The organism is Pseudomonas sp. LPH60 (assembly GCF_030718165.1).
GTDB classification, from domain to species: Bacteria; Pseudomonadota; Gammaproteobacteria; order Pseudomonadales; family Pseudomonadaceae; genus Aquipseudomonas; species Aquipseudomonas danubii.
This window is the reverse complement of the sequence record NZ_JAVAJH010000006.1, coordinates 57,150-114,820: the sequence shown is the minus strand read 5'-3', so window position 1 is coordinate 114,820 and position 57,671 is coordinate 57,150. Positions and strand designations below refer to the sequence as shown.

Here is a 57,671-nt window from a genome sequence, read left to right as displayed (position 1 = left end):
CCCCTGGGGGTGCTGGGGGCGGTGCTGGCGGTGAGCTTGCGCGGGATGCCCAACGACGTGTTCTTCAAGGTCGGCCTGATCACCATCATTGGCCTGTCGGCGAAGAACGCGATCCTGATCATCGAGTTCGCCAAGAGCCTGTACGACGAAGGCCACGACCTGATCGACGCCACAGTGCAGGCAGCACGCCTGCGTCTGCGGCCGATCGTCATGACCTCCCTGGCCTTCATCCTCGGCGTGGTGCCCCTGGCCATTGCCACCGGCGCCAGTTCCGCCAGCCAGCAGGCCATCGGCACCGGGGTGATCGGCGGCATGATCACCGCGACCCTGGCGGTGATCTTCGTCCCGGTGTTCTTCGTGGTGGTCATGAAACTGGTAAAACGCGGTTCGTCCAAGGACTGAACCCAGACAAACGGGTCCCGATTCCGGGACCCGTTCCTTGCCTGATTGCCACGCTCAATCCAACCTCGAACGTCAGTCCTGCAACAGGCTGGTCAAACGCTCGCGAGAGGTCTCTGGCTCGCCTTCCACAGGCTGGGCAGAAGACAGGATGGGGGTGGAATAGAGCAACAGCAGAACCACAGCCAGACGCGTCAGCATGCTTTCGATCCTTGCTCGGGAAAGAGTCAATAATTCAGCGTCAAATTTAAACACATGGCTATGTGCCACTGCCAAGCATAATTTGTGCTGAGCCGCGTTTACATTCGAGGCTTTCACCTAAGTCGCGGATCATCTCCAGCAATGCCTTCACCCGCAGCGGCAAATTTCCGGCCGGGTACACCGCGTGCATCTGTGGGCTCTCACCGCTGCTGGAGGTGAGTTTGTACTCAGGACAAACCCGGATCAGGCGCCCCGCTGCCACTTCGGGCTCCGCCATCCAATCCGCCAAGCGGGCAATCCCGACGCCCGCCAGGGCTGCCTGGAATACCGCCAGACCGGAGCTGAAACGAAATTTGGGATGAACCCGAAAGCTGATGGCCTGCTCCTCACTGCGAAAATTCCACTCCTTGAGAATCCGTGGCGCCGTATGCAGGATCAGCGAATGCGCCTCCAGTGCCTCGATGGACTCGGGCATGCCGTTGCGCTCCAGGTAGCCGGGGCTGGCGTACAGATAACGTGAGTAACTCCAGAGCGCAAAGCCGATCAGGTCGCTGGATTGTGGAAACGCGCCGCGAATCGAGAAGTCCAGCTTGCTCTTGGCCGGATCGATGATCTCATCGGTGAAAATCACATCGATATTAACGTCTGGATAACGCTCGCAGTATTGCGCGATCAGCCGGGGCAATACCCCTTGTCCGAGAAACTCGGGGGCGGAAAAACGGATCCAGCCGGAGGCCAGGCCGCTGAGACCGGACAGGTCTTCATCCACCTCACGTTGCAGGTCGAGCATTTTGTACGCGTGGGGCAACAGGCATTCACCCGCTTCGGTCAAGCTCACGGCATTGGACGAGCGATTGAACAACTTGAGCCCCACACTTTCCTCCAGGGCTTGAACGGCACGGGTCAGCGCGCTGGGGGAGCGCCCCAGCGTCCGTGCCGCGGCGACGAAGCTGCGCTTGCGAGCCACGGTCGCGAAGGCTTCAAGTTCCCCCAACATATTCAATGCCACTGTCCACCTCATTGCATTTTTCACAACGCGGCATTGCAACACAAAAAAAGGCCCTTCCGTTAACCTTCCCGCTCAACCCACAAGGATGGGGCAAACAGGAGCGCAAGGACGTGTCAAAGCTGGATGAAGTAATCGGTAAAGCCGCAGCTTGTGTTGATGAAGTCACTCATGAATGGCTGGCAGGAAAATCAGTGACTTCGATCCGACGGGAGATACCGCAAATTCATCTGTCGCTCGAAGAACAACGCACACTTCAGGCCGGTCTGGCAGCGCTGGACGTGACCGATAGCGCCTCGGGTATCCGCCACATGCCGGCCCTGGGGCGGCTGCTGGAAAGTGCCCTGTGCCCGGAGAAAATCCAGCAGCTACGCAATTTTCCACAGGCCCGTGACGTGGCGATGATCGTCAGGGGGCTGCCGCTGGACCCGCAACTGCCGGCCACGCCCTATGACCTGGAGCCGGGTATCGAGAACGTATCGACGCTGGCCGGGGCTATCTTGTCCGTGCTGCAAACCCTGCAAACCCGCCCAGTGGCCTACGAGGGTGAAAGCGACGACACCGTGTTCCGTCACGTTTCGCCCAAGCACAAGCGAGAGACCGAAAAGAGTTCCTATGGCTCGCGCGCTGACCTGGGCATGCACGTTGACAACCCTCACCTGCCTTTGACCTGCGAACCCGTCTCGCAGTTGTCGGCCTGTCCGGAGTACCTGTCCCTGACCGGCCTGCGCTGCGAGCTCGATGTGCCGACGCGTATCGTCGCCATTGACGAGGTGCTGGCCATTCTGCCGGCCTGTGTCGAAGAGGAATTGTTACGACCGAACTTCACTGTTCGCCGACCGGCCTCCTTCGGCAAACAGGGGAATGTGCTGGAAAACGTCCCCTTGCTGTACAGAAGCGCAACCGATGGCCTGTATTGCCGCTACAACAAAGCGAGTGTCGAAGCGACCTGCGCCAATGCGCAGTTTGCCCTCCAACTGTTCGCCGCCGCCGCCAATCATCCCGATGTCGTGCACCACATACTGCTGCAACCAGGGGACATGCTGATCTTCAAGAACCAGCAAACCCTGCATGCCCGAGATGGTTTTACCCCCCGTTACGACGGCCGTGATCGCTGGATGTTGCGGGTCTTCGGGGTCAATGATCCGGCACGCGTAGTGCCGCTGGCCCCTCATCAACCCTACATAGGCAGAGCCTGATTTCATGGTCGATATTGTCATCCTTTGCGTGTTCGCCTTCGCCGCCGGCCTGATCGATGCGGCGGTGGGCGGTGGCGGACTGATCCAGATTCCCGCGCTATTCAACGTGCTTCCCACCGCTCAACCGGCGGCGCTGCTGGGTACCAACAAGGTCGCGGCCGCCTGCGGCACTGCATTCGCGGCCCGATCCTTCGTGCGCAAGGTGGTGATCAACTGGGGGCTTGTGATCCCCGCCGCCTGCGCGGCCTTTGTCATGGCCTTCTTCGGAGCCGCCACGGTGTCGTTCGTACCTCAGTCGATGATCCGGCCGGCGGTGCTGGTGTTGATTGTACTGATGGCGATCTACACCTTCTGGAAGAAAGATTTCGGCGCCCTGCACAAACCCATGCGCATCGGTACCAAGGAAAAACTGCTGGCGATCGTCATCGGCGGCGCCATCGGTTTCTATGATGGCCTGTTCGGTCCCGGCACTGGCAGCTTCCTGATCTTCCTGTTTATCCGCTGCTTCGCCTTCGACTTTCTGCATGCCTCGGCATCGGCCAAGCTGGTGAACATCGCGACCAACGTAGCGGCACTCATGTTCTTCATCCCAACGGGTAACGTGCTCTACCTGATCGCCATCCCCATGGCGGCATTCAACATCCTGGGCGCGCTCACTGGCACCTGGCTGGCCGTTCATAAGGGCGTGCCCTTTGTCCGGGCGCTATTCCTGGTGTTGCTGGTGATTCTGATCAGCAAACTGTCCTACGACATGCTCCTGTAAACCAGAGGAAAACTACATGCATCCGATGTTCGATCGCCTCGTGGCACTACTCGATGCCCGCTCAGCCTCCTACCGGGTGTTGATGCACGATGCCGAGGGCCAGTCGGCGCGCGTCGCCGAAATCCGTGGCACCGAGCCCGGCCAAGGCGCGAAGGCCATGCTTTGCTCCCTCAAGGGGCAGCCCGGGCCCTATGCCCTGGTGATACTGCCGGGCGACCAGAAGCTGGACATGAAAAAAGTCGGAGCGGCCCTGGGCGGGAAAAAAGCCGAGCTGGTGAAGGCCGAAACCGCCATGGAACTGACCGGGTGCCGGATCGGCGCCATCCCTCCTTTTGTTTTCGATGAGCGGATTCAATTGATCGTCGATCCGGCCTTGACCACAGGCTATGCAGAAATAGCCTTCAACGCGGGGCGGCTGGATGCGTCGATGGTGCTTGATACGCAGGATTATCTGGCGATTGCCATGCCTCGATTGCTGGACATCAGCCAGGCCTGAGCAAACCTTCCCCTTGCGCCCTCCCCTATGACATGCAGCAGACCTTGTCGATCGCAAGGTCGGCAAGCCATGCCGGCTTGGGCGCAAATCGTGTGGGGAACTCAGTGGCTACGGGGCAACCTAGATATCGCGCTGGACATGCCAGGTGGCTAGCCAGCGCAGGCGTAACGCTAGCCGATCAGCCGTGGCTCTTGTGATCCAGGGCGGCGTAGAAGTTGGCGCTTTGTTGCAGGTACTTCTGGGTGTAGGTGTTGGTGGAGGATGTCTTGCGGCTGATTTCCACGTTGGCGCTGGCTGGCAGGGCCACGCTGGCGGAAATGGCGGAGGCGGCGATCACGGAGAAGAGATTGAAATTCATCGGTATAACCCTCGGATTCAGTTGGCTTGCTTGCCCGTGTGGGCTGTAGAGCAAACTTACTCCCGAGGGTTGGCGGGAAAAAATGCTTTGCGGCAGTAGCTATTATCAGCGTGATTGATAGAAGCAGTCAGGCCCCGTAACACGGGGCCTGCGGCTTATTGACGCACCAGGAACTTGATGTCGCTGGGGGCTTCGAAGGGCAGTTTCTGCACCGTCTTGCCGAGGAAACCGGTCTTGGCGTCACGTTCGATCACCACGATTTCATTGCTTTTCTGGTTGCCGATCAGCACGTAGCGATTGCTCGGATCGAGGCTGAACTCCCGCGGGTGATCGCCTTCCACGGAACGTCGCTGGATCTCCTTGAGCTGGCCATTGCTCGGGTCGATGGCGAACACCAGCAACTGGTTGGCCGTGCCACGGTTACTGACATACAGGTACTGGCCGTCCTTGGAGGCATGCAGGGCCGCCGCGGCCTTTTTCTCCTTGGAGCCATTGGCCGCCAGATCCAGCAACTGACGCTGGGTCAGCTTGCCGTCCTGATAGTCAAAGACCGCCACCTGGGCGCTCATCTCCAGGGTCAGGTAGGCACGCTTGCCATCGGCACTGAACAGCAAGTGGCGCGGGCCGCTGCCTGGGGGCAACTGGACAAAGGCCGGTTCGGCGGGCGTCAGCGGGTGCTCCGGATTGGCCTTGGGGTCGTAGCGGTAGACAAAGATCTTGTCTGCCCCCAGGTCGTTGGCGAACACGAACCGGCCGTCCGGGGACGACACCGACGAATGCACGTGGGCCGACTGCTGGCGCTCGGGATCGACCCGGCTGCCCGGATGGCTGGTGAGCTGCACCACCGGCGACAGATGGCCGTCGGCGCTGACCGGCACCACCGCCAGGCTGCCGCCCGGGTCCACGTCCACCGAATAGTTGCTGACGAACAGGTAGTTGCCGTCGGCGCTCAGGCTGGAGTGAGTGGGCTCGTTGCCCTGGCTCTGCACCTGGTTGATCAGGTTCAGTTGATGGGTCTTGGGCGCCAGGCTGTAGCTGCTGACACGACCGATGGGGTCAACCTGCCCCGGGCTGTTTTCATTCACCACAAAGACGAATTTCTGGTCCTTGGACAGGGTCAGCCAGGACGGGTTGGAGCTCTTCACCACCTGCAACGGCTTGGCATCGATCCGCCCGGTCCCCTCGTTGAAACGCAGGCGATACAGGCCCTGGCTCTGCCCTTGGGTGTAGGAACCCACCAGCAGTTCCTGGGTCTGTGCCGGCGCGGCCTGGACCGCCATGGCACCAACGCTGCCGGCCATCAACAGCGGCCAGAAATTACGCATCTTCATGCTCACTCTCCTCTTCGTCGCGGGCACTGAACGCGCTCATGCACACCAGGCGGTGCTCGCCGGAATCAGCGACCAGGGTCCAGCTCTGCAGCGCCTGATCAAAAGTCGCGGCCTGCACCTGGGCCAGGGTAAAGCTCCAGCGCTTGGCGGCACGGCCATCCATGCACTCGATCAGCAGGCGCTGCTCGTCGAGGGTGAAGTCGAAGGCGTGCAGGCCGTCGATTTCCAGCATGTCGCAGGCTTCAAGGGCGGTGAGCAAGGTGTCGGTAGCAGCGGTCATAGCAATCAATCATCAATTGGAAAGGCGCAATCATAGCTGATCGGCGCCCAAGGATCGGGCCCGTATTGCGCCCCGTCATCACTCGCCGCCGGTGTGGCCTGCGGCCACTGTCGAAGGGGTCTGGCCATGCCCTGCGGCGCCAGCCTGTTCATGCCCTGGGAGCAGGCATGAAAAAGCCGCACCCGAGGGCGCGGCTTGGTGTTCAAAACGCCTGGATCAGTGAGCGAACAGCGAGTTGCCCTTCTGCCCCGCCAGCTTCTCCGGCTTGATCAGGAACCGCGCCAGGGCCGGCAGCAGCCACAGGGCACCGAACATGTTCCACAGCAGCATGAAGGTCAGCATCAGGCCCATGTCGGCCTGGAACTTGATCGCCGAGAAGATCCAGGTGCACACGCCGATGGCCAGGCACAGGCCGGTGAACAGCACCGCCTTGCCGGTGGAACGCAGGGTCTGGTAGTAGGCCTCCTGCAACGGCAGTCCGGCACGCAGGAAGCTTTCCAGACGGCTGTAGATATAGATGCCGTAGTCGACCCCGATGCCCACACCCAGCGCCACCACCGGCAAGGTCGCGACCTTGACGCCGATGCCCATGAAGGCCATCAACGCGTTGCCCAGCACCGAGGTCAGCACCAGCGGCAGGACGATGCACAGGGTCGCCGCCCAGGAGCGGAAGGTGATCATGCACATGCCGGCCACACAGATGTACACCAGGATCAGGATGGTCAGCTCGGATTCCTTGATCACCTCGTTGGTGGCCGCCTCGATCCCGGCGTTGCCAGCGGCGAGGATGAACTCCAGGCCATCCTTGTTGTGCTGCGCGGCGAATTCCTGCACCGCATGCACCGCGCGGTCCAGGGTCGCGGCCTTGTGGTCATTGAGGAACACCAGCACCGGCGCCAGGGAGCAGTTGTTGTTGTACAGGCCGTCGGCCCGGGCAATGGAGTTGTTGAGCACATCGGGGTTGCGCGACAGGGTTTCCCATTTCAGGTTGCCCTCGTTCATGCCCTTGATCATCTGCTTGGACACGGTCACCAGGGAGATCGCCGACTGCACGCCCTCGGTGTTCTGCATCTTCCACATCAACTCATCGATGGGGGCCATGGCTTCATAGCGCGAACAGCCTTCGGCCGCGGTCTTGACCATCACCACCAGCACGTCGGAGCTGGTGGAGTAGTTGCTGATGATGAAGTTGTTGTCCTTGTTGTAGCGCGAGTCGGGACGCAGCTCCGGCGCGCCCTGGTCGAGGTCGCCGATCTTCAGGTTCTGGCTGTACCAGAGGCCGCCGCCAAAGGCCACCAGGGCCAGGGCGATGGAGATCGGCGCCACTTTGGGGCTGGCAAAATTCGACAGCAGGCGCCAGAACGGATGCTCGCGGGAGGCATCCTTCTTGCTGCGTTCGATGGCGCGCTTGCTGATGCCGACGTAGGAAATCGCCACTGGCAGCAGGATCAGGTTGGTGAACACGATCACCGCCACACCGATGGAGGCACCGATGGCCAGCTCGCGGATCACCCCGATATCGATGATCAGCAACGTGATGAAGCCCACGGCGTCGGCGAGAATGGCGATCATCCCTGGCAGGAACAGTTGGCGGAAGGTCCGCCGCGCCGCGGTCAGGGCGTTGTCGGCGTCACTGGACTGCAGGGCGATACCGTTGATCTTCTGCACCCCGTGGGAGATGCCGATGGCGAAAATCAGGAACGGCACCAGCATCGAGTACGGGTCCAGGCCAAAGCCGAAGGCATGCATCAGCCCCAACTGCCAGACCACCGCCACCAGAGTAGTGATCAGCACCGCGATGGTGCTGCGGATGCACCAGGTGAACCAGTACAGCAGCACCAGGGTGATGATGAAGGCCACGCCGAAGAACATCACCACCATGATCAGGCCATCGATCAGGTCGCCGACCTTCTTGGCGAAGCCGACAATGTGGATCTTCACATTGGGGTTCTGCGCTTCGAACTTGTCGCGGATCTTTTCTTCCAGCTGATGGGAGAACTTCTGGTAGTCCAGGGCCAGCAGCTTGCCCTGGTCCTGAGGGTCCGGGTAGGACTCCAGCAACGGGATGTCGACGATGCTGGATTTGAAATCGTTGGCCACCAGGCGCCCGACCTGGCCGGACTTGAGGACGTTGTTGCGCAACTGGTCGAGGCTTTCGGGCGAGCCGTTATAGCTCTGGGGAATCACCTCGCCACCGGCGAAACCCTCTTCGGTCACCTCGGTCCAGCGCACGCTGGGGCTCCACAGCGACTTGAGCCCGGAGCGGTCGACGCCAGAGATGTAGAACACCTCGTCGTTGATCTGCCGCAGGGTCTCCATGTACTCCTGGGTGAAGATGTCGCCGTCGCGGGCTGCCACCGAGATACGCACGGTGTTGCCCAGGTTGGCCAGGTCGTTGCGGTGCTCCATCATCCGCTCGATGAACGGGTGCTTGAGCGGGATCATCTTTTCGAAACTGGTGGAAGGCCGAATCAGGGTCGCCTGCCAGAACAGAAAAGCGCTGACCAAGAGGCAAATGAAGATCACTGCCGGGCGGTTGTTGAAAATCAGGCGTTCGAGAAAGTTCGCCTTGTCCTGGTGATGACTGCTCATGGAATTCCCCACCTTCTTATTATGTGCCCGGCTTATTTGCCGACGTCAGCGCCGGTTGCCGCAGAGATCCGCACCCCGCCCTGCCCGGCCAGGATCAGCTTGCCATTGCCGGCAGCGGTCACCGCCGACAGCGAGAGGCGGTCCGCACGGTTGAATACGCTGAAGGTCTGGCCGTGGTCGGTACTGCGGATCACGCTGCCGCCGTTGCCGACGATCACCAGCGAGCCGTCGTCCAGCAAGGTAGCACCCGACAGGCCGAACTCCAGGGCGCCACGGGCAGCGTTCAACTCCACCTGCTCCCAGGTGTTGCCGAAATCCGTGGAACGATAGAGATTGCCCCGCAGGCCGAACACCAGCAGGGTCGCCGGCTGGCCGGTAGCGATCACGCCGAACAGCGAGCCTTCATAGGGACCTTCGAGGCGTTCCCAGGTCTGCCCGTCATCGGCGGAGCGGAACAAGCTGCCCTGCTCGCCGACGATAAACAGTCCGGAATCCTTGACCTGGGCAATGGCGTTGAGGTGGAACTGGTCTTCGTTGTCCAGGCGATCGCTGACGTCTTCCCAGTGCTGGCCACCGTCGGTGGTTTCCAGCAAGGCGCCATAGGCACCGACGGCGTAGCCGTTGCGGGTGTCCTTGAACCAGACATCGAGCAAGGGCGCTTCACGCTTGAGGTCCTGGAACTGCCGACTCCAGGTGACACCGCCATCGGTGCTGGCCAGGACCTGGGCATCGTGGCCCACCGCCCAGCCGTGCTGGTCATCGACAAAATACACCGCGGTCAGCAGTTGCCGGGTGGGCACCTTGGCCTGCACCCAGGACGCTCCCTGATCGTCGGAATAGAGAATGTGCCCGCGATCGCCCACGGCCACCAGGCGCTTGCCGGCGTGGACCACATCGAGCATCAGGCTTTTCGCCGCCTTGGGCGATTCGATGGAATAGACAGTATCCGCTGCGGTGGCAGCGGCCAGGACCGGTGTCGACAGCGTCACGACACCCAACAGCGAGAGCGCTGTAGCCAGCAATGCGAACGTGCGCAGCGCCGGCGGGCGGCCAACAACTACACCCATGACAGGCTCACTCATAGACCATTCCCCCATTATTATTGTCAGGTCATTTGACCTCTCAGGGCGCCTTCAGGGGTTTTCGATGCCTGGACCGACCGTGAAGATCGTCCTGAAACCTGCACTCTAGAGCCCCTTCAGCTGCGGGCTATCCTATCGGGCTTTGGAAAGGTCTGACAATCAACGCCACGTTATCTTTTGTTAATCACCGCGTCTGGCCAGGCCCCTGAATGCTCGGGCATTCGCTGGGCTGATCGATGCTCCTCTGCAGCAGGCGAGGAAGCGTTGATGCCGGTACGAAAAGCTTGTCAATTTAGCTGAGGTTTGCGCGACCTGTCGGCGTGTAGCGCCGGTACACGACCAAAGGCTGATCCAGGGCATAAGCCGCTGCTACCCAGTGTTGACTATGATGAGCTGCGTGGGTGGCGAGCCCGATGACCTTCAGGAGTGACGCATGATTGCCATACGCGAGGCGTGGAAGGCTGGCTTGCTCGGTCCCCGGCACTGGGCCCGCAACCTGGTGGCCGGGGTGATTGTCGGCGTGGTGGCGCTGCCCCTGGCCATGGCGTTTGCCATCGCCTCCGGGGTCAAGCCGGAACAGGGCATCTACACCGCCATCGTCGGCGGCCTGCTGGTGTCGCTGTTCGGCGGTAGCCGCTTGCAGATCGCCGGCCCCACCGGGGCCTTTATCGTGATTCTCGCCGGGGTCACCGCCAAATACGGGGTCGACGGCCTGCAACTGGCGACCATGATGGCCGGGATCATCCTGTTCCTGCTGGGCATCAGCCGCCTGGGCGCCCTGATCAAATTCATCCCCGACCCGGTGATTCTCGGCTTCACCGCCGGGATCGGGGTGATCATCTGGGTCAGCCAGTGGAAAGACTTTTTCGGCCTGCCCGCCGTCCAGGGCGAACACTTCCACCAGAAGCTCTGGCACCTGCTGCAAGCCCTGCCCGAACTGCATCTGGCCACCACCCTGCTGGCCTTGCTCAGCCTGACGCTGCTGTTGTGGGTACCCAGGATCCCCGCGCTCAAGCGCCTGCCGGCGCCGCTGGTGGCCATGGTCCTGGCCACCGCCTTGCAGTCACTGTTCCAGTTCCAGGGCGTGGCCACCATCGGCAGTGCCTTTGGCGGCATTCCCCAGGGCTTGCCGACCCTGCAACTGCCCGAGATCAGCCTGCCACGGATACTCGACCTGATAGGACCGGCCTTCGCCATCGCCATGCTCGGAGCCATCGAATCGCTGTTGTCGGCGGTGGTGGCCGACGGCATGGCTGGCACCCGCCACGACTCCAACCAGGAGCTGATCGGCCAGGGCATCGCCAACCTGGCCACACCGCTGTTTGGCGGGTTCGCCGCCACGGGTGCCATTGCTCGCACCGCCACCAACATCCGCAACGGCGGCAGCAGCCCGCTGGCCGGCATCACCCACGCCGTGGTGCTGGTGCTGATCATCCTGTTTCTCGCGCCGCTGGCGGCCAATATCCCGTTGTGCGCCCTGGCGGCGATCCTGTTCGTGGTGGCCTACAACATGAGTGAGCTGCACCACTTCAAGCGCATGGTGCAGCGCGCGCCCCGGGCGGATGTGGCAATCCTGCTGTGCACCTTTGTGCTGACGGTGTTCAGTGATCTGGTGATTGCGGTGAACATCGGGGTGATCCTGGCGATGCTGCATTTTCTGCGGCGCATGGCCTCCTCGGTGGAGGTGCAGCAGGTGGTGGGGGAGGATCTGGAGAACGAATTGCGCGGCAAAGGACGCGGGCACCTGCCTGCTGGGGTGCTGATCTATACCATCGAAGGCCCCCTGTTCTTTGGCGCTGCCGAAACCTTTGAACGGGCCCTGGCCCAGACCCATAGCGATCCCAGGCTGCTGATCATCCGCCTCAAGCATGTGCCGTTCATGGATATCACTGGGCTGCAGACCCTGGAGGAAGTGATAGGTCAGCTGCACAAGCGCGGGATCGTGGTGAAACTGTGCGAAGCCAACCTGAAGGTGCATGCCAAGCTTGAGCGCGTGGGCATCCTGCACGCCATTGGCGCGCAGAACTATCACCGCGACTTGAGCAGCGCACTGCCCCCCCTGTAGCCGCTGCCGCAGGCTGCGAACGGTCTGGGCGGCACTGCGTCCGATCTCAAGACCGGCAGAGGTGTGACAGCGATCGCCAAGCAAGGTCCTGCGGACCTTGGCGCAGCTTCGCAGGCTCAGCAGCGGCTACAGGTGTAGCCGCTGCCGCCGTCAGGCGAGGCTTTTGCTCACCACTTCGAACACGTCGCTGGAGAGATCGCCGGAGGCACGGATGCGCTCCAGTTCGCCCTTCATCAGCGCCTGGCGGGCGCTGTCGTATTTGCGCCAGCGAGTCAGTGGTGCCAGTTGCCGCGAGGCAATCTGCGGGTTGAAGCCGTTGAGCTGGATCACCAGATCCGCCAGGAAGCGATAGCCGGAACCATCGGCCGCGTGGAAGTTGATCAGGTTCTGCCCGGCAAACGCCCCCACCAACGCCCGCACCTTGTTCGGGTTCTTGAGGTTGAACGCCGGGTGCTGCATCAGCGCCTTGACCCGCTCCAGGCCACCCGGCAACGGGCTGCCGGCCTGGACGCTGAACCACTGGTCCATGACCAGGGCGTTGTCCTTGAAGTTCTCGGCGAACACTGCCAGAGCCTGGGCCTTCTCGGCCTCGAACGGCGAGTTGACCAGCACCGCCAGGGCGGTGAGGCGCTCGGTCATGTTGTCGGCGCTGTCGAACTGCTCGATGGCCGCCGCCAGCACTTCGGGCTTGTGGGTGAGCATCAGGTATGACAGGGCAATGTTCTGCAGTGCGCGACGGGCGAAATGCTCGGACTCGGCCACGTAGGCCGTGGCCTTGGACACTGACCGGTTGGTCTGGTAACGCTTCCACAACGCATCGAACAGGCTGTCAGCCAGTTGCTGGCGAGCAAACTCGCGCGCTGCATGGATCGCCTCGACATCCGCCACTTCGCTGATTTCGGTGAGGTAGGCCTCGCCCGGCAGGGACAGCATTTCCGCGACCATGGCCTGGTCCAGGCTGTCATCCGCCAGCACGGTGCCCAGGGCGGTCACCAGACGCTCGTCCATCACCAGCGCCTGCCCCTGCTGATGCTGGGCAATCAGTTCTTGCAGCACTTGCACAGCCAACTGCTGGCCGGCGTCCCAACGGTTGAAACCGTCGCTGTCATGCTGCATGAGGAACATCAACTGGTCGCGGCTGTAGGGGAAGCTCAGCTTCACCGGCGCCGAGAAGCCCCGCAGCAGCGAAGGCAGCGGCTGTTCGGTGATGTCGACGAAGGTGAAGGTCTGCTCGGCCTCGGTCACCGAGATCACCCGGGAAGTTCCCTGGGCGGCGTTTTCGCCGGACAGGCGCAGGGCCATGCCCGCCCCTTTCGAGTCCAGCAGGCCCAGCTCCACCGGGATCACGAACGGCAGTTTCTCCACCTTGTCCGGGGTCTGCGGGCAGCTCTGGCGGAAGGTCAGGCTGTAGGTCTTGGCGGCGGCGTCGTAGGACTCGCTGACCGCCAGCCGTGGCGTACCAGCCTGGCTGTACCAGCGTTTGAACTGGGTCAGATCGACGCCATTGGCATCTTCCATGGCCTTGACGAAGTCGTCACAGGTCACGGCCTGACCGTCATGGCGTTCGAAGTACAGGTCACTGCCCTTACGGAAACCTTCAGCCCCGAGCAAGGTGTGGATCATGCCTACCACTTCCGAACCCTTTTCGTACACGGTCAGGGTGTAGAAGTTGGAAATCTCGATAAAGCTTTCCGGGCGCACGGCATGGGCCATGGGGCCGGCGTCTTCGGCGAACTGGTGGGTGCGCAGGTAGGCCACGTCCTGAATGCGCTTGACGGTGCGCGAGTTCATGTCCGCGGAGAAACCGGCATCGCGGAACACCGTGAAGCCTTCCTTGAGCGAGAGCTGGAACCAGTCGCGGCAGGTCACGCGGTTGCCCGACCAGTTGTGGAAGTATTCGTGGGCAACGATCGCCTCGACCCGCTGGTGGGCGGCGTCGGTGGCGGTTTCGGCACGGGCCAGCACGGCGCTGGAGTTGAAGATGTTCAGGCCCTTGTTTTCCATGGCGCCCATGTTGAAGTCGTTGACCGCAACGATCATGAAGATGTCCAGGTCGTATTCACGGCCGTAGGTCTCTTCGTCCCAGCGCATGGACTTTTTCAGGCTGTTCATGGCGTGCTGGCACTTGTCGATGTTTTCCGGCTCGACATAGATGCGCAGCGCCACATCGCGGCCGCTCTGGGTGCGGAAGCTGTCTTCCACGCACCACAGGTCACCAGCCACCAGGGCGAACAGGTAGGCGGGTTTCATGAACGGGTCTTCCCAGGTCGCCCAGTGCCGGCCGTCTTCACCGGGGCCGCTGGCAATCGGGTTACCGTTGGACAGCAGCACCGGGTAGCTGTGCTGCTCGGCCACCACGGTGGTGGTGAACTTGCTCATCACATCCGGGCGGTCGAGGTAATAGGTGATCTTGCGAAAGCCCTCGGCTTCGCACTGGGTGCAGAACATGCCACTGGACTTGTACAGGCCTTCCAGGGCGGTGTTGCTTTCCGGGTGGATCTTCACGCTGGTGTCCAGGGTGAAGCTGGCGCTGGTGGGGTGCAGGGTCAGGTGGCTGTCGTCCAGCTGGTAGTCGTCAGCACTCAGCGGCTGATCGGCGAGGCTCACCGATAGCAGCTCCAGCTGCTGGCCATCCAGCACCAGCGGCGGCAGCCCGGCGCCACGGGCCGGATTGCGACGCATCACCAGCTGCGCATGGACCAGGCTGTGGTCCTCGAACAACTCGAAGGTCAGGTGGGTCTCGTCGATCAGGTACTCGGGGGCCTGATAGTCCTTCAGGTAGATCATCTTCGGTTGATCGGTGCGCATGGCGAATTCCTTCTACTGATGCACGGCGAGCTGGTAGGCCGTGTACTTACGAATGTTGATCACGCCGGTGTCGAAGATCAGGTACTGGCCCTTGATCCCCAGCAGCGTGCCTTCGGCAATCGGGTTCTTGTCCAGGTTGAAGCTGACGATCTTGGCCGGGTACTGCTCGACCGGATAACGGATCTCCAGGGGCTCGATATCGGTCACCGGCTGAATCGCCTGCAGGCCGAAACGCTCCTGCAGGGCCAACAGGCCCTCGGCGCAGGATTCAAACAGTTGCTCGCGCACCGCCACCAGGTCCACCGCCTGGGCATCGCCCTTGAGCAAGGCACGCCAGTTGGTCTTGTCCGCCACCTGGGAGCGCAACAGATCCTCGACGAAGCCCGATTGCTGGCGGGTCGCCACACGCATGATCGGCAGCGCCTGGCTGGCACCCTGGTCGAGCCAGCGGGTCGGCAACTGGGTGGCGCGGGTGATACCGACCTTGATCCCCGAGGAGTTGGCCAAATAGACCACGTGATCGGTCATGCAGAACTGCTCGCCCCAGGACGGCTCGCGGCAGGTGCCGGCGTCGTAGTGGCAACGTTCCGGACTCATGATGCAGATATCGCACTGGGCCAACTTGGTCATGCACGGATAGCAGTAACCCTGGCTGAAACTGGTCTTGGTCTTGCGCCCGCAGTGGGTGCAGTGGATCGCCCCCAGGTATTCCAGGCGCACCCGGGTACCGATCAGGGGGTTGACTGGTACCTCGCTGTCACCCAGGCGAAAAGCGTACTGAACATTCGGCCCGTCCAGGCGTGCCGACATTTTGCTGATGGAACCGCGGCCAATCTCGATCAATGGATGGCATCCGACTTGAACAGGATGTTCGGCACCGGCGCCGACTTCGAGGCGCATTCCTGCGGGCCCATGTAGCCGGTGCGCTGGTCCTCGGGCAGGTTCTGCATTTCCCAGGCGATCATCGCCTGCAGCGACAGCTCGCGCTGCTCGGCGGTGAGCTTGCGGCCATCGGACCATTTACCGATCTCTACCGCCAGCTTCAGGCTCTGGTAGATCTCGGGGGTGATGTTTTCGATCATTTCGACAAAGGACGACATACAAGACTCCAGCGTTCAAAGGGCCAGTTTACGGCGACTGTACAAGCCGCCCAACAAACCAGTAAGGCAACCGACGAGCAGCCCGCCGACGTGGGCGGCGTTGGCGATTTCGCCGAAACCGATCATCGACACCAGCCCGGACAGGCACAGCAGCAACCACACCAGCATCATCACCAGCACGCCCCGGGGCAGGCGGTAGATGGGGTTGGGGGACAGTAATTGGTAGATCCAGCAATGCCCGAGCAGACCGTAGAGCACCCCGGACAGGCCGCCGAACAGGGTCGGGCCACTGAAATAGTATTGGGCGTAGTTGGACACCAGGCTGAACAGCAGGGTCAAGCCCAGCAGGTTGATGCTGCCCTGGCGCAACTCGATACGCCGCCCCAGCTCCCAGTACCACATGCCGTTCATGGCGATATGCAGGATGCCGAAGTGGATCAGCATCGGCGTCACCAGGCGCCACCACTGCCCCGCCGCCAGGCTGTCGGCCAGGGAACTGAACTGGATGTAGTCGCCGACCACGCGGAACTCGAGGAAGGTAAACCAGCCGAGGGTTTGCAGGTTGTCCCCCAGCAGGGTGATGCCGCACACCGCCAGGCTCAGCAGCAGGATCAGCGCGGTCATCGGGCTGCGGCGCAACTGCTCCCCCAGGCCGACGCGGGCCGGGGTGGCCGCCTGCGGAATATCCAGTTGCTGCTCGGGATCGCCCTGGGGAAAGCGCTGGTACAGGCCCCGCACATCCTCACTGATGGATTCCGGCACCCAGAGCACCTGCTCGCCGGCCTCCTCACTGACCCGGTGCGGCACCTGCATGCGCTGCAGCAGCTTGACGAAGCCACTCAGATCCGTGGCCAGGGGCAGACGCAAAACCGCTACCGCGCTCATCGCAACACCTCGGGCCGCTCGACGTCGACCCAGACAAATTTATTCGGGTCCAGGCGGGTTTCCTGGTCCAGGCGATACGCGGCGAGCTTGCCGTAGAGCACCGCGCTGTAATCCAGGCACGCCAGGTTGGGCCGGATCGGCGCCGGCTTGCCGCTGCGCCAGTAGTGGCCGACGAACAGCATCGGTTCGTCGGCGCCGTAGCGCAGCAGGCTGTTTTTCTCGGCCGGGGACAACGGCGTGCGCGCCACCGGATCGGGCAAGGCATCGGGCTGGAAGACGATGTCGCCGTAGGTCTGCGGGTCGTCTTCCCAGAACTTGGTGCGGAAGAACGCCCGGGTCAGGCCGTCGCCACTGGTCATGGTCAGGCCGTGGGGCAGGCGCATGTCGGTGCCGCGCAGCAGGCGATCGAAGGCGGTGCTGGCAAAACTGTCGGGCAGCGCCGAGGCCTGGAGGAACTCGCGGTCGATGCAGCCGTTGGGGTACTGCTGGCGCAGCGGCGCGATCAGGCCAGCATCCCAGCAGGCATGCACCACGCGAAAGCGCCCGGCGTCGACGAACAGCGGCAGCTCATAGAACCACTCCAGGAAGTCGTGCCAGTCGCCAGGGTGGTGTTCGAACTGGGTCAGGGTTTCGTGGATCAGTCGGGCATGGCGCGGGGTGTGTTCGCGCACGAACTGCTTGCCGCTGCCGGCCGCCGCCGGGGTGCTCCAGCCCAGGGCGTTGAATTCATGGTTGCCCATGATGCACAGCGCCTGACCGGCCACCACCATGTCGTGGACGATATGCAGCGATTCACGGATTCGCGGGCCGCGGTCGATGATGTCACCGAGGAACACCGCCATGCGCGACGGGTGCCGCCAGACGCCGCCCTGCTTGTGGTACCCGAGCCGATCCAGCAAGTGCTCCAGGGTCAGGGCGCAACCGTGCACGTCACCGATCAGGTCGTAGCTACGCGCGGGATCGAGCATCAGTCGCCTCCACCGCCCAGTCGGCTGCCCCAGCCGAGTTTGGTCCGACAGACCTCGTAGTAGTTGTGGTCCAGCGGATGGATCAGGCGCAGCTTCTGCGCCTTCTTGCTGACCGTGATGGTGTCGCCCGGGGCACAGGTGAAGTGGTTCTGCCCGTCACAGGAGACTTGCGGATAGATCTGCATATCTTTGGACACGACGATTTTCAGCTCACTGTTGCCATCGACCACGATCGGCCTTCCAGACAAGGTATGGGGGTACATCGGCACAATCACAATGGCATCCAGCTTGGGGTGCATGATCGGACCGCCGGCGGACAGCGCGTAGGCCGTGGAACCGGTAGGAGTGGCGACGATCAGGCCGTCGGCCTTCTGGCTGCAGACGAACTGGCCGTCGATGTAGATCTCGAACTCGATCATCCGCGTCGACTTGCCCGGGTGCAGCACCACGTCGTTGAGCGCATCGCCCTGACCAATGGCCTCGGCATGGCGACGGACTTCGGCCTGCAGCAGGAAGCGGTTTTCCACCAGGTAGTGGCCGTCGAGCACCTCGGCGACCTTGACTTCCAGCTCATCGGGGCGGATGTCGGTGAGAAAGCCCAGGCTGCCGCGGTTGATCCCCAGCACCGGAATATTGTGCCGGGCCAGGGCCCGGGCGGCGCCCAGCAGGCTGCCGTCGCCGCCGACCACGATGACCATGTCGCAGACCTCGCCCAACAGCTTGCGCGAGGAGGTCTGCAGACCGTGGCCCGGCAGCACTTCGGCGATGGTGTCTTCAAGGATCACGTGCAGGTGGCGCGCCAGCAGAAACTTCTTCAGTCGGCGAACTGTGTCCAGCACCTGGGAACTGCCCAGGCGACCGATAATGCCGATATTGCGAAACTGCTCCATGGGGCTCCTGCGGAATTCGGGTACGGGCGAAACGGAGGATTATGGGCGAAACCCGGCGTTAGACAAAATCCTTTCAGCCACTGGCGCTTAGGAGCGGGCGATGCAACTGCGAGTGGCACGCATTTATCGCGAACGCCACAGGTTTGCGTCTATGCTCGCAAGATGCTCCTGTTCCCGGATTTGCTCAGCCTCCCCCGCCAGTTGCGTCAACCTGAAGTCCGCGACCTCGCCTGGGTCATCCTCGCGCCGCCGATGCTCAGCCATACGCCCTGGCCACAGCGCCACCCCCTGGCCGGCAGCGACTGGGTGCTGGCGCCACAACTGCTGGCCCACTGGCTGCGATGCCAGGATCTGGACAGCCGCGCCTTGCGCCATTGGCTGAATCAGGGGCGGACCCGGCGCCTGGGCCTGTACTACGAACGCCTCTGGCAATTTGCCGTGCAGCATGCGCCGGGGGTGGAACTGCTGGCGGCCAACCTGCCGATCCGCCGTGAGGGGCACACCCTCGGTGAACTGGACATGCTCCTGCGCGACCGCGAAGGCGTGCATCACCTGGAGCTGGCGATCAAGCTGTACCTGGGCCCGCAGCACGGCAACGGCCGCGACAGCGCGCAATGGCTTGGCCCGGGCTGCCACGACCGCCTGGACCGCAAGCTGGCGCACCTGGACGAGCACCAACTGCCGATTTCCGCCCGCGCCGAAAGCCGCGAAGCCTTGGCGGCGCTGGACATCCAGCAGTTCAGCGCCCACCTGTGGCTGGGGGGCTACCTGCTCTATCCCTGGCCGGGCCACGCCGAACCGCCTCAAGGCGCTCACCCGCAGCACCTGCGAGGGCGCTGGCTGCACCAGCGGGACTGGCCCGCCTTCATCGCCCAGAGTGCACCCGGGCGTTGGCAGCCCCTGCCCCGCCACGCCTGGCTGGCTCCGGCTCACTATCCGGCCGAACAGGCCTGGACGGCCGGGCAACTGCAGCAATGGCTCGCAGAACTGGACGCCCAGGCCCCGGCGCAACTGCTGGTACGGCTGGTGGAAACAGCCGAAGGGGGCTGGGAAGAAGCCGAACGCCTGTTCCTGGTGGCCGACCTCTGGCCCAACGTCCCCGCAACCCAGCCCCTTGCGCCCAGAGCCCAACCTGCGTAGGCGCTGGCGTGCCAGCGAAAGTCCTCCCCCGCCGGGCACACATCTCCCGCCCCCTTCGCCGGCAAGCCGGCTCGGTGGGGTTTCGCTATGCCAGGGAAAGCCGCAACGCCAGGGCCGCCAGGGTCACCAGCAGCACCGGCAGTGTCAGCACGATGCCGACCCGGAAGTAATAACCCCAGCCAATATGGATGCCCTTGCGTTCAAGCACATGCAGCCAAAGCAATGTGGCCAGGCTGCCGATGGGGGTGATTTTCGGCCCCAGGTCGCTGCCAATGACATTGGCGTAGATCATCGCTTCCTTGACCACTCCGGTGGCCTGACTGGCATCGATGGACAAGGCAGCGATCAGCACCGTGGGCAAATTGTTCATCACCGATGACAGCCCCGCCGTCAGCAATCCGGTGCCCAGCGCCGCCCCCCAGACGCCACCAGCGGCAAAGCCGTCGAGCCAGCCCGCCAGGTACCCGGTCAGCCCGGCATTGCGCAAGCCATAAACCACCAGATACATGCCCAAGGAGAAAATCACGATCTGCCATGGCGCTTCCTTGAGCACTTTGCGGGTGGAGATCTTGTGCCCACGCGCCGCGATCACCAGCAGCAAGGTGGCGCAGACCGCGGAAATGGCGCTGATGGGAATCCCCAGCGGCTCCAGGGCAAAACAGCCCAGCAGCAGGATCAGCAGCACCCACCAGCCGGCGATGAAGGTCGCCCGGTCATGGATGGCGCTGCTGGGTTCGGCCAACTGGCGCGGATCGTATTCTTCGGGGATGTCCCGGCGGAAAAACCACAGCAGCACCGCCAGGGTCGCCGCGACGCTCACCAGATTGACCGGCAGCATCACCGCCGCATAACGGTTGAAACCTATCTCGAAGAAGTCCGCCGAGACGATGTTCACCAGGTTCGACACCACCAGCGGCAAGCTTGCGGTGTCGGCGATGAAGCCGGCCCCCATGACGAAAGCCAGGGTCGTGGCGGCAGAAAAGCGCAAGGCCAGCAGCATGGAAATGACGATGGGCGTGAGGATCAGCGCCGCGCCGTCGTTGGCGAACAGTGCCGACACCAGGGCTCCCAACAGCACCATGAAGGCGAACAGCCGTCGCCCCCTGCCCCGCCCCCAGCGCGCCACATGCAGGGCCGCCCAGGCGAAGAACCCGGCCTCGTCCAGCAGCAGGCTGATGATGATCAGCGCAACGAAGGTGCCGGTGGCGTTCCAGATGATCTGCCACACCACCGGGATGTCGGCCAGTTGCACCACGCCGCACAACAGGGCCAGGAGCGCGCCGAACACCGCGCTCCAACCGACGCCCAGGCCTTTGGGCTGCCAGATCACCAGGGTAATGGTCAGCAAGAAAATCGATACTGCAATCAACATGACTAAGACATCTTGAATAAAGAGGGGGCTAGCGCAGGAGCTGGCTTGCCAGCGACCGTGCACCTGAGGCTGATACAAGCCCCAGGAGCCCGTTCGCCGGCAAGCCGGCGCCTACCACAGCAGGAGAATGTGGGTGACAGACAGCACTCAAGCCTTCTTGTGCTGCTCGACCCATTGGCCGTAGGCGGTGATGAAGTTCTGCAGGAACGGCCGGGTCGCTTCCGACAGCTTGCCCGCTTCGTCGAACGCCGAGCCGGCGCCGCCCAGGTAGGCTTCAGGCTGCTGCATGCACGGCACATTGAGGAATACCAGGGATTGGCGCAGGTGGTGGTTGGCACCGAAGCCGCCGATGGCCCCGGGGGAAACGCTGATCACCGCTCCGGGCTTGCCGCTCCAGGCACTTTTGCCATAGGGACGCGAACCGACGTCGATGGCGTTCTTCAGGGCTGCCGGTACCGAGCGGTTGTACTCCGGAGTGACGAACAGTACCGCATCGGCAGCGCCGATCTGTTCGCGAAAGCGGGTGTAGGCCGCGGGAGGCGTCACGTCGATGTCTTCGTTGTACAGCGCCAGATCGCCAATCTCGACGATGCTCAACTGCAGGTTCGCCGGCGCCAGCTCGGCCAGCGCCAGGGCTACCTTGCGATTCAGGGATTGTTTTCTCAGACTGCCGACCAGCACTGCGACTTTGTAGACATTGCTCATTGCATTCCAACCCTTGGCTTGAAGAAGGTGTTAGTTATAGATGAGCCTGGGGGTCGCCTGCTACCCCACACAAACCATTTCCCTGCATAAGTTCCAAGACCTGGGAGGCCGTGCGCTGCGACGGCGGATTATTTTTTCCGGCCGGCAAAACTTACCTTGCACACGTCGGGTCTACAGCACCGAATTTGCGTGTTTTATCTCCAGAGGCTCTAAAGATGGCAGCAGTACTTGTCGGACAATTCCATGCAAGAGATGCCGAGGGACGGGTGTATTCAGTGCACGAGTTCCAGGAATCCATGCCCGCAGAGGGCGACCAGGCCAGCTCGGAGCCCGTTACCACCTACCGCCTGGCGATTGGCGACCGGGTCAAGAAGCTCGATGACAATCAATTCCTGCTGGTGCAATCGGACGTCACCATCGTGCGGGAGCCGGAAACCTATGTCAGTGAGTGATCATGCCCGCCGGCCCGGACTTGGGGTAGGATTCAACGCCTGACTCCCTAACCGGCTGGACATGGACTTCAAGCATGCGTTTACGTCATATCGAAGTGATTCAGGCGCTTCTGCAAACCGCCCACCTGGGCACCGCCGCCGAGCTGCTGCAACTCTCGGTGGCTGAAGTCGAAGCCCTGCTACGCGATGCCGAAAGCCAATTGGGGTTCATGCTGTTCGCCAGCGTGCGCGGGCGCTTGCAGGCCACTCGCGAAGCCCGGGAATTGCAACCGGCAATCAACCGGGTGTACGACGCTTTCGAACCGGTACAACGCCTGGCTGACAGCCTGAGGTTTCATCAGGCACCGCCTTTGCGCATCGTCGGCACGCCCCCTCTGGTCCAGCAACTGCTGCCTCAGTGCATCGCGGCCCTGCGCCGGCGCTTCGCCGATACGCCCTGCAGCCTCCTCAGCCAGAGCACCCGCGACATGGTCCACAGCCTGCTGCTGCACGACTGTGACCTGGGCCTGAGCCTGCATGACCCCGAACACCCGGACATCCACAGCCAGGCCCTGGCTCAGGGCAAGCTGTTTTTGCTGGCACCCCATGGCTGGCTGCAACCCAAACAGAAATACGTGGCCCTGCAGGAGCTGGCGGGCCAGGCCATGGTGGGCCTGGAGGGCCAGGACCCGCTGAGCGTGATACTCACCAGCAAGCTGCAGAATCTGCGGCCAAGCCCGGTAATCCAGACCCGGGTACAGACCTACCAGATGATGCGCAGCCTGGTGGAGGCCGGTGAGGGCCTGGCCATCGTCGACCCGTTCACCGCCGTGGGTGCCCGTGGCGCCGGGCTCGATGCCTGCCCCTTGTCACCCCCCATCAGTGTCACGCTGTACGCCTTGCGCCGCAGTTCCGGCGAGGACTCGCCCCTGCTCGGCGCCCTGCTGGAACTGCTGACCGAGCAGGCCGAAACGCTGCTGGCCGGCTAGGACCGTTACGCCTGAGGCTCATCGGCAAACAGCCGGTACCAGAAAATCGCCACCTCGCTGGTATTCGGATCGATGCCGCGATAACGCAGGTGATCCACCCCGCCCACCACGTAGCCGCAACGCTCATACAGGCGACAGGCGCCGAGGTTGTTGTTCTGGGTTTCCAGCATCACCCCCGGCAACTGCTTCTTGCGACTCCAGAACTGCGCCACCTCCAGCAGCCCCTTGGCGACGCCGTGCCGCCGGGCCGGCGCATGCACCGCCAACTCGTCGATATGCCCGTAACCGTTCCAATTGGTGCTGACCACCACGTGCCCCACGGGCTGATCGTCCAGGTAGGCCATGAAGATCTCGCTGTCCGCGGCGTTGCGGTAACTGCTGAATTCCTCGGGATCGATGCCATAGCACTTGCGGTAAGGCACGATCCTGCGCAGCAGCCAGTCCGCCACCGGCATGCCCCGCTCGGCCTCGGCGTAGGCACTGACTTCGAAGCTGAAGTCGCTGCCCCAGACGTAGGCGGCGAAGCCCTCGTCGGCCACACGGATCGCCAGTCCCGGATACTTGGGATTCACCACAGGTTGCATAGCAGGAAAACTCCTCATGCTTTGACGCAATCGACGGTGTACTGCCGGCCATGGCCCTGGTCGTCATGCTGCAGGCCATGCACATCGGCGACGAACCCCGGGAAACTGCTGTCGAAAGCTCGGGCAAAGGCCAGGTAGTCGATGATCGAGCGGGTCGCTTCGGTAAATCGCTCACCGGGCATGATCAGCGGAATACCCGGCGGGTATGGCACCAGCATCACCGCGGCGATACGCCCCTGCAGTTGATCGATGGACACCGCCTCGACTTCGCCGCGCACCAGTTGGTCGTAGGCATCGGCAGGCTTCATCGCCACCTCCGGCAGCACGGTGTACATGCGCTTGAGGTGCTTGGCCGTGGCGTTGCTGCGGTAGCAGGCATGCAACTGGTCGCACAGATCCTGCAAGCCCATGCCCTGATAGCGCTGCGGGTCCTGCCCGGCCACGCTGGGCAGGCAACTGGCCAGGCTGACATTGGCGTCGTAGTTGCGCTTGAACTCCAGCAGCTCGGTGAGCAGCGTGCTCCACTTGCCCTTGGTGATGCCCATGGAGAACAGCACCAGGAACGAATAGAGCCCGGTCTTTTCCACCACCAGCCCGCGCTCCCAAAGGAACTTGCTGACCACCGCCGCGGGAATTCCGTGCTCGCTCAAGGCCCCGCCAGCGGTAAGCCCAGGCATCACCAGGGTCACCTTGATCGGATCGAGCAGCACATAGTCGTCGGTGACGCCGGCAAAACCGTGCCACTCGCCTTCGGGCTCCAGCAACCAGTCGCCGGTGCGCACCTGATCGATGCCTTCGACCCGTTCCGGCTGCCAGATCGAGAACCACCAGTCATCGGCGGCGATATTCTGCCGCAGATTGGCCAGGGCCCGGCGGAAGCTCAGGGCTTCATCGAACATTTCCTGCAGCAGCGAGCGCCCCGCCGGCCCTTCCATCATCGCCGAGGCCACATCCAGCGAGGCAATGATGCTGTACTGCGGCGACGTCGAGATGTGCATCATGAAGGCTTCGTTGAAGCGGTCCCGATCCAGTTGTCGGGCGCCGCCATCCTGCACATGGATCATCGACGCCTGACTGAAAGCCGCCAGCAGCTTGTGGGTGGAATGGGTGGTGAACACCAGGGGACTGTCAGCGGAGCGCGAGGTGCCCATGCCATAACGCCCGGCGAAGAATTCGTGGAAGGCCGCGTAGGCATACCAGGCCTCGTCGAAATGCAGCACCTCGACACTGTTGCCCAGGCTTTGCTTGATCAGCTCGGCGTTGTAGCACAGGCCGTCATAGGTGGAGTTGGTGACCACCGCCAGCTTGACCTTGGGCGGTCGGCCACGGGTCAGCGGACTGGCGTCGATCTTGGCCTGGATCGACTCGGGGCTGAACTCGCTCAAGGGAATCGGCCCGATGATCCCCAACTCATTACGTTCAGGACACAGGTACAGGGGGATGGCCCCGGTCATGATGATCGAGTGCAACACCGATTTATGGCAGTTGCGATCCACAAGCACCAAATCATCGCGCCCCACCATGGAATGCCAGACGATCTTGTTGGCGGTGGAGGTGCCATTGATCACGAAGAAGGTGTGGTCGGCACCGAAATTGCGCGCTGCCCGCGCCTCGGCTTCCGCCAGGGGCCCGGTGTGGTCCAGCAGCGAGCCCAGCTCCGGCACTGACACCGACAGGTCCGAACGCAGGGTGTTCTCCCCGAAGAACTGGTGAAACGCCTGGCCCACCGGGCTCTTGCGATAGGCCACGCCACCGCCGTGCCCCGGGGTGTGCCAGGAATAGTTGGAATCGGCGGTGTGCTGCACCAGGGCCTTGAAGAACGGCGGCAGCAGGCCGTCGAGATAATTGCGCGCGGCCCGGGCCACTTGCCGGGCCAGGAACGGCACCGTGTCCTCGAACAGATAGAGAATACCCCGCAGTTGGTTGAGCTCGCTCATGGCATCGGCGGGGGCGTTTTCCAGGGTCATCTGCTCCCCGAGGGCGAAGATCGGCAACAAGGGTGCGCGTACCCGGGCCAGGCGGATCAGCTCCACCATGTTTTGCAGAAGATGGGTGTTTTCCCCGGCGCCCTCGGCAGCGATCAACATGCAGGCCAGGCCGTGATGGGTAGAAGCCACCAGTCGCCCTTCGGCGTAGTCGACCGCGGAAAAGATGCTGAACCCGTCCTTCTCCAGCTCCCGGGCGATGCCCCGCACCCGGTCTCCTGCCACCGTGTCGGACTTGATATCGCGGTGCACGATCAGGATCGGAAACTGCAGGTCTTTATACATGGGGCAGGCTGTCCTGAGGCGGCGGGTAGGTCCCGCCAATGGACTCAGGGTAGAAGCTCCTGGCGTCGCCTGTCACCCCGAGCACAGACTGGATGTAACAAAAGGTCGCACAGGCACAATTGCCGGCCCACGCCCCACACACCTGTAGCCGCTGCTGAGCCCTGGCGAAGCTGCGTGAAGGCCCACAGGGCCTTGCTTGGCGATCTCCCAACAAACCTCTGTCGCCTTCGGAGCCGTTCGCAGCCTGCGGCAGCGGCTACAACACTCTCGGCTCGGCATTACCCTGTAGCCGCTGCCGAGCCACGGCGAGGCTGCGAAAAGGTCCGCAGGACCTTGCTTGACGATCTCCCGCCAAATCTCCAGCGCCCTCAAGAGCGCCGCATCTCCTACGCAGCCGTTCGCAGCCTGCGGCAGCGGCTACAGGGCCACGGACGACAAAGGCTTAGTGTTGGTTTTCGAGCAACTGGGTCCACAGGGCCGGGGCGCCGGCAGACTTGGCGATGATCTCCAGGCGCGTCTGGTGCTCGGCCAACTCGGCTTCGCTGGCGCGGATGATCCGCCCCCGCGGCCGCTCGGCCGGCAACCGGCGGATCTCCGAGGCCCGGCCCGCACCTTCGCCAGAGCCGTTGCCATCCGAGGCATTGCCCGCCAGGGACAGGCTGGTCTGGCCACCGGTCATGGTCAGGTAGACGTCGGCCAGGATCTCCGAGTCGAGCAAGGCGCCGTGCAATTCACGGCCGGAGTTGTCGACACCGTAGCGCTTGCACAGGGCGTCGAGGCTGTTGCGCTGCCCCGGGTGCCGCTCACGGGCCATCATCAGGGTGTCGAGGATGGTGCAGTGCTGGGTGATGTCCGCCCGCTCGTGCTGCCCCATCAAGGCGAATTCGTTGTTGATGAAACCAACGTCGAACGCCGCGTTGTGGATGATCAGCTGCGCGCCCTTGATAAAGTCGAAGAACTCATCGGCGACTTCGGCGAAACGCGGCTTGCCCACCAGGAACTCGTTGGTGATGCCGTGAACGCCGATGGCGCCCTCATCACTCTCGCGATCCGGTTGCAGGTAAACGTGGAAATGCCGCCCGGTCAGGCGCCGACCGATCAACTCGACGCAACCGATTTCAATGATCCGGTGACCGTCGGTCACCGGCATACCGGTGGTTTCGGTATCGAGTACAACAGATCTGTTGGCCATCAGTGGTCCGTTCTCAATCTGGCAAAGGGCGGGATTTTAGCATGCCCAGCCCATGGACTGTGCGCGCCCCGGTCACGCCGCTGCCGCGCACTTTTTAACAGTTATTAGCAAAGCTGCTGAGGTGGGCCGAAGGCTCGCCTGCTAGGGTGCCGCCGATCTTACCCACGGACTTCCCCAGCCATGACGACACTCCGGCGCTACCTGCCAATCCTGCTGCTGGCCGGTCTGTTCAACAACCCCGGCCAGGCCACCAGCCTGGTGATCAGCACCGACTTGAGCATGAGCGGGCTGCTGACCAGCAGCGAAGGCACCGCCGGGATCAGCAGCTCGTTCAAGGACGACAAGATCGTCCTGCAAGCCCGCAGCGATGCCGCGGCCTTTATCGCCAGCAACGGGACGATTCGCGGCGTACAGCTGGAGTCGGCGCTGCAGAGGATTCGCCAGGTGCTGCACAACCCGCCCTACAGCGATACCCAACTGGCTGCGGCGATCCTCACCCTGTAACGCCATCAGCCCTTGTAGCCGCGAACCTCGTCTACACCCCGGTTGGCCAACTGGTCGGCACGCTCGTTACCGTGATGGCCAGTGTGGCCACGCACCCATTTCCAGGTGACGTTGTGGCGGTTGACCTGCTCATCCAGTTGCTGCCACAGGTCGGCGTTCTTCACCGGCTCCTTGGCTGCGGTCTTCCAGCCGCGCTTCTTCCAGTTGGCCATCCACTCGTTGATGCCCTTCATCACGTACTGCGAGTCGGTGACCAGCAACACGTCGCACTGGCGCTTGAGCTCTTCCAGGCCGCGAATCGCCGCCATCAGTTCCATGCGGTTATTGGTGGTGTTGGCTTCGCCGCCCCAGAGTTCCTTCTCGACCCCCTTGCACACCAACAAAGCGCCCCAGCCACCAGGGCCGGGATTGCCCTTGCAGGCACCGTCGGTAAAGATTTCTACGCTATCGCTCATCCACGCCTTCCATCAGAAAATTGCCAGTGGCCTGCCGATTGCGGTCGACAGCGCCCAGGGCCGAGGTCACTCGGCCGGTCTATATAAAAAGAAGGTTGCTGCAGGTCGTCAGGGCTCGCTGTTACGGCGATTGACCTTGGCCATGGGCAGTGGCAACAGCTTGCCCATGGGTTCGCGTCGCACCTGGCGCACCGGGCGCAGGCCGACGGCGATCTTGCGCGCCACCAGCAGGTAAAAGCCGCCGCCGGCCAGTTGCCACTGCCCGGCCTTGCGCTCCCAGCCCGCCAATCGTGCCTGCCATGCCTGCGAGGCAAGCGGCGGACGATAGCACCCGAAGCGGCGTTTCTCCAGCGCGAACCCCAGCAGGTTGAGCCAGTCGCCCACCCGCGACGACGAGATACAGCGAGCCTGGCGCAAGGCGTCATGGGCGAAGACGTGACGCAGGCCCCAGGTGCTCCAGGGGTTGATACCGATAATCAGCAAGTGGCCACCGGGCCTTACGCTGCTCGCCGCCTCGCGCAGCAGGCCGTGGGGCGACAGGCAGAAATCCAGACCGTGTTGCAGCACCACCACATCGGCGGCATGTTCGCTCAAGGGCCAGGCCTGCTCCTCACAGACGATCTCGACCCCGGGCAACGGCGCGCCAAGGCGTACGTTGCGTTGCACCTGGGGCGCCGCCGGCGGGGTCTGCGCCGAGGGCCCGTAATGCACCAGGTAACCGCCGAAGAAACGCCCCAGCTCTTCTTCAAGCATGCGTCGCTCTTCATCCAGCAGAAACTGCCCCAGAGGACCGGACAACCAGTCCCGGGCCGCACTGATCAGGGCCAGCCAGTCGGGATCTGCCTGAGCGAAGGCTTTATCGGTCATTGCATTCTCCAACACGCCAAGAAGTTCTAAGATGCGCCATTGTTTTCCGCTTGGCGAATCCAAAGATGATACAGATCAGTGCCCTGCCCGCCTTCACCGACAACTACATCTGGTTGTTACAAGATCATCGCAGCCAGCGCTGCGCCGTCGTCGATCCCGGGGATGCGGCGCCGGTACTGGCCTGGCTGGAACAGCACCCGGGCTGGAGCCTGAGCGACATCCTGGTGACCCACCATCACCACGATCATGTCGGCGGTGTCGAGCACCTGAAACAGCACAGTGGCGCCACGGTCTACGGCCCGGCACAGGAAAAGATCCCCGGACGCGACGTGGCCCTGAACGACAACGACCACGCCAACATCCTCGGCTGGGACTTCGAGGTGTTTGCCGTACCGGGCCATACCCTGGGGCATATTGCCTACTACCATCACGGCCTGCTGTTCTGTGGCGACACCCTGTTCGCCGCCGGTTGCGGGCGCCTGTTCGAAGGCACCCCAGAGCAGATGCACCATTCCCTCAGCCGCCTCGCCGCGCTGCCGGACGACACCCTGATCTACTGCACCCACGAATACACCCTGAGCAACCTGCGCTTCGCCCAGGCAGTGGAACCCACCAACCCGGACATTGCCCAGCGCCTGGAAAAGGTCACGCAGATGCGCGAGCAAGGGCGCATGACCCTGCCATCAACCCTGGCCCTGGAGAAACTGACCAACCCGTTTTTACGTACCGGTGAAACATCCGTTAAACAAAAAGCGGACGAACGGAATGGCCAGGATAACCCGTCCCAGAGTGCGGTCTTTGCGGCCCTGAGGGCCTGGAAAGATAAGTTCTAAGCCGGCCAACTGTTGGCACAAAAATTCTGAATGGTTGACCGCACCCCGGGTGCTTTCTAGAATCGCCCGACATTTTTGCCCGGAACTTACTTCCAGCCAATGTCGTCATCTATTCGTTATTCCATCAGTTCAGACGCATTGACGCGCTTGGCCCAGGCCATCGCGGTAGCTGTGTCAGCGACTCTTGCGGGCTGCCAAAGCACCGGTCATGCCCCGCAGAGCGACGCGACACACACTCAGAATTTCAACGCCCGCATCAAGCAGAAACCCATCTGGCTGAGCAACCAGCCAAGCCCGCAAGTCCCCCAGGATGTCTGGGAACGCATGCGCCAGGGGTTCCAACTGCAAGAAGGCCAGGGCGTCAACCCGCGTATTGAACAACAGCGCCTGTGGTTCGCCAGTAACCCTTCCTTCCTGGAAAACGCCGGCGAGCGCGGCAGCCTCTATATCCACTACATCGTCGAACGTCTCGAAGAGCGCAACATGCCGCTGGAACTGGCGCTGCTGCCAGTCATCGAAAGCGCCTACAACCCGCTGGCCTATTCCCGGGCCGATGCGGTGGGACTCTGGCAGTTCGTCCCGGCCACCGGTCGCTACTTCAACCTGCGCCAGACCCGCTTCTACGATGGCCGACGCGACATCACCGCGTCGACCACCGCGGCTCTGGACTACCTGACCCGCCTGCACGACATGTTCAACGGCGACTGGCTGCTGGCACTGGCCGCCTACAACGCCGGCGAAGGCACGGTCAGCCGGGCCATTGAGCGTAACGAGAAGCTCGGCCTGCCCACCGACTACTGGAACCTGCCGCTGCCGACGGAAACCCAGGCCTATGTACCCAAGCTGCTGGCCCTGTCCCAGGTGGTGCTGGCCCCGCAAGCCTACGGCGTCAATCTCAACCCGATCGCCAACGAACCCTACTTCCAGGTGGTGGAAATCAACCAGCGCATGGACCTGTCCAAGGTCGCGGCGGTGGCCAACATTGACGAGGACGAGCTGTTCCAGCTCAACCCGGCGTTCAAGCAGCGCACCACCGTCGACGGTCCCCAGCACCTGCTGGTGCCAACGTCCAAGGCACAGCTGCTGACCACCAGCCTGTCCACCATGAAACCCGAAGAGCTGATCAGCAAACGCTCCCTCAAGCCGGTCTTCGACCGCGACGAAGGCCGCGACTCGCTGCGGCCCAAGCGCATCTATCGGGTCAAGAACGGCGACAACCTGACCCTGATCGCCAAGGCCAACAAGGTGGATGTGCAGGACCTGCAACGCTGGAACAAGCTCAGTGGCAAGAACCTCAAGGTCGGCCAGACCCTGGTGATGCAGGACACCCGCAAGAGCGCCGGCAAGAAAACCAGCGTGGCCAGCAGCAAGCAGAAATCGACCCGTTACAAGGTCAAGCAAGGCGACTCGCTGTACATCGTGGCCAAGCGTTTCAATGTTGAAATGCAGCACCTCAAGCGCTGGAACCCGCGCGCAGCCCAGGCTCTCAAGCCGGGCCAGATGCTCACGGTCTACCTGCCGCACTGACGGGGCAACCCGGCTCGTTGTGCCGAGGGAGTGGGCTTGCGCTCCAGTGCGCAGCACCGGCAAGCCCTGAAAGCTGGGGGTATCTGAAGTCACGCGGCGCCTGGATCAAGGGGCGCTGCGCGCCCCAACGGGAGCCAGCCCCCTGGCTACACCAGCCGCAGAAAAAGCGCGCTTTTTCCTGCTGATACAAGCTGTTACTGTACGGAGCACAAAGCCCAAGCCGCCTGGATCGGATCTCTGACTCGATGCGTCCCCTCCTTCTGTTCTTCATCAGTCTGGCCTTGAGCTTTCCCGCAAGCGCAACGATCACTGAAAGTCATGGTTATGCGCAGTTTGGCACGCTCAAGTACCCGGCCAAATTCACCCACTTCGACTGGGTCAATCCCGTGGCGCCCAAAGGCGGCACCTTGCGGGTCATGGCCTTTGGCACCTTCGACACCCTCAATCCCTATACCTTCAAGGGCATCAGCCCGGTCGCCACGCCGAACTTCCTGCAATACGGCGTCAACGAGCTCAATGAGCCGTTGATGGTGGGAACCGGCCTCTATGCGCCCTCCGGCGATGAACCCACTTCCAGCTACGGCCTGATCGCCCGCTCCGTGGAATACAGCGAGGATCGCAGTTGGGTGGTGTTCAACCTGCGCCCCGAGGCACGCTTTCACGACGGCCAGCCGATCACCGCCTACGACGTGGCGTTTTCCTACCGCCTGCTGCTCAAGGAAGGCCACCCGCAGTACCGCACCAACCTGCAGGAGGTGCAGCGGGTGGATATCCTCGGCCCGCAACGCATCCGCTTCGTCTTCAAGCGCGCCGGCAACCCGCTGCTGATCCTGCGCCTGGGGGAGTTGCCGGTCCTGCCCCAGCACTACTGGAAAGACCGCGACTTCAAGGCCACCACCTTCACCCCGCCCCTGGGCAGTGGCCCCTATCGCATCACCCAGGTCCAGCCCGGACGCCAACTGGTGTTCGAACGGGTCCAGGACTACTGGGGCAAGGACTTGCCGGTCAACCGCGGCTTCAACAACTTCGACCGGGTCGAGGTGGAGTTCTACCGCGACAGCGATGTGGCCTTCGAAGCCTTCAAGGCCGGCGAGTTCGACATCTACATCGAGCACCAGGCCAAGAACTGGGCCAACGGCTACAACTTCCCCGCGGTCAATCGCGGCGAGGTGATCAAGGCCCAGGTGGCGCACCAGATCCCCACCCAGACCCAGGGCCTGTTCATGAACACCCGGCGCAGCCTCTTCGCCGACGTGAGAGTGCGTGAAGCCCTGGGCCTGATGTTCGACTTCGAATGGACCAACCGCACCCTGTTCAGCGGCGCCTACCAGCGCGCCCTGAGCTACTACCCCAACAGTGAATTCTCCGCCACGGGCCTGCCGGTGGGGCACGAATGGCTGCTGCTCTCGCCCTACCGCGAGCAACTGCCCCCCAACCTCTTCACCCAGGCCTTCAGCCTGCCCCGCACCGAGGGCCGCGGCATCCCCCGGGATACCCTGCGCCGCGCCCTGGGGCTACTGGCCGACGCCGGCTGGAAGCTCAACGGCCAGCGCCTGCAGAACAGCGCCGGGCAGCCGCTGCGTTTCGAGCTGATGCTGGTCAATCCCAACCTGGAGCGCATTCTCCAGCCTTATGTGGAGAACCTGGCCAGCATCGGCATCGACGCGCGCCTGCGTACCGTGGACCGGGCGCAATACAAGCAGCGCCTGGACCAGTTCGACTACGACATGATCCTCATGACCCTCAACCAGACCCTGAGCCCGGGCCTGGAGCAATGGCAGTACTTCCACTCCAGCCAGGTCTCGGTCAAGGGCAGCAAGAACTATGCAGGCATCAACAACCCCATAGTCGATCACCTGCTGGAGCAACTGCTGGCCGCCCAGAGCCGCGACGAGCAACTGGCCGCCGGCCGCACCCTGGACCGGGTGCTGCTGTGGCAGCACTACATGATTCCCAACTGGTACCTCAACTATCACCGACTGGCCTACCGAAACCGGTTCGCCTTGGTCACCACGCCGCCCTACAACCTGGGCTTGAACGCCTGGTGGCTGAAGTCCCTGGAGAGTCCCCAATGATGCCTCTGCGTGCCCTGCTCCTGCGCACCAGCGGCCTGTTGTTCGGCGTCATCGCCTGCTGTGCCCAGGCTGCGCCGCAACATGCCCTGACCCTGTACAACGAAGCGCCGAAATACCCGGCGAACTTCCAGCACTTCGACTTCGTCAACCCCGATGCGCCCAAGGGTGGCACCTTCCGCATGGCCGGTTTCGGCAGCTTCGACAGCCTCAACCCCTTCATCAGCAAGGGCGTGCCCGAACAGAACATCGGCCTGATCTACGACACCCTGATGGCCCAGAGCCTGGACGAGCCCTTCACCGAGTACGGGCTGGTGGCGGGCAAGATCGAGAAAGCCCCGGACAACAGCTGGGTGCGTTTCTACCTGCGCCCGGAAGCGCGTTTCAATGACGGCCAGCCGATTCGTGCCGAGGACGTGGTGTTCAGCTTCCAGACCCTGATGAGCGCCGGCTCGCCGCTGTACCGCGGCTACTACGCCGACGTCGACCAGGTGATCGCCGAAGACCCGCTGCGGGTGCTGTTCAAGTTCAAGCACAGCAACAACCGTGAACTGCCGCTGATCCTCGGCCAGCTGACGGTCCTGCCCAAGCACTGGTGGGAAAGCCGCGACTTTGCCAAGAGCAACCTGGAAGTGCCCCTGGGCAGCGGCCCCTACCGGGTGACCGCGGTCAAGGCCGGACGCTCGATTCGCTACGAGCGGGTCAAGGACTACTGGGGCCGCGACCTGCCGGTCAACCGCGGTTTCTACAACTTCGACGTGATCACCAGCGATTACTACCGCGACAACACCGTATCCCTGGAAGCCCTCAAGGCCGGCCAGTTCGACTACTGGCTGGAGATGAGCGCGAAGAACTGGGCCAACGCCTACAACACCCCGGCCGTGGCCCAGGGCCGCTTGATCAAGGAACAGATCGCCAACGGCAACCCCACCGGCATGCAGGGCTTTGTCTTCAACACCCGCCGGCCGATGTTCCAGGACGTGCGGGTACGCCACGCCCTGAGCCTGCTGCTGGATTTTGAATGGAGCAACAAGCAGCTGTTCAACGGGGCCTACACCCGCACCCGCAGCTACTTCGAGAACTCGGAGATGGCCGCCACCGGCCTGCCGGGCCCGGAGGAGCTGGCGATCCTCGAACCGCTGCGGGGCAAAATCCCGCCACAGGTGTTCGACCAGGCCTTCTCGCCTTCGGTGTGCGACGGCAGCGGCATGATCCGCGCCCAGCAGCGCCAGGCCTACCAACTGCTGCAGGAAGCCGGCTGGCGCATCGTCGACGACAAGATGGTGGACGCCCAGGGCAAACCGGTGGTGATCGAGTTCCTCCTGGCCCAGACCGAGTTCGAGCGGGTCCTGCTGCCATTCAAGCGCAACCTGGCCGACCTGGGCATCGACCTGGTGATCCGCCGGGTCGACGTGTCTCAGTACATCACCCGGGTGCGCTCGCGGGACTTCGACATGATCGTCGGCAGCTTTCCCCAGTCCAACTCCCCAGGCAACGAGCAACGCGAGTTCTGGATGTCCTCCAGCGCCGACAAGCCCGGCAGCCGCAACTACATCGGCCTCAAGGACCCGGCCATCGACAGCCTGGTGGAAAGCCTGATCAACGCCGATTCGCGCGCCAGCCTGGTGGCCCACGCCCGGGCCCTGGACCGGGTCCTGCAATGGGGCTACTACGTGATCCCCAACTGGCACATCAAGACCTGGCGCGTGGCCTACTGGGACCACATCGGCCACCCGCAAGTCGCGCCCAAGTACGACATCGGCATCAACACCTGGTGGATCAAGCCCGATGCCAAGCCCGCCGTAGAACCGGCCCCGGACCAGGCGGCCGCGGCCGACAGGGAGCAATGACATGCTGGCCTATATCGTTCGCCGACTGCTGCTGATCATCCCCACCCTGCTGGGCATCCTGCTGATCAACTTCGTGATCATCCAGGCCGCCCCCGGCGGCCCGGTGGAGCAGATGATCGCCAAGCTCGAAGGCTTCGACGGCGCCACCAGCCGCATCGCCGGCGGCGGCGCCGAAGTCTCGGTGGCCGGCTCCAGCTACCGCGGTGCCCAGGGCCTTGACCCGGCGCTGATCAAGGAAATCGAGCACATGTACGGCTTCGACAAGTCGGCGCCGGAACGCCTGTGGATCATGATCAAGAACTACGCCACCCTGGACTTCGGCAACAGCTTCTTCCGTGACGCCAAGGTGGTGGACCTGATCAAGGAAAAGATGCCGGTGTCCATCTCCCTCGGGTTGTGGAGCACCCTGATCATGTACCTGGTGTCGATCCCCCTGGGGATCGCCAAGGCCACCCGCCACGGCAGCCACTTCGATGTCTGGACCAGCTCGGCGATCATCGTCGGCTACGCGATCCCGGCCTTCCTGTTCGCCATCCTGCTGATCGTGGTGTTCGCCGGCGGCAGCTATTTCAACTGGTTCCCGTTGCGCGGCCTGACCTCCAACGACTTCGACCAGCTGAGCTGGGGGCGCAAGATCCTCGATTACTTCTGGCACCTGGCGCTGCCGGTCACCGCCCTGGTGATCGGCCACTTCGCCACCATGACCCTGCTGACCAAGAACAGCTTCCTCGACGAGATCAACAAGCAGTACGTGGTCACCGCCAAGGCCAAGGGCCTGACCCAGCGCCGGGTGCTCTACGGCCACGTGTTCCGCAACGCCATGCTGCTGGTGATCGCCGGCTTCCCCTCGGCCTTCATCGGCATCTTCTTCACCGGCTCCCTGCTGGTGGAGGTGATTTTCTCCCTCGACGGCCTGGGCCTGATGAGCTTCGAGGCGGCGATCAACCGCGACTACCCGGTGGTGTTCGGCACCCTGTTCATCTTCACCCTGCTGGGGCTGGTGGTGAAACTGATCGGCGACCTGACCTACACCCTGGTGGACCCACGCATCGACTTCGACAGCCGGGAGCATTGAGATGAACCTGTCCCCCCTCAATCGCCGGCGCTTCGAACGCTTCAAGGCCAACAAGCGCGGCTGGTGGTCGCTGTGGCTGTTTTTGGTGCTGTTCATCCTCAGCCTGGGCGCCGAGCTGATCGCCAACGACAAGCCGCTGGTGGTGCACTACGAAGGCGGCTGGTACTTCCCGGCCCTCAAGCGCTACCCGGAAACCACCTTCGGCGGCGAATTCCCCCTGGAAGCCAACTACAAGAGCCCGTACATCCGCGAGCTTTTGGCACAGAAGGACGCCTGGGTGCTCTGGGCACCGATCCCCTACAGCTACCAGAGCATCAACTACGACCTGCGGGTGCCGGCCCCGGCGCCGCCTTCGGCGGACAACCTGCTGGGCACCGACGACCAGGGCCGCGATGTGCTGGCCCGGGTCATCTACGGCTTTCGCATCTCGGTGCTGTTCGCCCTGACCCTGACCATCCTGAGTTCCATCATCGGGGTCATCGCCGGCGCCCTGCAGGGCTTCTACGGCGGCTGGGTGGACCTGGCCGGGCAGCGCTTCCTGGAAATCTGGTCCGGGCTGCCGGTGCTCTACCTGCTGATCATCCTCGCCAGTTTCGTGCAACCGAACTTCTGGTGGCTGCTGGGGATCATGCTGCTGTTTTCCTGGATGAGCCTGGTGGACGTGGTGCGCGCCGAGTTCCTGCGCGGGCGCAACCTGGAATACGTGCGCGCGGCCCGGGCCCTGGGCATGCAGAACGGCGCCATCATGTTCCGCCACATCCTGCCCAACGCCATGGTCTCCACCATGACCTTCATGCCCTTCATCCTCACCGGGGCCATCGGCACCCTCACCGCCCTGGACTTCCTCGGCTTCGGCCTGCCGCCGGGGGCGCCGTCGCTGGGCGAGCTGGTGGCCCAGGGCAAGTCCAACCTGCAGGCGCCGTGGCTGGGCATCAGTGCCTTTGCCGTGCTGGCGATCATGCTCAGCCTGCTGGTGTTTATCGGCGAATCCGCCCGCGATGCCTTCGACCCGAGGAAATGACATGACCCAGGACACTCTGATCGAAGTCCGCGACCTGGCGGTGGAATTCGTCGCCGGCGCCCAGTGCCAGCGCGTGGTGGAAGGCATCAGCTTCGACATCAAGCGCGGCGAAACCCTGGCCCTGGTAGGGGAAAGCGGCTCCGGCAAATCGGTGACCGCCCACTCGATCCTGCGCCTGTTGCCCTACCCCCTGGCCCAGCACCCGTCCGGCAGCATCCAGTACGCCGGACACGACCTGCTGACCCTGAAGGAAAAGACCATTCGCCACATTCGCGGCAACCGCATCGCCATGATCTTCCAGGAGCCCATGACGTCGCTGAACCCGCTGCACAGCATCGAGAAGCAGATCAACGAGGTGCTGGGCATCCACAAAGGCCTGACCGGCAAGGTCGCCAGCAGGCGCACCCTGGAACTGCTGGAACTGGTGGGCATTCCCGAGCCGCACAAGCGCCTCAAGGCCCTGCCCCACGAACTGTCCGGCGGCCAGCGGCAACGGGTGATGATCGCCATGGCCCTGGCCAACGAGCCGGAGTTGCTGATCGCCGACGAGCCGACCACCGCCCTGGACGTCACCGTGCAGTTGAAGATCCTCGAACTGCTCAAGGAACTGCAGGCGCGCCTGGGCATGGCCTTGCTGCTGATCAGCCACGATCTGAACCTGGTGCGGCGCATTGCCCACCGGGTCTGTGTCATGCAGAAAGGCCGCATCGTCGAGCAGGCGTCCTGCGAGGAGCTGTTCCGCGCGCCGCAGCACCCCTACACCCGGGAACTGCTGGCCGCGGAGCCCAGCGGCCTGCCGGCAAGCAATGAAGTCGGCCCGCCGTTGCTGCAAGTGGACAACCTCAAGGTCTGGTTCCCGATCAAGAAGGGCCTGCTGCGCCGCACCGTGGATCACGTCAAGGCGGTGGACGGCATCCACTTCAGCCTGCCCCAGGGCCAGACCCTGGGCATCGTCGGCGAGAGCGGCTCGGGCAAGTCGACCCTGGGGCTGGCGATCCTGCGCCTGATCGCCAGCCAGGGCGGCATTCGTTTCGAAGGCCAGCAGCTCGACGCCCTGAGCCAGCAACAGGTACGGCCGCTGCGGCGGGAAATGCAGGTGGTGTTCCAGGACCCCTTCGGCAGCCTCAGCCCGCGCATGAGCGTGAGCCAGATCGTTGGCGAAGGCTTGCGCATCCACAAGATCGGCAGCGAACAGGAGCAGGAACAGGCGATCATCGAAGCGCTCAAGGAAGTGGGCCTGGACCCGGACACCCGGCACCGCTACCCCCACGAATTCTCCGGTGGCCAGCGTCAGCGCATCGCCATCGCCCGGGCCCTGGTGCTCAAGCCGCGGCTGATCCTGCTGGACGAGCCGACCTCGGCCCTGGACCGCACCGTGCAGCGCCAGGTGGTGGAACTGCTGCGCAACCTGCAACGCAAGTACAACCTGACCTACCTGTTCATCAGCCACGACCTGGCAGTGGTCAAGGCCCTGAGCCACCAGTTGATGGTAATCAAGCACGGCCAGGTGGTGGAACAAGGGGACGCCCAGGCAATCTTCGGCGCCCCGCAACACCCTTACACACAGCAACTGCTGGAAGCCGCCTTCCTGGCTCCGGTACACACCCAATAACCTGCAACAGGAGTAGCCACTTATGGGTTTTCTCGCTGGGAAGCGTGTCCTGATCGTCGGTGTCGCCAGCAAGCTGTCGATCGCCTCCGGCATTGCCGCCGCCATGCACCGTGAAGGCGCCGAGCTGGCCTTCACCTATCAGAACGAAAAACTCAAGGGCCGGGGCGAGGAGTTCGCCGCCGGCTGGGGCTCCAGCGCCGAGCTGTGCTTTCCCTGCGATGTGGCCAGCGACGAGCAGATCGCCCAGGTCTTCAGCGAGCTGGGCAAGCACTGGGACGGCCTGGACTGCATCGTCCACTCCGTGGGCTTCGCCCCCGGCGATCAGCTCGAAGGCGACTTCACCGACGCCACCACCCGCGAAGGCTTTCGCATCGCCCACGACATCAGCGCCTACAGCTTCGTGGCCCTGGCCAAGGCCGGCCGCGACATGATGAAGGGCCGCAACGGCAGCCTGTTGACCCTGTCCTACCTGGGCGCCGAGCGCACCATGCCCAACTACAACGTGATGGGCATGGCCAAGGCCTCGCTGGAAGCCGGCGTGCGCTACCTGGCCGGTTCCCTGGGCCCGGAAGGCACCCGGGTCAACGCGGTCTCCGCCGGCCCGATCCGCACCCTGGCCGCCTCGGGCATCAAGAACTTCCGCAAGATGCTGGCGGCCAACGAAGCCCAGACCCCGCTGCGGCGCAACGTCACCATCGAGGAAGTCGGCAACGCCGGGGCCTTCCTCTGCTCGGACCTGGCCTCGGGCATCAGCGGCGAGATCATGTACGTCGACGGCGGCTTCAACACCACCGCCATGGGCAACCTCGACGAATGACTCCCGGCTGTGGCGAGGGCCCTCAGGCCCTCGTCGCAGCGCCGCGACACCGGCTGATCGCCGATCCAGGCTCACCGGCCGCAGTGCAGATAGCTGCCCCTCACGGATGCCCGATGCAAAGAACCCCATGGAAAACCCGGCCGTCTGCTCGCCCGCTGAAACCGCCCGGCATCAAGCTGCCGTGCCTGCTGCTGGTGATCTTTCTCGCCGGCTGCGACAAGCCTCAAGACACCCAGCCCAATCGCCTGACCGACACAGTCGCCAGCCTGCACATCCCGTTGGCCGCAACGGTTGACGAGGTCATTGCAAACAGCCCGGTACGCTTTGGCGCCGACTGCCTGGAGGCGGTCGACATGTGCTGGTATGAAGCCGATCGCCAAGGCGCGCTCCTTGACCTGAGCCTTTCCCAGCCCGAGGGCACGCTGGAGCTGGATCAGGTGTCCGGGCTGAGCATGACCGTGGATGGCCAGGTCTCGAACCACATCCAGGCATTGAACATCGACCTGCGCGGCCTGCCGGACAACAGCACGCACGAGCAGAACAAGGACCTGATCTATCGCCTCATCGGGAACTTGAAGAGCGCCGGCTGGCAAACCTACTACTTCCCTTCAGACCCGCGGATACCCGGCGCCCAATGGCACAAGCTCGACGGGCAGGAGAGCCTCCTGGGCATGACCCCGCTCAGCCATCCCCTGTTCGATGCCAAGCGTGAAATGAGCCTGGAAGAATGGCTCGCCGTCGGCACCTTCTATGACTGGTATCTCTATCAGGGCAACTTCATCGCCCATGTCCGGGCCCTGCGCTACGACTCGAAAAGCGCGCCCCTGGAAACCGCTGTCTACCTGATCAGCGTCAACCTGATGTCCCTGGACAGGTTCTGGGCGAGTCATTTTGCCGAGCACCAGCGAGCACACTGGAAAACCCTGCTCCCGGCTCAATTGCAAGCCCTGCAGCAGCGGCGCTCGCAAGCGGAAACCCGCGCCAGGGCCTCCGGGGTGACCCTCGAGGAAGGCTATGCGCCACCGGCCATCGAGCGCGGGCCGTAGCGGCCGGCCAGCGCCTTGGGTTGCAGCCCCGCTCCACGCCGCGGGCCTTGCCGGCAGCAGATTCAGTGGCTGCGCTTGCCGGCCTGCTTGTGCAGGTACATGGCCTGGTCGGCATCGGCCAGCAGCGCTTCGATACCGGCGTGGCGCTCGGGGTCGTATTCGATCTGGCCGACGCTGAAGCGGATGTCGTAGCCGCGTTTCAGGGAAGCGTTGCGCTCATCGAGGATCTCCCGCAGGCGCGCCATGATCGCCGACGTTTCGACACTGCCGGCCCCCGTCAGCAGGGCCACGAACTCATCGCCGCCCAGGCGGCCGATCACATCACTCTCGCGAAAGGCAATGCGCAACACATCGGCAAAGGTCTTCAAGGCCCCGTCCCCTTCGGCATGACCGTAGCTGTCGTTGATCCGCTTGAACTCGTTGAGATCGAAAAACAGCAGGGTCGCCGACTTGTCCAGACGCGTGCACGCCGCCAGGGCATGCCGGGCCAGGGCTTCGAAGCCGCGCCGATTGGACAGCAGGGTCATCTCGTCCATGCTGGCCATCTGCACGGCCGCCAGCTCCTGCTCGGCCATGCGGGCCAGGTCTCGCAGCAGGGCACGCTCTTCGTCGTCCAGGTCCCGGGGCCGGGTATCGATCAGGCACAGGGTGCCCAGCTTGCTGCCATTGGGCACGCTCAGGGGACAACCGGCGTAGAAACGGATCCGCGGTTCGCCGGTGACCAGTGGGTTGTCCTGGAAACGTTCGTCGCACTCGGCGTCGCGGACCATGAAGATCTGGTCATCCAGGATCGCGTGGCCGCAAAACGAAATGTCCCGGGAGGTCTGGCTGGCCTCCAGCCCCGCAGCTGACTTGAACCACTGGCGATCGCTGTCCACCAGGCTGATCAGGGCAATGGGCACATTGAACAGGCGCTTGGCCAGTCGGGTCACCCGGTCGAAACGCTCCTCCGGCAAGGTGTCGAGCACATTCAGTTCGCGCAGGGTCTGGACTCGCCGGGCCTCATCACTGGGTTTGCTGGGATACAACATCGCGGACTCCATTCGCGGCTAAGACCGCAAGCGTAGTCCAGTTTCACCGCCAGCCCCTGGCGAGGCGGCTGGCGGTCCTCGATCGCGGCCTGTCACAGCCGCGCGGTCAACAGGATCCGCGCGTAGCCGCCGACGAACAGGGCAAAGGCCAAGGCGCCCAATAGCGCCGAAATCCCCAGGCCCAGGGCGCTGAATGGCACCAGCAGCACCCGGCACAGGGCCGCCAGGAACAGCAAGGCAAAGGCCCCGACCATGGCCCGGGTCACCTGCAGCGGCCGGCCGCTATGGCCCAGGCTGACCCGGGCGATCATGCCCAGCACCAGCCCGCCGAGGCCGCCTAGCGCCAGGGCGTGGGTCACCAGACTCTGCGACGACAGACCGCCCAGGTGCCACAGCGCCATGCCCAGGGTGGCCAGCGCCAGCCACAGGTAGCCCAGGTACAGCGACCATAGCAGCGGCAGCCGCCACAGCCCCGGCTGGTGCCAGTGCCACAGGCGCCACAGATGCAGGACTGCCAGCACTGCGAACAACGCTGCCAGCCAGGGCCGTGGCGCGTCACCACCGCCCAGGGCCATGGAGATTGCCGCCAGCAGGCTGCCCAGCAGCAACACCCGGGTGGGCCAGGGCGAAGCCGGTGGCGCCGGCGGCCGATTGAGCCCGCGCTGGATGAAGAACGGAATGACCCGACCGCCAATCACCGTCATCAGGGCCGCCACCAGCCACAGCGCCCCCAGCTCGCCGTGGCGCTGCCAGAGTTCCTGCGCCGCCAGCAGGCCCAGCAGGGTCTGCCCCTGAAACAGCGTCAACAGGCCCAGGATCAGCACCATGGGGTAGTTGTCGCGCTTGCCCGCACGCCACAGCTCATGCCCCACCACCGCGGCCAGCGCCGGCATGAAGGCCAGTTGCAGCACCAGGAACAACGGCAGCGGCAGCGCCAGCCACCAGGCCAGCCGCGCCAGCAGCCAGAGCAGCCACAACAGGATCAACGGCGTGCGACTCAGTGCCGGGCGCCCGGTCCAGTTGGCCACCGCCGTCAGCAGAAACCCGGCGATGATCGCCACGGCAAAGCCGAACAGCATCTCGTGCCGATGCCACGCCAGCATGCCGCCCAGCGGCTGGCGGCCGCTCCAGCCGCCGTGCAGCCACAGGCCCCAGCCCAGCAGGGCGAGGCAGGCAAACGCCGCTCCGGCGAGGAAAAACGGCCGGAAGCCCAGGCTCCACAGCGGCTGCGCGGCCCATTGCCGCCAACGTTCAGGCAGCGACACAGGCATCCCTCCCCAGGCTCGGGACAGGCAACGGCGAATTGCAGCGACGAATCATGCGCGGAACTCCTTGGCCAATCAGCAATACATCAGCCCCATCAGGTTTCATGCCAAGACCGCCGCCCGGCAAAACCGCGGCCGCCAGCCGAACCGAGTCTTTATGACCCGAAAAAATCAGGTCATAACGACCACGCAACAGGTCAATCCGACTCGGTTTTGCGAGCTGCGTTTTTCCGCCCAAGGGCGTAGATTGGCAGCCCTTGCCATCCCCCTACGCCACAAGGATGTCCCCCGGTGCCCTCCCGTCCCAGCGCCCCGTCCGAAAAAAGCCTGTCGCGCCTGTTGCTGGAACTGCTCTGGCAGTTGAGCGCCCTGCTGATCCCGATCTTCCTGGTCACCGTGCTGCCGCCGCCCCTGGCCCTGGCCGTGGTGCTGGGCTGCGCCGCCGGCATGGTCCTGGCGGCTCGCCTGGGCTGGCCCCGCACCGGCCGCGCCATGGCCCGGCTGATGATCAGCGCGGTGTTCGGCCTGGGCTTCAGCCTGGGGCGGGCATTGCCGGCGTACTGGGACATCGCCGCGGCCTTCGCCAGCATCCTGGTTGGCATGGGCACCATCAGCCACCTGGAGCGCCGCCTGGGCCTGGTCCAGGCCCCCGCGGCCAGCACCAGCGCCTGGGGCGGCAGCGAACCGCAGAGCACCCCGGAAGGCCTGCCGATCCGGGTGTTCAACCAGGGCGAGATCGCCATGGGCGGCCCCACCTATTGCGATTACCTGTTTCCGGACGGCGTGTTGCTGCAAGGACTGGGGTCGTCGGCGCGCTTCTCCAGCGATGGACGCTACTTCGCGGCGCCCTTGCCATCGCGGCAACGCTGGGGCCTGGCGATCCTCGATCGCTCGCTGCGCCGGCTGTACCGCTGCGACCACAGCGAATTCTGGGAGCTGGACGCCTTCAGCGAAGAGCGCCTGAGCGGGCGGCACAGTCCCCTGGTGGACAACGGCTCGCGCCACGCCAGCCTGGCCACGCTGCTGGAGGGCGCCGAAGCGATCGACCTGCTGGCGGTGGCCGATCTGTGGCTGGAGCCCGGTGCCTGGGTCGACAGCCTGGCCCGGCAGAGCTTCGAGGAACAGTCCCCGGACGGACGTCACCGGCTCCAGGCGCGGATGCTCCTGCCCCGTTGCTTGCGAGACTTGCCCCAACCCCTGGAACCCCTGCGGGCACCGCCTTACCAACTGAGCCTGGACGGCCAGCCCACTGGCCTGCTGATCGGCGCCGACAGCCCCCGCTGCTGGAGCCGCGACAGCCGCTCCCTGGCCTGCAGCGCCCGCGAGGAACAACAACCCGATCTGGCCGCGACCTGGCTGTGGCAGGCAGACCACGGCTGGCGCCCGCTGCCGGCGCCCTGGGTCGCCAGCCCGGCGGAACCCTCCTTTTACCCCGGCCCCCTGCTGGAGCTGGACAGCCACTACCTGCGCCACGCGGCCTACCTGGACTGCGCCGAAGCCGACCGGGGCCGCTACGGCTATCGCCTGCACAGCATCCACAGCGACACCGAGACCGGCGTCGGCCACGACCCCGAAGGTTGCCTGCAGGTCGCGCCGCTGCCCCTGGTGCGGACCCGAGTGCGCCAGCCCCTGGACCGCGGCGGCCAGCGCGGTGACAGCCAGATCGAGTCGGAGCCGCTGCTGGACGGCCAGCGGGCGCTGTTCAGCTGGCTGGCCGACGATGAACACGGCCTGGGCGCCTACGCCTGCCGGCTCGGCGACTGGCAACTGCCCGGGCGCTGGCGGCTGGACCATCGGGTTTCCGACTGCCGGCGCTACCTGGCCCTGCTGCCTGTTGCCCGGCTTCCCCTGGTCAGCGACCGGGCGGTGGTGGCCGACCTGCAACAGCGACGCCTGCTGCACAGCCCGCCGCTGCTGGCGGCGCGCCTGCTGGACCTGCGCCATGGCCAGTTGAGCCTGGCGGTGATCGTCGGCCGCCTCGACCAGGACCTGCCAAGCAGCCCCCTGCAACGCTTCAATCAGCCCGCGCCGGCACCCGACGACGCTGCCGCGTTCTGCGCCGAGCAAGACGGCTCCCAGCTGTGCTACCAACGCCAGCGCTTGCAGATCACCGAGCAGCAGCTGCTGCCGCTGGCCGACTGGCGCCTGGTGGACCGGCCCCAGGCCGCGGTGGCTGAAGGCGACTTCATCCAGCCGGCCCCCGACGGCCGGGATGCCGCGTGGCTGTTCGGTAGCGAAACCGAATACGCCGACAGCTGGCTGCGGGAAGGCAGCCCGCGCCTGGGCGGCCACTTGCTCACCGCCAGCGGCTGCGCCCTGACGGGCCTGGCACCGTCGCTGATCTGGTCCGCCGATGGCCGTTACCTGGCCCTGACCCGGCTGCGCCTCGAGGTCGAGGACGGCCACCGCGCCTGGCAGCTGTTGCTGCTGGACGTGCACCAGCGCAGCCTGCGCATCGCACCGCAATGGCTGCGCCACCGGCCGCTGTTGCGGCACTTCGACCACCAGGACCTGGAGTTGCGCCTGTTCGAACGGGATTGGCAGGCCGCGGACGACGCCGATCCGGGCCGCAGCCTGCGCCTGCCCCTGGCCGAGCTGCTCGCCCTGCCCGCCCAGGCCCTGGAGCCCCATCAGGGCCTGTGGCTGCTCGCCGCCGACGCGCACCTGGCCGGCGCCTGGCAGGCCCTGGCGCGCCCGGAACATCCGGCGTTTGGTCCCGCAGCCTGAAGCGGCGCCTCAATCCTCGCGGGCGGCCAGGGCGCTGCGCGCCCGCTGGCTGACAAAACCGGGGATCTGCTCCCCGGGCAGGGACTTGCTGTAGTACCAGCCCTGGATGATCAGCTCCGAGCTCGATTGCAGGAAGTCCAGTTGCTCCCGGGTTTCCACCCCTTCCACCACCACCTTGAGCTTGAGCGTCTCGCAAAAGCGCAGCAGACCGTTGAGCACTTGGGCACCCTTGGGCTCGCGCTGGGCCAGGACGAAGCTGCGGTCGATCTTGATCCCGTCCACCGGAAACTGATGCAGGTAGCTCAAGGCCGAGAAGCCGGTGCCGAAGTCGTCGATATAGACCCGCGCGCCCAGGGCATGTAATTTGCCGATCCATTGCTGGGTCAGCAGCGCATCCCCCACCAGAGCGTCCTCGGTGATTTCCACCGACACCTGGCCATGGGCCCGGGCCAGAATCTCCAGCAGGCGCCGGCCATGTTCCGCCGAGGCCAGGGTGGCGCTGGAGATATTGATGGTGATGGGCAACTCGAACCCGATCTTGCTCCAGGCCAGGTGCTGGCGCACCGCCTGGGACGCCACCCAGAAATCCACCTCGGGCATCAGCCCGGCCTGCCCCAGCCATTGCAGCAGCTCCCAGGGCGACTTGACCTGCCCCTGGGCATCCCGGGCACGGATCAGCGCCTCGCACCCCGTACACAGACCACTGCCCTTGGCCACCTGGGGCTGATACTCCAGGTGGAAGTCGTAGCCGCTCAACTGCTGGATCCGCGCCAGTTGCAAGGACTGCTGGGCCGCCTGTTTGTAGGCCGCCACCATCGGGTCCAGCTCCAACAGCCGGCCCCGCTCCTCAAGGCTATGGAAGGTGGCGTCGAAGGCCTTCAGGTACACCTGCTCGCTGCCTTCGCCCTGGCGCTGGATGCTGCGCACATAAGGCGTGTAGATCAGCGTACCGACGCCCAGCAGCACCAGTTGCAGGAGCACCGCGCCCCAATCGCCCTGGGTACTCAGGTAGGCATTGAGCAGCACCGGTGAGGTAAAGGGCACACTGACCAGCGCCGGGCTCACCCAGCCCTGCTGCACCACCAGCAGGGCCAGGCAGGCATTGACCATGGGCACCAGCATGAAGGGCACCAGCAGGCGCGGGTTGAGAATGATCGGCAGGCCGAACAGCAGCAGTTCGTTGACGTTGAACAGCGACAGCGCCAGGCTCGCCAGCGCCAGCAGGCGCATGGAACGGCTCTTGGAAAAACCGAGGATCGCCAGCACCAGGGCCAGGGAGCCGCCGGAACCGCCGATGAAGGCGAAACAGCCCAGCAAGCCACTGTTGAGGGCATAGCGCAGGGGCTGCCCGGCAGCGTGATCGGCGGCATTGAGGGCCACCGCCTGATCCATCACCTCCATCAACGGCTGCATGGCGTAGGTGCCGTGAATGCCGAAGAACCACAGCAGGGAGTTGGTCGTGGTCAAAAGGATCGCGTTGAAGTAGGGATAGTCCAGGCTGTCGATGTCGATCAGGCCTTGCACGTAGGCAAAGTCGTGGACCTGCAACAGCGACTGCAGCACCGCCACCAGCACCAGGGACGTCAGCACCCCCGGCAGCACCATATTGATGGTGCCCTTGAGGTTGTGCCCCACCAGCCCCTCGTCCACCAGCCGTGTCCAGCGTCGGCGATGCAGCCAGGCCATGACCGGGACATTGACCAGAGGCGAGGCAATGGCAATGAACAGCACGAAGGTCGCCGACGCCAGCGGATAGTCCCGCAGCAGATAGATGGCGATCACCACATGGGACAGACAGAGAAAGGCCACCGGCAGTTGGGGCAAGCGGTACTGGATCGCCAGCATGTAGCCGATGGACGCCGCCACCAGCAAGGGGATGATCGAACTGATGCGCTTGTGCAGCCCGGCCAGCAAGTCCACCAGGGTACTGGGAGCCCCCAGGGCCTGGGCGCATTGGGCCAGTATCAGGAATACCGCCGAAACCAGCAGACAGGGCAACAGCCAGAGCAGCCCCTCACGTATCGAACGCAAGGACTCGGCGCCCGCCAGGAGCGCCAGGCGGTGGGTGAAAAACAGCTTGAACCTCGGTTGCCGCATCAACCTCTCCCCTCTGCCACTGCATGCCCGCCCCCCGCAGACGGCCCCCGCCACGGCCGCCCGGCGTCTGGCGGCGCCGTGGGACAAACAGGGGGTGCAGGCGAAGATACCACTGTAGAAACCCTGGTCGGCAAGCACTCGCTGGCACTGCCTTGAGTGTTTTATCGCCCCGGCGGCGCCAGACTTGACCCCGACGCCGCGGCTCGGGCCGGGCTGCACCCCGGCACAACGGCGAATCAATATCATTTGCAGCGTATCAGGGGTTTTGCTTTAATCGCGAGCAATTCCCATTTGCAACGCCACCCGCCACCGGACCACGCCCTTGCCTTCCATGCCGCCCGCCAGCCCCGCTCTGGTCCACAACCTCTATGACGCCCATCACCCCTGGCTCTATGAACTGTTGCGGCGCCGCCTGAACCACGCCTGGGATGCCGCCGATCTGGCCCACGAAATCTTCGTCCGGGTACTCAAGCGCCCGCCGCAGTTGGACGGCGAGGTGCAGCAGCGCTCCTACCTGGCCACCATCGCCCGGGGCCTGTGCATCGATCACTGGCGCCGCCGCCAGCTGGAACAGGCCTGGCTGCAGGCCCTGGCGGCGCGGCCCCAGGCGCTGCAACCGTCCCCGGAGCAACGGGCGATCATCGTCGAGACCCTCTATGAAGTGGACGCCATGCTCGGCCGCCTGCCGCAACGGGTGCGCGAGGCCTTTCTCCTGGCGCAGTTGCATGGCCGTCCCTACAAGGCCATTGCCGAAGAACTGGGGGTCTCGGAGCGCATGGTGAAGAAATACCTGGCCCAGGCCCTGGTGCATTGCGCGCTGCTGGAGGCCGAACTCGACGGCCTGCTGATCGAGTAGAGCCCCATGAGCGAACACGGCGCCCAGCGCTTGAGCCATGCCAGCCTGCAACAGGCCGCCCATTGGTACGTGCAACTCCAGGACGAGGCCGTCAGTGACGAACAACGCCGCCATTGGCAGGCCTGGCTCGAACAGCACCCGGAACACCGTCGGGCCTGGGGCTACGTCGAGCGGGTCAGCCAGTGCCTGCTGCCGCTGCAGGAGGCCGGCGCCCAGCAAGCCGCCGGCCAGGCCCTGCGCGGTGGCCGGCGGGCGCCACTGGGGCGGCGCCAGGTGCTCGGCGCCTTGCTGTTGCTCGGCCTGGGCTGGGGCACCTGGCGCGGTACGCCGCTGCCCCAGGCTCTGGGTCGCTGGCGGGCCGACTACGCCACCGGCACCGGGGAGATCCGCGAGGTCCGGCTCAGCGACGGCACCCACCTCTGGCTCAATGCCCTGAGCGCGCTGGATGTGCGCTACAGCGCCCGGGAGCGACTGTTGCAACTGCACCAGGGCGAAATCCTCATCGACACCGCCAGGGATTCGCAGCGACCGCTGCGGGTGGACACCGAACACGGACGGCTGCAGGCCCTGGGCACGCGCTTCAGCGTGCGCCGGGAGGGCGCCCGCACCCTGCTCAACGTCTACGCCGGCGCGGTGCAAGTGCACAGCGCCAAGAGCGGCCGGCAGCAGCAGGTCGACGCCGGCCAGCAGCTGGCCTTCGACGCCGTCGCGCTGGGTCCGCTGCAAGGCGCCAGCGCCGCTCGCGAAGCCTGGAGTCGCGGGCTGCTGCTGGCCGACAACCTGCCCCTGGCGCAACTGCTCGAAGAGTTGGGGCGCTATCGCCCGGGGCATCTGGGCTGTGACCCGGCCCTGGGTCGCTTGCCGGTCATGGGCGCCTTCCCCTTGCACGATTCCGATCAGGCCCTGGCCCTGCTGGAAGCCGCCCTGCCAGTGCGGGTCCAGCGCCTGACTGCCTGGTGGGTGACCCTTGAGCCTCGGGCCTGAACCCCGCGCCTGAACATCCGGCGAACATTTTTTTTAAGGTTGCGGTTCCCTTTTGCCTGTCTGGTTCGGTTAACCGGGTAACAGCACTCACATTGCCGATCCACAAGGGAACTCCATGCCAACCCCCAACCGTCCCCGCTTGCGCCCGTCCCTGCGTCCCCTGACCCTGTGCAGCGCCCTGCTGTGCCTGCCCGCCCCCTGGACCCAGGCCACCGAAAACCCCGCCAGCCAGCAGGCGGACAGCCAGCGCCGGAGCTACGACATCGGCCCCGGCCCACTGGTCAGCGTGCTCAATCGCTTCGCCGAACAGAGCGCGGTCTTTGTCGCCGGGCACAACGACCTCGCCGCCGGCAAGCAGAGCCCGGGGCTGCGGGGCCGCTACAGCGTCGAACAAGCCCTGCAGCAGCTGCTCAAGGACAGCGGCCTGCAAGCCCAGGCCGTCAGCGGCGGGTATGTGCTGCAAGCGCTGCCGACCGCCAGCGGCCCGTTGCAGCTGGGCACCACCCAGGTGTCCGCCCAGGGCCTGGGCAGCGTCACCGAAGACAGCCGCAGCTACACCACCGGGGCCAGCGCCTCGGCCACCGGCCTCAACCTGTCGCTGCGGGAAACCCCGCAATCGGTGACGGTGATCACCCGCCAGCAACTGGACGACCAGGGCAGCAACAGCATCGCCGATGCCCTGCGCCGGGCCCCGGGGGTCAGCGTGCAGAACTACGACAGCGAACGCTGGGAGTTTTCCAGCCGCGGCCTGCCGATCACCAACTTCCAGTACGACGGGGTCAACGTCACCTACGACGGGGTCTACGACTACGGCACCACCAGCACCGACATGGCGACCTTCGACCGGGTGGAAATCATCAAGGGCGCCACCGGCCTGATGACCGGCTCCGGCGACCCCTCGGCCACCGTCAACCTGATCCGCAAGCGGCCGACCAAGGACTTCAAGGCCTCGGTCACCGGCACCCTCGGTTCCTGGGACAACTACCGCAGCGAAGGCGATATCTCCGGGCCACTGACCGAGACCGGCAACCTGCGCGGGCGCTTCGTCGGCGTCTACCAGGACCGCAGCTCGTACCTGGACCACTACCAGAACAGCAAGGACATCGCCTACGGCGTGCTGGAGGCCGACCTGACCCCCGACACCCTGCTGACGGTGGGCCTGGACCAGCAGAACACCCGCTCCCGGGGCGCCACCTGGACCGGCTTCCCGATGTACTTCAGCAACGGCTCGCGCACACACTTTTCCCGCTCGTTCAACCCGGCCACCGACTGGAGCCGTCGCGACTTCAAGAACCAGACCCTGTTCACCTCCCTGGAACAGCAACTGGCCCATGACTGGACCCTCAAGGTCAGCTACGACCACCTGCGCCGCGAGCACGACACCCTGCTGGGCTCGGCCAGCGGCGGCAACCCGGACCAGGCCAGCGGCGACGGCATGTTCATGTACATGGGCAAGTTCAAGGGCGAGCAGACCCAGGACAACCTCGACATCAACCTGCACGGCCCCTTCAGCCTGCTGGGCCGCGAACACGAGCTGATCGCCGGCTTCATGCTGATGAACGCCAAGCAGGACATCCCGGTCCACGGTTCGGTGTACCCGCCGGTGGGCGGCAGCATCTATCAGTGGCGCGGCGAATTCGCCAAGCCGGACATCCCGCAGATCGGCGACAACGACATCCTCCAGCGCCAGACCGGTGCCTACCTGGCCACCCGGCTCAAGCCCAGCGACGACCTGGCGGTGATCCTCGGCACCCGGGTCAGCGACTTCAAGGGCATCGACAACACCCGCTACTTCGAGCCCGGCCGCGCCGACGCGCGCCAGCGCTACCAGCAGACCGGAGTGGTCACGCCCTATGCCGGGCTGGTCTATGACCTCAACGACCGCTACTCGCTGTACACCAGCTACACCAGCATCTATCAGCCGCAGATGAGCAAGGACGCCGACGGCAGGATCCTCGACCCGGTGCAGGGCGACAGCTACGAAGCCGGGATCAAGGCCGAATACCTGGACGGCCGGGTCAATGCCAGCTTCGCGGTGTTTCATGTGCAGCAGGACAATGTCGCGCAACTGGTGGACGGCTGGGGCACCGACGCCGTCTACCGCCCGACCAAGGGCGCGACCACCAAGGGCTTCGAGGTCGAGGTGGCCGGCGAGCTGCTGGACGGCTGGAACCTGTCCGCCGGCTACAGCTACAACCACACCCGCGACGCCAATCACGACTACGTCTACGGCTCGGTCCTGCAAACCACCGAGCCGCAGCAGGTGGCGCGGCTGTTCAGCAGCTACCGCCTGCCCGGCGCCTGGGACCGCCTGACCCTGGGCGGCGGGGTCAACTGGCAGAGCCAATTCTTCGGCAAGGTCTACCAGCCCGACCCGAGCGACGCGGTCAACGGCGGGCATGACTCGCGCATCACCCAGGACGGCTACTTCCTGGTGGACGCCATGGCCCGCTACCAGTTCAGCCAGCACCTGAGCTCGACCCTGAACGTGAAGAACCTCTTCGACAAGCAGTACTACACCGGCATCGGCAACTTCGGCACCGGTTTCTACGGCGAGCCACGCAGCCTGCAACTGGCGACCCGCTGGGACTTCTGAGCGCGCCGATCCACGGTCGCACTGCGCGGCAGCGGGTTGACTACGCTTGAGCCAGCGTGATCAACCCGCAGAGGACCGACACCATGCCACGCATCCAGACCATCACTCCGTGCCTGTGGTTCGACCACCAGGCACACGAGGCGGCACAGTTCTACTGCTCGGTCTTCGAACAGTCACACATCACCCACATCAGCCACTACGGCAAGGCCGGCTTCGACATTCACGGACGCCCCGAGGGCTCGGTGATGAGCGTGGCGTTCGAACTCGACGGCCAGGGTTTCACCGCCCTCAACGGTGGCCCGCTGTTCTGCTTCAACGAAGCCATCTCCCTGCAAGTGCATTGCCGCAGCCAGGCCGAGCTGGATCACTACTGGAACGCCCTGGGTTTTGGCGGCCCGCCACAGGCGCAGCGCTGCGGCTGGCTCAAGGACCGCTTCGGGCTGTTCTGGCAGATCGTGCCGCAGTGCCTCACGCCGATGATCTGCGACCCCGACCCGGCCCGTTCGCAACGGGTGATGCAGGCCCTGCTGGGGATGAAAAAACTCGATATCGCGACGCTGCAACGCGCCTTCGACGGCCAGAGCTAATACAATCGCGCCAGTTACCGATCTCGGTGGAGAATTCCTCTCTACACTTGTAGTTTTGTAATAGCGCCATCACCCAGCTGCTGACCTGCTGCCTCACTAGAGGCTCAAACTGCACCTGATACGGTCCTTTACTTCTCTTTGGGTGGCTCTGCCACATCCTTCAATTTTCTGGTTCTTCTGGAAGGCTTCGCGGCTTTCGCCTTGTCGAATTCGCTGTTCTTGCGTACTTTGGCTGCCTGCGAGGCATCGGAAACATCTAGGACTAACACCGACGTTGTGGCAGCGAGTGGGGCTGGCAGCATATCCTCCAGTGCAGCCTTCAACGCCTCAGGCGACTTCGGTTTTATTCCTGCCGGTGAAGAAGTCATATCAAGCCCCCCATCGAACCAAAAGACTACATAAATGCCATGACCGCCGGTACTGTTCAGCAGCGTATAGGTCTGAAGCTGACCGGTATGCCCATACCAGAGATGTGAGTGATTCGTCCGTTTCGCTTCGATCGGTACTGCAAATGAACCGTAGCTGACCAATAGGTCGGCCCGAGTCCCACCGGATGATGCCGCTTCAGGAGCCACCTCGAAGCTGCCGAACAAGCTCAATTTGTCCCTCAGCTTACCGGCCAACACGTCTCGGCAAACGTTCTCGATCTTAGGCTTGTTGTTGTCCCAGAAAAGTTGCCACAGATTGAGTGGAGAAGACTGCAACTCCTCCGCGATTTCATCTAGAACCAGTAACACAAGAGCCTTCAGGTCTTGCGTATTGATCGGGCCTTTACCGCCAAGTACCTTTGCCAGATTTGTCGGCGAAAAAAACTTTTGTGTTTTCGCTCGGATATCTCGCCGATAGAGTTCAAGTTCGTGCCTGAGAGTGCCTTCCCAGCGAGTGTCTTTGGCGTCCGCGAGCAAACCGAGAAGGATAGTTTCGACGCTAGGCTCATTCGACAGCGAAACGGCTTTCAATACCTTCACAGTGTCTGGCCACATGCGGTCAAAATGCCCCTGCATCAGTGGAGTGCGCTTGAACAAAAACTGCAACAACAGTCGACTGACGGCCAATGTGGACGCTGATGTCTGCCAATAGCCGCGGCGGGGGTAGTCGTCGACGATGATCTGGTGAATGTCCAAGTCTTCCGCCGCCTCCAGAGCACGTACAAAGTCATTGCTGAATTCCTCCGGTCGCAGGCAGACAACAAAATACGCCCAGCGCAGGCGGTCGCGATTCTCGACATGGCTGCCCGTGATCAATCCTCCGGTACTACCATTCTGATTTGACCAATGGCGCAACACGTTACTTATCAGCGGGATAATTTCTGCAGGTTCTACATTCAGTTCAGCCATCCGAAGCACTCCGTCCAAGAGGGCTCCACTCAACTTCTCGTGTTGCTCCAATACTGTCTGCACGACCCATAAATGAATCGCGGACCGCGCTGGCCGCTCTCCTAGCTTGTACAGCAGCGCAATCCAATTGGTGTTCCACGTGGCTGCAAGCTGGTGAAGATAAGTAGAGTCTTCGATGAGCGATCGGTTGAGTTGGTCAATGCAGCTCGCTTCTAAACGCTCCTTAAGCAACGAGTTCCGCATAGATAAGCTAGCGGACAGAACCTCAAGAACACGCGGCACGGGTTTACCAGAAAAGCACTGCCGGTCGACTAGGTATATTGAGGCGGACGCGGCCGTGATAACCCCACAATCATCTTCGTGAGTCTCCCTGGACCATAGACCGGCGAGCCCTTCCTGAATGGCCTGAGCCAGTGGCCCACCAAACGTTTCTTGTAGCCCTTCCGTGCCGCTCTCATTGAACTTCGCGATTGGGCGACTACCACAGTAGACTGCTGCTCCCCAGTACAAGGCCTCAACGAGTTCCCCGGCAGCCACCGCTTTCAGCTGTCGCTGCCACTCGGGGATTTGATTGACCAGCCACTGCTCGACACTCTCCGGTTGTTGCGCTTGCAACTCCGACTGTTCTTTAACTTGTAAGTGTAAGTGCTGCAAGGCAGCTTCCGCAGCAGCACCTCGCGCCTCACGGAGCAGAGAGATTAGCCAGACTGGGACTTGCTCCCCGTGCACCAGTGTCCAGATACCAATCTGTCTGCCGACGTAGGCTACACCGACGCTAGCGATGAATGCTTCTGCACTCAACACCAGACGCACCAGCGCCTCGCTCGACTTTAGACCTAGCGCGAGAAAGCCCCGGGCAAGCGAACCACTGTCGGCTATCTCTCGGTCCATGATCGCTAGCAGTGCGTGCAATACATCCTCAACAATGGACCGAGCTGCTAGCCACTCTGCGGCAGCCCTCTTGAAAGCTGAGTCCGCTCCAGTGATCAGGCCAGTCGCGACCATCATGTGAGCGAACTCTGCCGCGGTTACGCCTTCGCCCGACAGAGCAGCGATGGCTAACACTGAAACGAATTGATGCTCAAGAGAACCCACGCCAGCCTTTTGTCGCCAGCGCTTCGGGGCATCCAGAATCAAGGTGCGCCAGAGACCAGTCGCCACATGCCTGGCGATATCTCTGACCGCGTAGGCGCACTCTGTGCGTCTATCTTGCGGTGTAATCTGCGAAAGGAATGCAGCGTTGAGTCTTTTCAGGCAAGCGAGAACCCGCTCCACGTCGCCGACTGATAACTGCTCCCCAGGGATCGAGCAAAACAACTGCGCGACGCTGCGCAGTTGACCACGCTGGGTTTCGACTGCCATGCACAGCGTATCAATCCGCGCCCAAATGTCTGGCACTGAGGGGGACGCATTGTGCAGCCAAGCAGCCACGGCCTGCTCGCGACACCAATGCTCGGCACTCAGGCGTATCGCAACGCTCCAACAAGCCTCGGCAGTGCAAACCAGAGCCGGCCCGACCGATAAGGCCTCGAGCAGCATGCTAAGACGGTGCAGGGACGTCTCTGTCCCCAGCAGCTCTTTCACTAGCGGCGCAAGGTCTGGAGTCACCAGTCCTACGGTGCAGATCTGCGCCGGCCCCCACCTCTCCGGAGTCCAGCGGAAGAACGGGTCACGTGCGCCAACCTCCTTTAGAACGGTAATGCGAGAGTGAACCGGCAGCGTCGCTGCGTCGCCATGCAGCAACATAGTTTCTGGGTCTTGCTGAACCAGGCGTTGGGCTTGTTGAAGTGCACCCTCTTTGACCAAGTAACAGGTAAACCAGGCATACAACGCCTTCAGGCCATCGGCCGGTAAACCATCAACAGACACCAGCAGTGCAAGTGCGCGTTCAAAGTGAAGTCTTGCTTCTCTAAGGCTACCGGTCACTAAACGGGCTAGATAGCGCGCAGCTAGAAACTCTTGGATGCTGCGATGAAAGGGTAGAAAATCATCTCCATTCTTCAAAAACAGTGCGGTGTCCAGGACAGTCGTGAGATCTGCTGGGCCAAGTCCCAGGTCGTGTATGGATAACAGGGTGTCCGCAGCGGGACTAGTACGCTGCACTCCGTGCTTTCCGGCCAGGAGTAGGGTCAAAAAGACGCGCCCAGCATGGTCCAGGATGCCATCGGGCGGTAACTCACTGCCCTGCCTGTCTTCGGCCTTGGCTAGATTGTGCTCAGAGGCAAAATGACGGGCTCCGGACTCGTACAGTTCAAATCGGGTGAGCGACGGTAACCGTTCGGGGCGCACATTCATTAGGAATTTCAGCCCCAGAGGGGACATTACAAAGGGCGTCGAACGTAGCGTGTGCACAGTAGACAAAAGCACTTCAGGGGCTGAGCAGCCAAATGCAGTGAGCACTGCTATAGCTTCCTCCTCACTGAGCGGTTGCAATTGAGCGACTACGGGCGCCACGTTGAGAGGCGCTAGCACCTCAGTGAATGCTCGGCTGAGCTTGCCACCCTCGTTCCAGTCCTGCTCGCGACAACTAACCCGCCATCGCACCTCCGGATTATCCTCTAGGCTATTCGCGATCTCGATGGCGCTGTGTACGGGGACTTCATCGAGGGCATCGATAAACACAGTAATGGCATCGGATAGGTGTTTTCGGCGAAACCTGAAGGCCGGTACGCAGAGTGCTCCCGCCTGACTGGCAAAATGCTGAAACGCAACGCTTTTTCCCATACCAGGCGCCCCAAGCAACACGACATAGGGAGCATCAGCAAGCTCGCTCAACCGCTTGGCGTCAGCGTACTTTTCAGGAGCTGAGGATATCGAGATAAGCCGATCAAGGGGAGCGATAGACATGGTGAAGAGACACAGGACGATGAAGAAGTAGCCATCATACGTGATGGCCATACGAGTTCCCTACTCTCTGAACACTCGAGAGCCTAATGCGATCAGCGCTCTACGGAAACGGCCACTCAAAGGTCTTAAGTAACTGATGTGCGTCAAAAACCTGCAGATCGCAGGCATCCAATCCACGTCACAGAAGACCTGGAAGATATAAGCGAAGTTGTCTGCCTGCTATTGATTTAGCAAATTTTGAGGACCAACTTCGCTGCTGGCGTTATGCCGCAGGTCACTTAAGGACTCCGTACGCGCCAACACAGAGGTTGCTTGTTCAGGGGGGTCAATGCGAACCACACCCGGCCCGTTCGCAACGGGTGATGCAGGCCCTGCTGGGGATGAAAAAACTCGATATCGCGACGCTGCAACGCGCCTTCGACGGCCAGAGCTAGGCTCTGTACGAAAAGTTTTGAGACGAAGGTCAGGCAAGGCGAAAACGGTCGAGGAACGGCCGGGGTCGCGTTCGACTTTACGGGGTGTAAATGAGCATTCCGATCGGACTCGCGCACGAGACCGT

Annotated in this window: 47 protein-coding genes and 1 pseudogene (1 of these 48 only partly in view); 24 read left to right on the top strand and 24 right to left on the bottom strand. The window is 63.5% G+C overall.

Annotated features, from left to right (window positions below):
* Window positions 1–402 carry the end of an efflux RND transporter permease subunit gene (locus Q8O96_RS22010; RefSeq protein WP_102865206.1) on the top strand. Its footprint begins 2,697 nt before the window's first position, so only the last 402 of its 3,099 coding nucleotides appear in the window; its start codon lies beyond the left edge, outside the window; it ends in the stop codon at window positions 400–402.
* A 72-nt stretch (window positions 403–474) separates the two neighbouring features.
* On the opposite strand, the gene Q8O96_RS22005 is transcribed toward Q8O96_RS22010, so the two are convergent.
* Window positions 475–600 carry a hypothetical protein gene (locus tag Q8O96_RS22005; RefSeq protein ID WP_016965043.1) on the bottom strand — a complete coding sequence of 42 codons (126 nt, stop codon included), beginning with the start codon at window positions 598–600 and terminating at the stop codon, window positions 475–477.
* Between the two features lie 58 nt (window positions 601–658).
* Entirely contained in the window at window positions 659–1,609 is a 951-nt protein-coding gene (locus tag Q8O96_RS22000) for a LysR family transcriptional regulator (protein WP_102865207.1), read from the bottom strand.
* On the opposite strand from Q8O96_RS22000, the gene Q8O96_RS21995 reads away from it, so the two are divergent.
* Genes Q8O96_RS21995 through Q8O96_RS21985 form a run of 3 tightly spaced genes read left to right on the top strand, consistent with a single transcriptional unit; the run spans window position 1,603 to window position 4,064 of the window.
* Window positions 1,603–2,805 (top strand): TauD/TfdA family dioxygenase, encoded by a 1,203-nt coding sequence (locus Q8O96_RS21995; protein ID WP_243433679.1) that lies wholly within the window; start codon window positions 1,603–1,605, stop codon window positions 2,803–2,805. The two genes, Q8O96_RS22000 and Q8O96_RS21995, sit on opposite strands and share 7 nt — an antisense overlap.
* 4 nt (window positions 2,806–2,809) lie before the next feature.
* Entirely contained in the window at window positions 2,810–3,568 is a 759-nt protein-coding gene (locus tag Q8O96_RS21990; RefSeq protein WP_102865209.1) for a TSUP family transporter, read from the top strand.
* 16 nt (window positions 3,569–3,584) lie between these two features.
* Window positions 3,585–4,064: a YbaK/prolyl-tRNA synthetase associated domain-containing protein gene (locus tag Q8O96_RS21985; protein WP_080963096.1), complete on the top strand. Its 480-nt coding sequence runs from the start codon at window positions 3,585–3,587 to the stop codon at window positions 4,062–4,064.
* Between the two features lie 178 nt (window positions 4,065–4,242).
* On the opposite strand, the gene Q8O96_RS21980 is transcribed toward Q8O96_RS21985, so the two are convergent.
* From Q8O96_RS21980 to Q8O96_RS21960, 5 genes are all read right to left on the bottom strand, one after another.
* Window positions 4,243–4,422, bottom strand: a complete 180-nt coding sequence (locus Q8O96_RS21980; RefSeq protein ID WP_102865210.1) for a hypothetical protein — start codon at window positions 4,420–4,422, stop codon at window positions 4,243–4,245.
* A 155-nt stretch (window positions 4,423–4,577) separates the two neighbouring features.
* Window positions 4,578–5,753 carry a lactonase family protein gene (locus tag Q8O96_RS21975; protein ID WP_102865211.1) on the bottom strand — a complete coding sequence of 392 codons (1,176 nt, stop codon included), beginning with the start codon at window positions 5,751–5,753 and terminating at the stop codon, window positions 4,578–4,580.
* Window positions 5,740–6,033 (bottom strand): DUF5629 family protein, encoded by a 294-nt coding sequence (locus tag Q8O96_RS21970; RefSeq protein WP_102865212.1) that lies wholly within the window; start codon window positions 6,031–6,033, stop codon window positions 5,740–5,742. Before Q8O96_RS21970 ends, Q8O96_RS21975 begins: the two co-directional genes overlap by 14 nt.
* 216 nt (window positions 6,034–6,249) lie before the next feature.
* A complete protein-coding gene (locus Q8O96_RS21965) occupies window positions 6,250–8,625 on the bottom strand; it encodes an RND family transporter (RefSeq protein ID WP_250330208.1) in 2,376 nt (791 codons plus the stop codon).
* Window positions 8,626–8,657: 32 nt separating this feature from the next.
* Complete coding sequence (locus Q8O96_RS21960; protein WP_102865214.1) at window positions 8,658–9,707, bottom strand: YCF48-related protein; 1,050 nt, start codon at window positions 9,705–9,707, stop codon at window positions 8,658–8,660.
* 433 nt (window positions 9,708–10,140) lie between these two features.
* On the opposite strand from Q8O96_RS21960, the gene Q8O96_RS21955 reads away from it, so the two are divergent.
* Complete coding sequence (locus Q8O96_RS21955; RefSeq protein ID WP_207167807.1) at window positions 10,141–11,772, top strand: SulP family inorganic anion transporter; 1,632 nt, start codon at window positions 10,141–10,143, stop codon at window positions 11,770–11,772.
* A 150-nt stretch (window positions 11,773–11,922) separates the two neighbouring features.
* Here Q8O96_RS21955 and pepN read toward each other — a convergent pair whose 3' ends face one another.
* Genes pepN through Q8O96_RS21925 form a run of 6 tightly spaced genes read right to left on the bottom strand, consistent with a single transcriptional unit; the run spans window position 11,923 to window position 18,423 of the window.
* A complete protein-coding gene (gene pepN / locus Q8O96_RS21950) occupies window positions 11,923–14,580 on the bottom strand; it encodes an aminopeptidase N (protein WP_305949390.1) in 2,658 nt (885 codons plus the stop codon).
* Window positions 14,581–14,592: 12 nt separating this feature from the next.
* A complete protein-coding gene (locus tag Q8O96_RS21945) occupies window positions 14,593–15,423 on the bottom strand; it encodes a DUF2797 domain-containing protein (RefSeq protein WP_102865217.1) in 831 nt (276 codons plus the stop codon).
* Window positions 15,420–15,680 carry a YeaC family protein gene (locus tag Q8O96_RS21940; protein ID WP_011061566.1) on the bottom strand — a complete coding sequence of 87 codons (261 nt, stop codon included), beginning with the start codon at window positions 15,678–15,680 and terminating at the stop codon, window positions 15,420–15,422. Before Q8O96_RS21940 ends, Q8O96_RS21945 begins: the two co-directional genes overlap by 4 nt.
* 15 nt (window positions 15,681–15,695) lie before the next feature.
* Window positions 15,696–16,565 (bottom strand): rhomboid family intramembrane serine protease, encoded by an 870-nt coding sequence (locus Q8O96_RS21935; RefSeq protein WP_102865218.1) that lies wholly within the window; start codon window positions 16,563–16,565, stop codon window positions 15,696–15,698.
* Window positions 16,562–17,536, bottom strand: a complete 975-nt coding sequence (locus Q8O96_RS21930) for a metallophosphoesterase (RefSeq protein ID WP_180988403.1) — start codon at window positions 17,534–17,536, stop codon at window positions 16,562–16,564. Before Q8O96_RS21930 ends, Q8O96_RS21935 begins: the two co-directional genes overlap by 4 nt.
* Window positions 17,533–18,423, bottom strand: coding sequence for an NAD(+) kinase (locus tag Q8O96_RS21925; protein WP_007920913.1), 891 nt, complete (start codon window positions 18,421–18,423; stop codon window positions 17,533–17,535). The genes Q8O96_RS21930 and Q8O96_RS21925 overlap by 4 nt, the downstream gene beginning before the upstream one ends.
* 162 nt (window positions 18,424–18,585) lie before the next feature.
* Here Q8O96_RS21925 and Q8O96_RS21920 point away from each other — a divergent pair, with 162 nt between their 5' ends.
* Entirely contained in the window at window positions 18,586–19,563 is a 978-nt protein-coding gene (locus Q8O96_RS21920) for a DUF1853 family protein (RefSeq protein ID WP_180988627.1), read from the top strand.
* An 85-nt stretch (window positions 19,564–19,648) separates the two neighbouring features.
* On the opposite strand, the gene Q8O96_RS21915 is transcribed toward Q8O96_RS21920, so the two are convergent.
* Complete coding sequence (locus tag Q8O96_RS21915; protein ID WP_115582360.1) at window positions 19,649–20,935, bottom strand: arsenic transporter; 1,287 nt, start codon at window positions 20,933–20,935, stop codon at window positions 19,649–19,651.
* 147 nt (window positions 20,936–21,082) lie between these two features.
* Window positions 21,083–21,640, bottom strand: coding sequence for an NADPH-dependent FMN reductase (locus Q8O96_RS21910; protein ID WP_102865221.1), 558 nt, complete (start codon window positions 21,638–21,640; stop codon window positions 21,083–21,085).
* Between the two features lie 215 nt (window positions 21,641–21,855).
* Between Q8O96_RS21910 and Q8O96_RS21905 the strand changes: the two genes are divergently transcribed.
* Together Q8O96_RS21905 and Q8O96_RS21900 are read left to right on the top strand one after the other, a co-directional pair.
* On the top strand, window positions 21,856–22,092 hold the full coding sequence (locus Q8O96_RS21905; RefSeq protein ID WP_102865222.1) for a hypothetical protein: 237 nt from the start codon (window positions 21,856–21,858) through the stop codon (window positions 22,090–22,092).
* 74 nt (window positions 22,093–22,166) lie between these two features.
* A complete protein-coding gene (locus Q8O96_RS21900; RefSeq protein WP_102865223.1) occupies window positions 22,167–23,060 on the top strand; it encodes a LysR family transcriptional regulator in 894 nt (297 codons plus the stop codon).
* A gap of 5 nt (window positions 23,061–23,065) precedes the next feature.
* Here the strand turns inward: Q8O96_RS21900 and Q8O96_RS21895 are convergent, their stop codons facing one another.
* From Q8O96_RS21895 to dnaQ, 3 genes are all read right to left on the bottom strand, one after another.
* Window positions 23,066–23,644: a GNAT family N-acetyltransferase gene (locus Q8O96_RS21895; RefSeq protein WP_305949389.1), complete on the bottom strand. Its 579-nt coding sequence runs from the start codon at window positions 23,642–23,644 to the stop codon at window positions 23,066–23,068.
* A 14-nt stretch (window positions 23,645–23,658) separates the two neighbouring features.
* The gene (locus tag Q8O96_RS21890) at window positions 23,659–25,914 is read right to left on the bottom strand and encodes an arginine/lysine/ornithine decarboxylase (RefSeq protein ID WP_305949388.1); all 2,256 of its coding nucleotides are present in this window, start codon (window positions 25,912–25,914) and stop codon (window positions 23,659–23,661) included.
* A gap of 442 nt (window positions 25,915–26,356) precedes the next feature.
* Window positions 26,357–27,106, bottom strand: coding sequence for a DNA polymerase III subunit epsilon (gene dnaQ / locus Q8O96_RS21885; protein ID WP_102865226.1), 750 nt, complete (start codon window positions 27,104–27,106; stop codon window positions 26,357–26,359).
* Window positions 27,107–27,286: 180 nt separating this feature from the next.
* Between dnaQ and Q8O96_RS21880 the strand changes: the two genes are divergently transcribed.
* A complete protein-coding gene (locus tag Q8O96_RS21880; protein ID WP_102865227.1) occupies window positions 27,287–27,610 on the top strand; it encodes a DUF2388 domain-containing protein in 324 nt (107 codons plus the stop codon).
* 5 nt (window positions 27,611–27,615) lie between these two features.
* Here Q8O96_RS21880 and rnhA read toward each other — a convergent pair whose 3' ends face one another.
* Window positions 27,616–28,065, bottom strand: coding sequence for a ribonuclease HI (gene rnhA, locus Q8O96_RS21875; RefSeq protein WP_102865228.1), 450 nt, complete (start codon window positions 28,063–28,065; stop codon window positions 27,616–27,618).
* Window positions 28,066–28,173: 108 nt separating this feature from the next.
* On the bottom strand, window positions 28,174–28,932 hold the full coding sequence (locus Q8O96_RS21870) for a methyltransferase domain-containing protein (RefSeq protein ID WP_102865229.1): 759 nt from the start codon (window positions 28,930–28,932) through the stop codon (window positions 28,174–28,176).
* Between the two features lie 65 nt (window positions 28,933–28,997).
* Here Q8O96_RS21870 and gloB point away from each other — a divergent pair, with 65 nt between their 5' ends.
* The 9 genes from gloB (at window position 28,998) to Q8O96_RS21825 (ending at window position 40,785) form a co-directional block, all read left to right on the top strand.
* Window positions 28,998–29,765 carry a hydroxyacylglutathione hydrolase gene (gloB, locus tag Q8O96_RS21865; RefSeq protein ID WP_207167798.1) on the top strand — a complete coding sequence of 256 codons (768 nt, stop codon included), beginning with the start codon at window positions 28,998–29,000 and terminating at the stop codon, window positions 29,763–29,765.
* Window positions 29,766–29,864: 99 nt separating this feature from the next.
* Window positions 29,865–31,292, top strand: coding sequence for a transglycosylase SLT domain-containing protein (locus tag Q8O96_RS21860; protein ID WP_102865231.1), 1,428 nt, complete (start codon window positions 29,865–29,867; stop codon window positions 31,290–31,292).
* A gap of 245 nt (window positions 31,293–31,537) precedes the next feature.
* Window positions 31,538–33,367: an extracellular solute-binding protein gene (locus Q8O96_RS21855; protein WP_305949387.1), complete on the top strand. Its 1,830-nt coding sequence runs from the start codon at window positions 31,538–31,540 to the stop codon at window positions 33,365–33,367.
* The gene (locus Q8O96_RS21850; protein WP_305949386.1) at window positions 33,364–35,214 is read left to right on the top strand and encodes an extracellular solute-binding protein; all 1,851 of its coding nucleotides are present in this window, start codon (window positions 33,364–33,366) and stop codon (window positions 35,212–35,214) included. Before Q8O96_RS21855 ends, Q8O96_RS21850 begins: the two co-directional genes overlap by 4 nt.
* 1 nt (window position 35,215) lies before the next feature.
* On the top strand, window positions 35,216–36,289 hold the full coding sequence (locus tag Q8O96_RS21845) for a microcin C ABC transporter permease YejB (RefSeq protein WP_016964272.1): 1,074 nt from the start codon (window positions 35,216–35,218) through the stop codon (window positions 36,287–36,289).
* A 1-nt stretch (window position 36,290) separates the two neighbouring features.
* Window positions 36,291–37,310 carry an ABC transporter permease gene (locus Q8O96_RS21840; protein ID WP_060843442.1) on the top strand — a complete coding sequence of 340 codons (1,020 nt, stop codon included), beginning with the start codon at window positions 36,291–36,293 and terminating at the stop codon, window positions 37,308–37,310.
* 1 nt (window position 37,311) lies between these two features.
* Window positions 37,312–38,922 carry an ABC transporter ATP-binding protein gene (locus Q8O96_RS21835; RefSeq protein ID WP_207167792.1) on the top strand — a complete coding sequence of 537 codons (1,611 nt, stop codon included), beginning with the start codon at window positions 37,312–37,314 and terminating at the stop codon, window positions 38,920–38,922.
* A gap of 22 nt (window positions 38,923–38,944) precedes the next feature.
* A complete protein-coding gene (fabI, locus tag Q8O96_RS21830) occupies window positions 38,945–39,739 on the top strand; it encodes an enoyl-ACP reductase FabI (RefSeq protein ID WP_305949385.1) in 795 nt (264 codons plus the stop codon).
* A gap of 113 nt (window positions 39,740–39,852) precedes the next feature.
* On the top strand, window positions 39,853–40,785 hold the full coding sequence (locus Q8O96_RS21825; RefSeq protein WP_305949384.1) for a hypothetical protein: 933 nt from the start codon (window positions 39,853–39,855) through the stop codon (window positions 40,783–40,785).
* A gap of 62 nt (window positions 40,786–40,847) precedes the next feature.
* Here the strand turns inward: Q8O96_RS21825 and Q8O96_RS21820 are convergent, their stop codons facing one another.
* Together Q8O96_RS21820 and Q8O96_RS21815 are read right to left on the bottom strand one after the other, a co-directional pair.
* Window positions 40,848–41,816, bottom strand: a complete 969-nt coding sequence (locus tag Q8O96_RS21820) for a diguanylate cyclase (protein ID WP_305949383.1) — start codon at window positions 41,814–41,816, stop codon at window positions 40,848–40,850.
* Between the two features lie 92 nt (window positions 41,817–41,908).
* On the bottom strand, window positions 41,909–43,087 hold the full coding sequence (locus tag Q8O96_RS21815; RefSeq protein ID WP_180988628.1) for an NnrS family protein: 1,179 nt from the start codon (window positions 43,085–43,087) through the stop codon (window positions 41,909–41,911).
* A gap of 285 nt (window positions 43,088–43,372) precedes the next feature.
* On the opposite strand from Q8O96_RS21815, the gene Q8O96_RS21810 reads away from it, so the two are divergent.
* Complete coding sequence (locus Q8O96_RS21810; RefSeq protein ID WP_305949382.1) at window positions 43,373–45,808, top strand: hypothetical protein; 2,436 nt, start codon at window positions 43,373–43,375, stop codon at window positions 45,806–45,808.
* Between the two features lie 9 nt (window positions 45,809–45,817).
* Here the strand turns inward: Q8O96_RS21810 and Q8O96_RS21805 are convergent, their stop codons facing one another.
* Window positions 45,818–47,905, bottom strand: coding sequence for an EAL domain-containing protein (locus Q8O96_RS21805; protein WP_305949381.1), 2,088 nt, complete (start codon window positions 47,903–47,905; stop codon window positions 45,818–45,820).
* A gap of 331 nt (window positions 47,906–48,236) precedes the next feature.
* On the opposite strand from Q8O96_RS21805, the gene Q8O96_RS21800 reads away from it, so the two are divergent.
* From Q8O96_RS21800 to Q8O96_RS21785, 4 genes are all read left to right on the top strand, one after another.
* Window positions 48,237–48,761, top strand: coding sequence for a sigma-70 family RNA polymerase sigma factor (locus Q8O96_RS21800; RefSeq protein WP_115582353.1), 525 nt, complete (start codon window positions 48,237–48,239; stop codon window positions 48,759–48,761).
* A gap of 6 nt (window positions 48,762–48,767) precedes the next feature.
* Window positions 48,768–49,745, top strand: a complete 978-nt coding sequence (locus Q8O96_RS21795) for a FecR domain-containing protein (RefSeq protein WP_305949380.1) — start codon at window positions 48,768–48,770, stop codon at window positions 49,743–49,745.
* A gap of 115 nt (window positions 49,746–49,860) precedes the next feature.
* A complete protein-coding gene (locus Q8O96_RS21790) occupies window positions 49,861–52,341 on the top strand; it encodes a TonB-dependent receptor (RefSeq protein WP_305949379.1) in 2,481 nt (826 codons plus the stop codon).
* Window positions 52,342–52,424: 83 nt separating this feature from the next.
* The gene (locus tag Q8O96_RS21785; RefSeq protein ID WP_305949378.1) at window positions 52,425–52,928 is read left to right on the top strand and encodes a VOC family protein; all 504 of its coding nucleotides are present in this window, start codon (window positions 52,425–52,427) and stop codon (window positions 52,926–52,928) included.
* 128 nt (window positions 52,929–53,056) lie between these two features.
* Here Q8O96_RS21785 and Q8O96_RS21780 read toward each other — a convergent pair whose 3' ends face one another.
* Complete coding sequence (locus Q8O96_RS21780; protein WP_305949377.1) at window positions 53,057–57,163, bottom strand: NACHT domain-containing NTPase; 4,107 nt, start codon at window positions 57,161–57,163, stop codon at window positions 53,057–53,059.
* Between the two features lie 284 nt (window positions 57,164–57,447).
* On the opposite strand from Q8O96_RS21780, the pseudogene Q8O96_RS21775 reads away from it, so the two are divergent.
* Window positions 57,448–57,546 (top strand): annotated as a pseudogene (locus tag Q8O96_RS21775) (VOC family protein); the annotation flags it as partial.
* Window positions 57,547–57,671: the final 125 nt, after the last annotated feature.

What these genes read in the sequence shown, in the direction of transcription:
- Q8O96_RS22005 (WP_016965043.1), bottom strand. Translation starts at nt 600, where the DNA reads ATGCTGACGCGTCTGGCTGTGGTTCTGCTGTTGCTCTATTCCACCCCC.
- Q8O96_RS21995 (WP_243433679.1), top strand. Translation starts at nt 1,603, where the DNA reads ATGCCACTGTCCACCTCATTGCATTTTTCACAACGCGGCATTGCAACA.
- Q8O96_RS21990 (WP_102865209.1), top strand. Translation starts at nt 2,810, where the DNA reads ATGGTCGATATTGTCATCCTTTGCGTGTTCGCCTTCGCCGCCGGCCTG.
- Q8O96_RS21985 (WP_080963096.1), top strand. Translation starts at nt 3,585, where the DNA reads ATGCATCCGATGTTCGATCGCCTCGTGGCACTACTCGATGCCCGCTCA.
- Q8O96_RS21980 (WP_102865210.1), bottom strand. Translation starts at nt 4,422, where the DNA reads ATGAATTTCAATCTCTTCTCCGTGATCGCCGCCTCCGCCATTTCCGCC.
- Q8O96_RS21975 (WP_102865211.1), bottom strand. Translation starts at nt 5,753, where the DNA reads ATGAAGATGCGTAATTTCTGGCCGCTGTTGATGGCCGGCAGCGTTGGT.
- Q8O96_RS21970 (WP_102865212.1), bottom strand. Translation starts at nt 6,033, where the DNA reads ATGACCGCTGCTACCGACACCTTGCTCACCGCCCTTGAAGCCTGCGAC.
- Q8O96_RS21965 (WP_250330208.1), bottom strand. Translation starts at nt 8,625, where the DNA reads ATGAGCAGTCATCACCAGGACAAGGCGAACTTTCTCGAACGCCTGATT.
- Q8O96_RS21960 (WP_102865214.1), bottom strand. Translation starts at nt 9,707, where the DNA reads ATGAGTGAGCCTGTCATGGGTGTAGTTGTTGGCCGCCCGCCGGCGCTG.
- Q8O96_RS21955 (WP_207167807.1), top strand. Translation starts at nt 10,141, where the DNA reads ATGATTGCCATACGCGAGGCGTGGAAGGCTGGCTTGCTCGGTCCCCGG.
- pepN (WP_305949390.1), bottom strand. Translation starts at nt 14,580, where the DNA reads ATGCGCACCGATCAACCGAAGATGATCTACCTGAAGGACTATCAGGCC.
- Q8O96_RS21940 (WP_011061566.1), bottom strand. Translation starts at nt 15,680, where the DNA reads ATGTCGTCCTTTGTCGAAATGATCGAAAACATCACCCCCGAGATCTAC.
- Q8O96_RS21935 (WP_102865218.1), bottom strand. Translation starts at nt 16,565, where the DNA reads ATGAGCGCGGTAGCGGTTTTGCGTCTGCCCCTGGCCACGGATCTGAGT.
- Q8O96_RS21925 (WP_007920913.1), bottom strand. Translation starts at nt 18,423, where the DNA reads ATGGAGCAGTTTCGCAATATCGGCATTATCGGTCGCCTGGGCAGTTCC.
- Q8O96_RS21920 (WP_180988627.1), top strand. Translation starts at nt 18,586, where the DNA reads ATGCTCCTGTTCCCGGATTTGCTCAGCCTCCCCCGCCAGTTGCGTCAA.
- Q8O96_RS21915 (WP_115582360.1), bottom strand. Translation starts at nt 20,935, where the DNA reads ATGTTGATTGCAGTATCGATTTTCTTGCTGACCATTACCCTGGTGATC.
- Q8O96_RS21910 (WP_102865221.1), bottom strand. Translation starts at nt 21,640, where the DNA reads ATGAGCAATGTCTACAAAGTCGCAGTGCTGGTCGGCAGTCTGAGAAAA.
- Q8O96_RS21905 (WP_102865222.1), top strand. Translation starts at nt 21,856, where the DNA reads ATGGCAGCAGTACTTGTCGGACAATTCCATGCAAGAGATGCCGAGGGA.
- Q8O96_RS21900 (WP_102865223.1), top strand. Translation starts at nt 22,167, where the DNA reads ATGCGTTTACGTCATATCGAAGTGATTCAGGCGCTTCTGCAAACCGCC.
- Q8O96_RS21895 (WP_305949389.1), bottom strand. Translation starts at nt 23,644, where the DNA reads ATGCAACCTGTGGTGAATCCCAAGTATCCGGGACTGGCGATCCGTGTG.
- Q8O96_RS21890 (WP_305949388.1), bottom strand. Translation starts at nt 25,914, where the DNA reads ATGTATAAAGACCTGCAGTTTCCGATCCTGATCGTGCACCGCGATATC.
- dnaQ (WP_102865226.1), bottom strand. Translation starts at nt 27,106, where the DNA reads ATGGCCAACAGATCTGTTGTACTCGATACCGAAACCACCGGTATGCCG.
- Q8O96_RS21880 (WP_102865227.1), top strand. Translation starts at nt 27,287, where the DNA reads ATGACGACACTCCGGCGCTACCTGCCAATCCTGCTGCTGGCCGGTCTG.
- rnhA (WP_102865228.1), bottom strand. Translation starts at nt 28,065, where the DNA reads ATGAGCGATAGCGTAGAAATCTTTACCGACGGTGCCTGCAAGGGCAAT.
- Q8O96_RS21870 (WP_102865229.1), bottom strand. Translation starts at nt 28,932, where the DNA reads ATGACCGATAAAGCCTTCGCTCAGGCAGATCCCGACTGGCTGGCCCTG.
- gloB (WP_207167798.1), top strand. Translation starts at nt 28,998, where the DNA reads ATGATACAGATCAGTGCCCTGCCCGCCTTCACCGACAACTACATCTGG.
- Q8O96_RS21860 (WP_102865231.1), top strand. Translation starts at nt 29,865, where the DNA reads ATGTCGTCATCTATTCGTTATTCCATCAGTTCAGACGCATTGACGCGC.
- Q8O96_RS21855 (WP_305949387.1), top strand. Translation starts at nt 31,538, where the DNA reads ATGCGTCCCCTCCTTCTGTTCTTCATCAGTCTGGCCTTGAGCTTTCCC.
- Q8O96_RS21850 (WP_305949386.1), top strand. Translation starts at nt 33,364, where the DNA reads ATGATGCCTCTGCGTGCCCTGCTCCTGCGCACCAGCGGCCTGTTGTTC.
- Q8O96_RS21845 (WP_016964272.1), top strand. Translation starts at nt 35,216, where the DNA reads ATGCTGGCCTATATCGTTCGCCGACTGCTGCTGATCATCCCCACCCTG.
- Q8O96_RS21840 (WP_060843442.1), top strand. Translation starts at nt 36,291, where the DNA reads ATGAACCTGTCCCCCCTCAATCGCCGGCGCTTCGAACGCTTCAAGGCC.
- Q8O96_RS21835 (WP_207167792.1), top strand. Translation starts at nt 37,312, where the DNA reads ATGACCCAGGACACTCTGATCGAAGTCCGCGACCTGGCGGTGGAATTC.
- fabI (WP_305949385.1), top strand. Translation starts at nt 38,945, where the DNA reads ATGGGTTTTCTCGCTGGGAAGCGTGTCCTGATCGTCGGTGTCGCCAGC.
- Q8O96_RS21825 (WP_305949384.1), top strand. Translation starts at nt 39,853, where the DNA reads ATGCAAAGAACCCCATGGAAAACCCGGCCGTCTGCTCGCCCGCTGAAA.
- Q8O96_RS21820 (WP_305949383.1), bottom strand. Translation starts at nt 41,816, where the DNA reads ATGTTGTATCCCAGCAAACCCAGTGATGAGGCCCGGCGAGTCCAGACC.
- Q8O96_RS21815 (WP_180988628.1), bottom strand. Translation starts at nt 43,087, where the DNA reads ATGCCTGTGTCGCTGCCTGAACGTTGGCGGCAATGGGCCGCGCAGCCG.
- Q8O96_RS21805 (WP_305949381.1), bottom strand. Translation starts at nt 47,905, where the DNA reads ATGCGGCAACCGAGGTTCAAGCTGTTTTTCACCCACCGCCTGGCGCTC.
- Q8O96_RS21800 (WP_115582353.1), top strand. Translation starts at nt 48,237, where the DNA reads ATGCCGCCCGCCAGCCCCGCTCTGGTCCACAACCTCTATGACGCCCAT.
- Q8O96_RS21795 (WP_305949380.1), top strand. Translation starts at nt 48,768, where the DNA reads ATGAGCGAACACGGCGCCCAGCGCTTGAGCCATGCCAGCCTGCAACAG.
- Q8O96_RS21790 (WP_305949379.1), top strand. Translation starts at nt 49,861, where the DNA reads ATGCCAACCCCCAACCGTCCCCGCTTGCGCCCGTCCCTGCGTCCCCTG.
- Q8O96_RS21785 (WP_305949378.1), top strand. Translation starts at nt 52,425, where the DNA reads ATGCCACGCATCCAGACCATCACTCCGTGCCTGTGGTTCGACCACCAG.
- Q8O96_RS21780 (WP_305949377.1), bottom strand. Translation starts at nt 57,163, where the DNA reads ATGGCCATCACGTATGATGGCTACTTCTTCATCGTCCTGTGTCTCTTC.